The organism is Cupriavidus sp. GW822-FHT02D05 (assembly GCF_058802485.1).
The window spans coordinates 1-55433 of the sequence record NZ_JBXAOE010000003.1 but is presented as its reverse complement, the minus strand read 5'-3'; the positions used below and the strand labels follow the sequence as shown (position 1 = coordinate 55433).

Here is a 55433-nt window from a genome sequence, read left to right as displayed (position 1 = left end):
TGGTCGACTGCCACACCCACCTTGTGTACGGCGGGCAGCGCGCCGATGAATTCGCCATGCGCCTGGCCGGCGCAGGCTATGAGGAAATCGCGCGCGCTGGCGGCGGCATCGTCTCCACCGTGCGCGCCACCCGCGCGGCCGATGAAGACACGCTGTTCGCGCTGGCCGCCGCGCGTCTCGCGCCGTTGCTGGCCGAAGGCGTGACCACGCTGGAGATCAAGTCCGGCTACGGCCTGGACCTCGCCAGCGAGCGCAAGCAGCTGCGCGTGGCGCGCCGCCTGGGCGAGGCCTTCGGCGTGACGGTGCATACCACCTTCCTCGGCGCGCACGCGCTGCCGCCGGAATACGCGGGCCGCGCCGACGACTACATCACGCTGGTGTGCGAAACCATGATGCCCGCGCTGGCCGAAGAGGGCCTCATCGACGCGGTGGACGCCTTCTGCGAATCCGTGGGCTTCAGCCTGGCGCAGACCGAGCGCGTGTTCCAGGCCGCCGAGCGCCACGGCTTGCGCGTCAAGCTGCACGCCGAGCAACTCAGCAACCTGGGTGGCACCGCGCTGGCGGCGCGTTACCGCGCGCTGTCGGCCGATCACCTGGAACATCTCGATGAGGCCGGCGTCGTTGCCATGGCCGGGTCGGGCACGGTGGCGGTCCTGCTGCCGGGCGCCTATTATTTCCTGCGTGACACCAACCTGCCGCCGATCGACCTGCTGCGCCGGCATGGCGTGCCGATGGCGATCTCCACCGATCACAATCCCGGTACGTCGCCCGTCACTTCGCTGCTGCTGATGATGAATATGGCGTGCACCCTGTTCAGGCTGACCGTGCCCGAAGTGCTGGCAGGCGTCACCACGCACGCCGCGCGCGCGCTGGGCGCATCCGACCGGCACGGCTTGCTGGCCGCCGGGCGCGCCGCCGATTTCGTGCTGTGGAATGTCGATTCGCCGGCCGAGCTGGCCTACTGGTTCGGGCGCAATCCCGCCGCCGCCGTGGTGCGCCAGGGCAAGGTCTATCCCGCCGCCACGCCAGCGCAAGGAGTACGGCCATGAACGCCGGAAGCCTGTTTGCCGCGCAGGCCTTGCTGCCCACGGGCTGGGCCAGCGATGTACTGCTGGCCTGGGACGACGCCGGCGCATTCACGACGGTACAGGCCGGCGCGAAACCCGCCGTGGACGTGCCGCGCGCCGCCGGGCCGCTGTTGCCGGGCATGCCCAATCTGCATTCGCATGCGTTCCAGCGCGGCTTTGCCGGGCTGACCGAGTTCCGCAGCGAGACGCTGGCCGACGGCCAGGAGAGCGATTCCTTCTGGAGCTGGCGCAAGCTGATGTACCGCTTCGCGCTGCGGCTTTCGCCCGACACGCTGGAAGCCATCGCCACGCAGCTCTATATCGAGATGCTGCGCGCGGGCTACACCAGCGTTTGCGAATTCCACTACGTGCATCACAACACGGACGGCAAGCCTTACGCCGACCCTGCCGAGATGTCGCTGCGCCTGCTGCGCGCCGCGCGGACCGCTGGCATCGGCATCACGCTGCTGCCGGTGCTGTACCAGACGGCCGGCTTCGGCGACAAGCCCGCGGTGCCGGATCAGCGCCGCTTCCTGCATGAGACGCACGCCATGCTCGCCTTGCTCGGCCGGCTGGCCCCGCAATGCCATGGCCAGGCTCGCCTGGGACTTGCCCCGCACTCGCTGCGCGCGGTGCCGCCGCAGAGTCTTGCCGACGCCGTGGCGGGCCTGCACGCGCTGGATGCAACAGCGCCGGTGCACATCCATATCGCCGAGCAGCAGCGCGAGGTCGACGAGTGCATCACGCTCACGGGCACACGCCCGGTGGCATGGCTGCTCGACCATGCCGAGGTGGATGCGCGCTGGTGCCTGGTGCACGCCACGCACCTGGACTGGGACGAACGGCGGCGGCTGGCGCACAGCGGCGCGGTGGCCGGCATCTGTCCGACCACCGAGGCCAACCTGGGCGATGGGGTATTCGACGCCGCGCCCTACCTGGGGCAGGGCGGTGTCTGGGGCATCGGCTCGGACAGCCACGCCAGCGTCAGCGTGGTGGAAGAGCTGCGGCTGTTCGAGTACGGCCAGCGGCTGGCGCTGCAAAAGCGCAACGTGCTGGCTTCGGACGCGCACAAGCAGGTGGCGGACCGCCTTTACCTTGATGCCGCCTTTGGTGGCGCGCGTGCGTCGGGCCGGGATATCGGCGCGATTGCCGTCGGGCAGCAGGCGGATTTCGTCGTGCTGGACGGGGCGCATCCCGCGCTCTCAGGTTTGTCGGGCAGCCAGGCGCTGGCGGTCCATGTGTTCACCAACCATGGGCATGAGACACTAGCGGAAGTCCGCACGGCGGGCCGCACGCGCGTGCAGCATGGTATGCACGCCTTGCAGGCTGACGCTGGCAAGCGCTTTGCCGCTGCGCGCGCCAGCCTGCTGACTGACTAAAACCCGGCGCACCACGCGGCCTGAAGCTTGATGCTACAAGCTTCAGGCCCGTATTGATGAGCACTGCGCCTTTATGTTGCAAAGTAGCAAACAAGAAAACATGGCCTTCTCGACCGATACCCCCGCTTTCACCCTGCATCGCGGCACGCGCCCGATGCTGGTGTCGATGCCGCACGTCGGCACCCACCTGCCGGCCTCCGTGTCCGACCGGCTGACCGCCGAGGCACGCACCGTGCCCGATACCGACTGGCACCTGGGGCGCCTGTACGATTTCGCGCGCGAGCTTGGCGCCTCCATCCTGGTGGCCACCCACTCGCGCTACGTGGTGGACCTGAACCGCCCGCCCGACAACGCCAATCTCTACCCCGGCCAGGACACCACCGGCCTGTGCCCGGTCGATACCTTCGACAAGACGCCGATCTACGCCGACGCCAGCGGCCTGCCCGCCGACGATGAAATCGCCGCGCGCCGCGACGCCATCTGGCGCCCGTACCACGGCGCGCTCGCTGAAGAACTGGCCCGCTTGCGCGCCGAGCATGGCACGGTGGCGCTGTGGGACGCGCATTCGATCCGCTCGGTGCTGCCGCGCTTTTTCGAGGGCAAGCTGACCGACTTCAACCTGGGCACCGCCAATGGTGCCAGCTGCGACGCCGCGCTGGCCAACCAGCTGCTGGATATCGCTGGCGCGTTGCCTGGCTATACGTCGGTGCTTAACGGGCGCTTCAAGGGCGGCTATATCACGCGGCAGTACGGGGCGCCGGCGCAAGGCGTGCAAGCCGTGCAGCTGGAGTTGACGCAGTCGGCTTATATGAGCGAGAGCTATCCTTTCGCCTATGACGAAGCGCGGGCTACGCGGATCCAGCCTACGCTGAAGACGATGCTGGAGACGGTGTTGGGGTACGTGGAGGCGCGTTAAGTCTGCTGGCCCCGCTGACGCTCGGGTGTCTTTGTGCTTTGTGGGCGGGGTTTTACTGCTTCTAGCTGCTGTCGCGGCTGTACGGTGTTGGCCGATTTAGAACGTGTGAGATGTCACTTCTCTTTACTCGTAAAGAGAAGTAACCAAGAGAAAGCGATCCTTGCAGGAGGCTGGCTTGTCGGGGTTGCGTAGCCCGGTAGTTTCGTCGTCAGGCCCCGGGTTTTAATAGCCTCGTGGCGGTACCGATTTGAATGGCCACGATCCTGCGGATGGCGCTGGTTTCGTGGTGAGGCTGCTCTGCTCGGTAGCGGCATCCCTGCTCATTCACGCATCTGCCGGTACCGGTTCGCAGCGCCACGATATATCACGCTATGATGGTTTCGTGGTGGGGTGGGCGCGGTGAAGAAGTTCTTGGTCCTATCCATTCGGTGCCACCGCGCCCACGACGGAAACGGGACGCATGCAACTTCGTGGCCAGTCACTCCACGAGCTACAGACGGCTTGAAATTCGTGGTGGTGGCTACCGGTGGGGGCCACCACGAAACCCTGGGCACTAGCAAGGTCGTGGTGGTCTAAACTGGTAACGGCACGAGTCCATCAGCACCCGGGGCCGTACGACGAAACCATTGGGGTCCCCAATGACGCCACGCCAGCCTCCTGCAAGGATCGCTTTCTCTTGGTTACTTCTCTTTACGAGTAAAGAGAAGTGACATCTCACACGTTCTAAAACGGCCAACACCGCACAGCCGCGACAGCAGCTAGAAGCAGTAAAACCCCGCCCACAAGAGACACCCCCCGCGTCAGCGGGGCTACCAACGCGACCCCTAGCCACCGGCCGCGTTCCCACACCTACAGCAACGAATCCGCCAACCGGCAAAGATTCTGCCAGGTCCGCGTATGCAGCGGCCGCCGCTGCCAAACCGCCCGCACCACCGTCTCACTATTGGCCAGATACCGCTGCTGGATCCGCCGCATGCGCGCTACCACATCACGGTCATAGATCACTAGCGCGGCCTCTGCATTGAGCGCGAACGACCGGATATCCATATTGGTCGATCCCACCATGGCAACTTCATCGTCAATGGTGACGTGCTTGGCATGCAGGAAGGCGGGGCGGTACAAGTGGATCTGCACCCCCGAGTCCAGCAGCACGCCGAAGTAAGCCTCCTGCGCGGCCTGCGTGAAGCGCTGGTCGATCCGTTGCGACAGCACCAGGTGCACCGCCACGCCACGGTAGCAGGCCAGGTGCAGCGCTTGCAGGAACGCTTCATCCGGCACGAAGTAGGGCGTGGTGATGACCACTTCGCTGCGCGCGCGGTGGATCATGCTGATCAGCGCCATCTGCGCGTTCTGCGTGCCGTAGCCAGGGCCGCTGGGCAGCATCTGCGCGATGTGCGGGCCTTGCGCCTCCATGGGCGGGAAGCTGTCGAGGCCGAAGTTGCCGTCGCCGGTTTCCAGGTAGCGGTCGGCCAGGAAGACCGCTTGCAGCTCCGCCACCACTGGCCCGGTCACGCGCGCCACCAGTTCTTCATTGGGCAGTCCGGGCATCGACTCGGCATCGATCACGTTTTGCGAGCCGATGTAGCCAATGCTGCCATCCACCACCAGGATCTTGCGGTGATTGCGCAGGTCGAAGCGCGCGCTCTTGCCTTTGAGCACCGCCATCAGCGAGCGCATGGGCAGGGCCTGCACCACCTCCACGCCGCCGTCGCGCAGCGTATCGGCAAACATGCGCCAGCCCGCGCGCGCGCCCAGCGCATCCACCAGCAGGCGGCAGCGCACGCCCCGCGCGCTGGCCCGCAGCAGGGCGTCGGTAAAGGCGCGGCCGGTTGCGTCGGCGGCGTAGATATAGACCAGCAGATGGACCTGGTGCCTGGCGCCGTCGATATCGGCAATCATCGCGGCCACCGTCGCGTCATAGTCGTCGAGCAGCGTCACGGCATTGCCGCGCATCGGCGAGTAGGAGCCGAGCCGCTCGATCAGGCCGGCCGCATCGGCGGCAACGGCGGCGGGCAGCGGCTGCAATGGCGCGAAGCGTGCCACCCGGTCACGCACGCTTGCGATGCCTTGGTTGATGCGGGCCAGCTTGAGCCGGCGCGACTTGGGATAGTAGATGCGGCCGAACAGCGCATAGAGCACCAGCCCCAGCCATGGCAGGAAGAAGATCAGCAGCAGCCAGGTGCGCGCGGCCGCCGGGGCACGGCGCTGTGGCACGTAGACCAGCATGGCCAGGCGGATCGCCCATTCCGCCAGTGTGAACAGCGAGGGCCACCACCAGGAAAAGCCCACCGGCATGGCGCCTTGCAGCGAGGCGACCCAAGGCGCAGGCAGGAAGGTATCTAGAAGGGAAGGGGACATGCGGCTCGGCGGCTCGGCTCTGGTAGGGCGGACCGCCCACCATACCAGAGCTGTGCGTTGGAGCGTGTGTCAGGCGGATGCCGGACCATGCCGGCATCCGCCTGACACAGCCTATGGCTTACTTCTTCGTCACGTCCTTGCGCGCCGTGGCCTTGTTGTACTGCTCCACGTACTCCTCGAACAGCTTGCGGATCGAGCGGCCGATCTTCACGTAGTCCGATTCATTGAGGTTGGCCAGCGACACGCGGCCGGAGGGATGGCGCGTGCCAAAGCCGCGGCCCGGCAAGCAGCACCACGCCCGCTGCCTCGGCGAGGCGGAACAGCAGCTCCACCGGCTCGGCGGAGTTGAGCACCCATTTGACGAAGTCCGGGCCGATGGCCTTGCCGCCGAGTTGCTCGATGTCGAGCAGCGTGTAGTAGTCCACGGCATTGGGGTCATCGTTGTCCGGCGCAATGCCGATCTCGCGGTACAACGCGGCCTTGCGGCTGCGGATCAGGCGCTTCATCGCGGCCTTGTACTCGTCATGCGTGTCCATCAGCGAGAACAGCGAGAACAGCACCATCTGCACCTGCTGCGGCGTGGACAGCCCGGCCGTGTGGTTCAGCGCCACGGTGCGGCTGTCGGCGACCAGGCGGTCGATGAACTTGAGCTTGTCCGGCTCGGTGGTGATGGAGTTGTAGCGCTTGTGCAGGCCGTCGTGCTGGGGCTTGGGCAGCTTGGCGATCAGCGCGTCGAAGACGTTGTCCTGGTGCGTGGCGATGACGCCGAGGCGCCAGCCTGTTGCGCCAAAGTACTTGGAGAACGAGTACACCAGGATGGTGTTTTTGGGGCACATCGCGAACAGCGAGACGAAGTTGTCGGCAAAGGTGCCATACACATCGTCGGTCAGGATGATCAGGTCCGGCCGCTCTTCCACGATCGAGGCCAGGTACTCCAGGCTCTCGTCGCTCATGCGCACCGACGGCGGGTTGCTCGGGTTCACCAGGAAGAACGCCTTGACCTTGGGGTCGCGCAGCTTGTCGAGCTCCTTGTTGGCGTATTGCCAGCGCTGGTTCGGGTCCGCGTCGATCGACAGCTCCTGGCGAGCTTGATCAGCTCGTCCTTGAGTTCGAAGGGCGAATGGCTCGCCAGCTTGGAAAGGTCAGGTTTGGTCATGACAGGCTCCAGGGGTAAGGCTTGTTGGGGGTGGACCTGGCCGGCGCGGCCGGGCCCGGGAAGGCAAAGAGCGCTTGTGCGGGGGGCTGCTGCTGGCTTGCAGGCGCACCGCGCTACACCAGGCCGACCACCAGCGGCCCCAGCAGGGTCAGCAGTACGTTGGCCAGTGCGTAGGTGATGGCGAAGGGCACTGTTGGCACCGGGCTTTCCGCCTTGTCCAGGATGCCGCCGAAGGCCGGGTTGGCGCTGCGCGAGCCCGACAGCGCGCCGGCCAGCAGTGCGGCGTTGTCGTACTTGAGCACGTAGCGGCCGAACAGCATGGTGAGAAACAGCGGCAGCAGCGTCACCACCGCGCCCAGCAGGAAGATGGTCAGCCCGCTTTGCTTGAGCGTGGTCGCCGCCTGCAGCCCGGAGTTGATGCCGACGATGGCAACAAAGGCCGCCAGCCCGAAGTCCTTGAGCAACTGGCAGGCCGCCGTCGGCATGGTCTGGATGCATGGCCATGCTCGATGGGACACTTGTTCGACAGGCATCCGGCGCAAGCCTCTGGAGATGACGCCACTGCGGATTGTTCGCCCGCATCTACCATACGGAGATGTTCCTCGCTCGCCGCGAAGCCAGCGCCGCTCCCCGGTACGGAAGCACTGCGGCGCCGAGGCGCTGAGGTGCTGAGGCACAGAAACCGGAGGCCACCATGCAAGCCAATCACCCCCCCGCGATCCGCCGCATCAACATCGCGTTGCAAGGGGGCGGCACCCACGGGGCATTCAGCTGGGGCGTGCTGGACCGGCTGCTGGAAGACAAGCGCATCGGCATCGACGGCATCAGTGGCACCAGCGCCGGTGCCGTCAACGCCACCGTGCTCGCCTACGGCCTGGCAAGCGGTGGGCCGGAAGGCGCGCGGCAGGCCCTGGAGACGTGCTGGCGCAAGGTGTCCGACTGCGCGAAGCTGAGTCCCCTGCAACCTACCTGGCTGGACCGGTTGATGGGCGCCAGCGGCAATATGGAGATGTCGCCCGCGTGGATGATGTTCGACCATCTCACGCGCTTTTACTCGCCTTACCAGCTCAATCCTTGCAATCTCAACCCGCTGCAGAACATCCTGGATGAGACCATCGATTTCGAGGTGCTGCGCCGCAGCAAGAGCGTCAAGCTGTTCCTGTGCGCAACCAATGTGCTGCGCGGGCGCATCCGCGTGTTCAGCACTGGCGAGATCTGCGCCAAGGCCGTGATGGCTTCGGCCTGCCTGCCGACGCTGTTCCAGGCCGTGGAGATCGACGGCGAGTATTACTGGGACGGCGGTTACATGGGCAACCCGCCGATCTATCCGCTGATCTATGAGACCGACAGCCGCGATGTGCTGATCATCCGCCTCAACCCGATCCACATTCCCCAGGTGCCTGTCACGGCACGCGAAATCCTGGACCGTATCAACACGCTCAGCTTCAACTCCTCGTTGATGCGCGAGATGCGCGCCATCGAGTTCATCACCCGGCTGATCGATGAAGGCGCGCTCGACCCGTCACGCTACCGCCGCATGCTGATCCACAGCATCGATGCAGAAACCGAGATGGCGCGGCTGGGCGCGCCCAGCAAGTTCAACGCGGACTGGGCCTTCCTGCGCGGCCTGTTCACGCTCGGGCGCGAGCGGGCCGACGCCTGGCTCGCGGCAAACTTCGAGGCACTTGGCCAGCGCTCATCGATCGATATCGCTGAAACATTTCTTTGAGCGTTTGGCCGCGTACTACCATCAGTGCAGGGCGCCACGCGAGGCGCGCGAACGGGTTGAGACGCGAACAGGTTGAGACACAAACAGGTTGAGACACATATGGACCGGGAATCGATACCTGCGCAGGCCGACGCAGACGGGTCCGTGCTGTTCGCGGATGTCAGCAGCAGCACAAAGCTATATGAGAAGGCCGGCAATGCGGCTGCCTTCGGCGCAATCGGGCAGTGCATCGCCCTGATGAAATCCTGTTCGTCGGCGCAGCAAGGCCGGGTTGTGAAGACGATCGGGGACGAAGTCATGGTGTTGTTCCCGTCCGCCGAAAATGCCATGCAGGCTGCACTCGACATGCAAGTGGCGATTGCCGAACTGCCGCCGGTATCCGGCCTGCCCATGTCGATCCATATCGGTTTTCACCACGGCCCGATCCTGCGCGACGCATCGGGCGATGTATTTGGTGACACGGTGAACCTCGCCGCGCGCCTGTCCAAACTCGCATCGCAAGGGCAGATCATCACCAGCAAGGACGCCGTGGCACATCTGCCGGCGACGCTGCGCCAGGTGATGCGCTACCTCTACCCGATACAGGTGCGCGGGAAGGAAGCGCCCGTGGAATTGTTCGAAGCGATATGGCAAGAGAACGCAGACATGACGATTCTCGCCGACGTAAGCCGGCGCGCGATCCGCCCCGCGCTGCTAACGCTGCGGTATCGGGAGATGGAGGTTCGCATGAACGGCGCCTCGCCGCCGGTCACGATAGGGCGCGACGCCGCGATGACGATCGTCGTCGCGGATCCGCAGACATCGCGGTTCCATGCAACGGTCGAGTTCCGCGCGGGTAAATACATGCTGATCGACCGAAGCGCGAATGGCACGCATGTCGCCATCGATGGCGATGACGAAATCATCCTGCGCCGTGATGAGGTCGCGCTCAGAGGGCACGGCTGGATTACGTTTGGGCAGTCGATGGCTGGCGCCGGGGAGCGGGTTGAGTTTTTTCCGGCTTAGCTTTGGGCCAGGACGCTGTACGGAACATAAGCGTGTGGTGAAGCTGCGCTCGCCCTCGAGCATATCTGCTTGTTTTTCTTGGGAAATGTAGTGGTGCCCGGGGTCGGACTCGAACCGACACGCCTTGCGGCGGGGGATTTTGAGTCCCCTGCGTCTACCTGTTTCACCACCCGGGCTGAGTGGGTGCTGGCGGATTTGCCGGGAGTCCGGCGTACCAGCACGGTGCTGAGCCGGGAATTATGCCGCAAATCCTGCCGGGCCACAACTGGCCCCGGTAGCGGACCCCCAACGCGCCCCATCCGCGGCCCTGGCGCGTCCGCTTGTCCCGCGTCGCCCGGCTGCGATCGCAGGATTCAGGCGGCTTCCGGGCGGTACGGCGGATGAGATCGCCGAAGGTGGGCTAGCCGCGCAGGCGCGCCGAGTCGTGGCAGGCGCGGGCCGGTGGCCTCGGTGAAGACGGAATGGGTCTTCTGGCGGCAGAGCAGGTCCATGGCCAGGGCGGTCCGTTCACCCTGGCTTCACACTTTTAATCACATATTTGTTCTTTACTGATAGTTCATCGTGAAAGTCGCACGACCATTTGCAGTTCCCGCTTTCACCGAGGGCGTGGTCTGGATGTACCGGGCTGTCAGCGGTATGGTGAATGTACCATTACCAGCTGAACCAGCCTTCCACTGATTCTTATTGCCTGCGGCGCTGGAGTCTGGGCCATATTTGATCACCGTGGTCCCATTTAAAACCTGAATGCCAACACCGGATGCAGTGGAGTCCTTGGTAAGGGACAGGGTATCTGAAACGTTACTCGGATCGGTCTGGTCGGTCAGCGTCGTATAGACATCTGTGCTTGTGCCGGTATTTCCGCCAGAGCACTGCAGCACGATATCAAATGGCTGGCTTGGTGACGTTTTTCCGACTCCGGTAAAGACGTTTACGTTTACGTCTCGAAGACGGACCGCAATCGATGGCATCGATACCTTGCACGTGGGGATAGTTGGCTGTATCACAACGCTTCCCCCCCAGGAGTAGGTGGCATAGGACCTCCCTAACTGTACGAACCAGTGTGCAAACACTCCTGACAGTGCACCGCCGCCGGTAATTGAGCCTGTCTTTATAAGTTCAACGGACAACGTATGGTTCGTCATTCCGGCCCCGAGTTCATTGATCCAGCAGATGTGCGGAAAATATTTCTGCAGAAAACACGACGGATAAATAATCGGGCCAGTTGTCGGGCCAGTCATCTTGAAGCGATACGAAATACCGGGAATGCCAGTCGTGTAAAGATTGTTGCCCAAGTAGGGTGTTGTTCCCTCGAAATGTATGTTAAAGGCACTTGAGGGGCACACGTAACCACCAGTGGATGCGTTGGAACTCCGATAATTAGTCTGAAGATTTCCACTCCATAGTACTGTTCCGTCCGGGACCCCTGGGTCGAAAGCGATTGTCGACGGCGGTGACATAAGCGTTTTGTAAGGACATGATTGATGAGGTGGGAATTGGGCTTGTGCTATCGAAGGTATTGCATTCAACAAAATGGCGATGCTAAAAAAGGCAAAAATTCTGATCAGTTTTTTCATCATTCCACCAAATAGACAAGGTTTGGCCAAGACATCGTCACAAGGCGAATCGCCCGTTGTAACTAGTCCAGGAGCCAGCAAGCATGCGTAAATTATTTTTAATTTGATTTCAGGCGCTGCTGTAACCACAGCTTCTCGTCTCGCATCCCGCGCAAGTTGCGCGAATATTTCGCCTCCCGATTTCTGCTGTGGAATTCGGCTTAAGTGGCGATTTAGATCAATGCGTTGACGTTACTGGGCAGGTCGCCTCAATCTGCTGGCAACGTTCGGAACTCCCCTCTTCTTGCGTGCCGGAAGTGCATAGGCGATGCAACGGCTTTTGATCGCGCAACTGCAGTATATTTTCCGCGGGAAAAAAATAGAATAGGAAAAGTCTTGAATTTGGAGGCAATATTGGTAGGGGTATTGGTAGGGGTATTGGTAGGGGTATTGGTAGGGGTATTGGTAGGGGTATGGGTAGGGGTATGGGTATAGGGGCTCCCTTGTGGTCACCCCAAATCTTCAGCGCGAGGCGATGCCTTTACACGGGCGAAGCGCCAGGGGCGCGGACCCGGCAGGTGGTCCTGGCCGGCGCGCGGATGGCGTTAGACGACGATAGGGCGATGGGGACGGTAGGGCAGATATCCGGGAAGTTGTCGATATCTGACGCTGTGCGAACGCGCTAGCATGCTTGGAGCCGTGGCGCCGCCCGGTTTCTCCCATCCACCCCGGAGCCACATGTCAGCCCAGCCCTCCCTCGCCAGCCTTGCACAGCTGCCGTCGCAGGATCCCGCCTTCTATGCACGCGAATACAACAACCGGGCCAACGTGCCCGACAATGCCGCCCACATGGCCCACTGGGCGGCGTTGTCGCTGCAGGTGCGCAAGCGCGCCGGCTGGCTGGAGGACCTGAGCTATGCCGGTGCCGAGCCTGGCCCGCACGCGGCGGACGAGCGGCTCGATTACTTTCCGGCCGAGCCGGGCGCCACCGATGGGCCGCCGCCGCTGCTGGTGTTCCTCCATGGCGGCTACTGGCGCGCGCTGGACAAGCGCGACCACAGCCTGGTGGCCAATGCGTTGCCGCACTGCGGCGTGTCGGTGGCGGTGATCAATTACTCGCTATGCCCGGCGGTGACGGTGGAGACCATCGTGCTGCAGGCCGTGCGCAGCGTGGCGTGGCTGTACCGGGAGTCCGGCCGGCTTGGCCACGACAAAGCGCGCATTTTCGTGGGCGGGCATTCCGTTGGCGGTCACATGGCCGCGATGATGCTCACCACGCTATGGCCGCGCGTAGGCAGCGATCTGCCGGCCGACCTGGTCAAGGGCGTGGTCTCGGTCAGCGGCCTGCATGACCTGGAGCCGCTGCGCCGGGCGGATTTCCTGCAGGTCGACCTGAAGCTGTCGGAAGGGGATGTCGACCGGCTCTCGCCGGCCTTCCTGCCGCCGGCCACGGCTGCGCCGCTGGTCACCGCGGTGGGCGGGCTGGAGCCGGGCGAATACCACCGGCAGACCGATCTGCTGCGCGCCGGCTGGCCCGCCAACGCGCAGGCAGCGGGCGCGGCGCATGTGCCGATGCCCGACAGGCACCATTTCAACGTGATGCATGATTTCGCCGACAAGGACAGCCCGTTGCTGCTGGCTGTGCGGCGGATGATGGGGGTGGCTTAGCGCCTCCTTTTTGGCCACTTGTCGCCCACTCTTTGGCCACCCTTCGCCCACCCTTCGGCCATTCAGCCCTCCAGCACCCGCAGCAACGACGACGTATCGTCCTTGCCCCAGCCCTTTTCCATCAGCGTGCCGAGCTGGCGCGAGGTGGCTTGCATGGCCGGCAGCTCCAGCCCGAGCTGGCGTGCAATCTGCGCGGCCAGGCCGAAGTCCTTGTCGTGCAGCCGCGCTTCGATACCGGGGGCAAAGTCGTGGGCGACCATCTTCGGTCCCATCATGTCGAGCATGCGGCTGCCGGCCATGCCGGTGGCCATGGCTTGCAGCACGCGGCCGCTGTCCACCTGCTGCGCCTGCGCGAAGCGCATGGCTTCGGCAATGCCTTCGATATTGACCACCTGCGCGATCTGGTTGCACAGCTTGGCGACTTGCCCCGCGCCATGATCGCCAATGTGGGTGATGGTCTTGCCGAGCAGCGCGAGCAGCGGCCGCACGCGCTCCAGCATCTCGGCCTTGCCGCCCACCATGATGGTGAGGCTGGCGGCCTCGGCGCCGACCGTGCCGCCGGAGACCGGACAGTCCAGTGCTTCGATGCCGCGCTCGGCCAGCCTGGCGGCAATCTCGCGGGTGACGATGGGCGAGATGGTGCTGTGGTCGATGCAGATGGTGCCCGGCGCCGCGCCTTCGATCACGCCGTGCTCGCCCAGCAGCACGGCCTGCACATCGTCCGATGACGTGACGTTGGTAAACACCACCGAGGCGCCGCGCGCGGCTTGCGCCGGCGTGGTGCAGGGCACGGCGCCAAGCGCGCGGGCCGCGTCGGCGGCCTCGGGGCGGCGCACGTAGGCGCGCACGGCGTGGCCGCCGGCGAGCAGGTGGCGCACCATCGGCGTGCCCATGGCACCAAGGCCGATAAAGCCAATCGTCGTATTGTTCATCTCAAACATCCTTACTTGTCTGACGCGTAGGCAAACTTGCCGTCGCGGATCACACCCATCACGCGCGAGCGCTGGTCAAAGCCCTGATGGTCCATCGCGCTCAGGTTCATCACGCCATTGGGAATGGTCAGGTTGGTGGTGGTCTCCAGCGCATCGCGCATGGCGTGGCGGAACTCGCGCGTGCCCGGCTGCGCGCCGCTCTTGCCGGCACGGCGCGCGGCATCGTCCAGCAGGATCCACGCGCCCCAGGCATCGCCGGCGAATTGCGTGATGCTGTCCGTGCCGTACTTCGCTTCATAGCGCGTCACGAAATCCAGCGCCACCTTCTTTACCGGATGGCCGTCCGGCAACTGCCGCGCCACCACCACCGGCCCGGTCGGGAACAGCGTGCCTTCCACATCCTTGCCGCCTACCCGCAGGAAATCCCAGGTGGCGATGCCGTGCGTCTGATACACCTTGCCCTTGTAGCCGCGCTCGGCCAGGGTCTTCTGTGGCAATACCGACGGCGTGCCCGCGCCGGCAATCAGGATTGCATCCGGGGTGGCCGCCATCAGCTTGAGCACCTGGCCGGTCACCGAGGTATCGTTGCGCGAGAAGCGCTCATTGGCCACCACCTTGAGCTTGCGCACCTCCGCCAGCTTGGAGAACTCGCGCCACCAGCTCTCGCCGTAGGCATCGTTGAAGCCGATGAAGCCGACCGTCCTGATGCCGTGGTTGCTCATGTACTCGGTCAGGACCGTAGCCATATGCGAATCGTTTTGCGGCATCTTGAACGCCCAGCGCCGCTTGGGGTCCGACTGCGGCTCGATGATGGCAGCCGACGCAGCCAGCGCCACCATCGGCGTCTCGCCCTCCGCCACGGCATCCAGCGCAGCAATGGCGGTGGGCGTGATGTTGGGGCCCACCACCACATCCACCTTTTCCTCGGAGATCAGCTTGCGCACATTGCGCACGGCCGCGGCCGGGTCGGAACCATCGTCCAGGATCACGTACTGCGCGCGCTGGCCGCCCAGGGTCTGCGGCCACATCATGATCGTGTTCTTGGACGGGATGCCGATGGAGGCGGCCGGGCCGGTGGTGGAGACGTCAATGCCCACGCGGATGTCGGCGTGGGCGGGGAGGGCCTTGAGGCAAGCGAGCAGAAGGGCGGTGGACAACAGGGCGGTGCGGATGAGCGGGTGGGGCACGGGTTGTCTCTCCTCTGTGTTTCTCGTTATGTAAATCGGCAGCGGCCAGCTACCGCTCCCGACTCGCCGATGCGCGCCCGGCGCACTACCGGTCCACGCCTTGAACGCGCTCGGTGATCCATTGTAGAGGAGCATGGCGGCGAGACTGGACGCGGCCATGACGGCCAGCAGGCGATAGCCGTACCTGGCGCTGCCAGACAGAGCCGTGGCCGAGTTGCCAGGATCCATGGAGCCGACCAGCGCCGCTGGCCGCGGCGCAGCGGCTGATACTTGACACGGCGGGCGCGCAAGGCGCCCCGGGATGACTTACCCTGCCAGGCCCTTGTTCGGGTTGATCAGGTACTTCTCACCCGTCGCGCGCTTGTTGTAGACCGCGATCACGTCCAGGTCCAGCACCTCGGCCAGCGAGATCTCCTTCGAGTAATGGCTGGCAAAGGTGGTTTTCAGCTCCGCCACCACGCGCTGCTTGAGTTCGTTGGCCCGCTCGCGCCCGATCTTCTGCAGGAACGGGAACAACAGCCAGCCGCCCATGCCCCACGCCATGCCGAAGCCGCGGTTGAACTCGGTCGGGCTGGTGTCCAGGCCGCCGTAGAGGTAGACCTGCTTGTGGGTGGCCGAGCCATAGCGGCTGTATTCGCGGGCCGTCTTGTTCAAGGCCGCTTCCATGCAGGTGAGGATCTGGCCGCCGAGCTTGCCGCCGCCCGTGGCGTCGAACGCGATGGTTGCGCCAGTGGCGACGAGTGCCTCGGTGAGGTCCTGCATGAATGTGGGCGACGCGGTGCTGCACACGTAGACCGCACCCTGTGCCTTGAGCAGGTCCGCCTGCTCTTCTTTGCGCACGATGTTCACCAGCTTGATGCCATCCTTGAGGCAGATCTGGTTGAGCATCTGGCCCAGGTTGGAAGCCGCGGCGGTGTGCACCAGGGCGCTATGCCCTTCGCGCCGCATGGTCTCGACCATGCCCAGCGCGGTGAGCGGATTGACGAATGACGACGCGCCATCGGCGGGCGTGGCGCCTTCGGGCAGGACCAGGCACTGGTCCGCCGGAATGCAGCGGTACTGCGAGTACATCGCGCCGCCGATGGCAGCCACGGTCTTGCCCAGCAACGCTTGCGCCGCGGGGGACGAGCCGGCCTCGACGACCACGCCCGCGCCCTCATTGCCAACCGGCATGGAAGCATCGAGGCGGCCTGCCATGCCGCGCATCGCGGCTTCCGGGACGCGCGCGGTGACTACCGGGCGCTCTGCCGTGCCGCTGCCCTTGGCCGTGCTCATGTCGGCCGCACCGAACAGCAGGCCAAGATCGGACGGGTTGAGGGGAGAGGCTTCAATGCGGATGAGCACTTCATCCGGGCCGGGTCGCGGCGTGTCGATGCTGTCCAGCGACAGCACGAGTTCACCGCTGCTTTTGATTAGCGAACGAAGTTGAAGTGCGGTGTGCATTTGATGTCTCCTTGGTAAGTCGGTTTGCGGTGAGCGGGGCGGCCGCGTGAGGCCGTTTTCGCCAGCAGTCAGCAATGTAGCAAGTTCTTGTGGAACCCGTACTGGACCGGAAATCCAGGTTATGCGCGAGCCGACGGGTGATCATGCATCGCACTGATAGAGGTGGGCAGAAATCCCCCCGTCCCCGCGATTCCCCTCCTTGACACCCTGAACCTTTCAACCTAGAGTTCGCCTACAGATCTAGATAAGAGACCATCTGTAAGATGGTCTCTTCCTGCGTGCAGATTGCTCGGCCTCTTACAGAAATAAAACAAGGAGACCGCTGTGCAATCCACGATCAAGATCCGTGGCATCGATGATGTCATCTCGTTTATTGATTCCTGCCCAGGCATAAAAGGTAGAGCCGGCCTCATCTGGTGGCTCGCGCTGGGAGGATTGTTCCTCGACGCATTTTCCAATTCCGCATTGAGCGCCGGGCTCGGGCCCATGACGCGGAACCTGCAGCTTGCCGCTTCGCAAGTCGCGCTGCTGACGTCGTTTGCTTCGTGGGTCGCGATCGCCTTCAATCCCATCGGCGGATGGATGGCGGACCGGTGGGGCCGCATCCGCCCGCTGATACTCGCGAAATTCCTGGCGGTGATCGGCGCGCTGCTGGTGGTGTTCGCGCCTGGCTTCGAAGTGATCCTCGTTGGGCGCTTCTTTGTCGGCGCGGCCTACGGTATCGACTTTGCCATCGCCATGGCGGTGCTGGCCGAGTTCACGCCGGTCAGGCTGAAGAGCCGGCTCAATACCTGGCAGGGCATGTGGTACACCGCGGTCTGCAGCAATTTGCTGCTGGCGTTGTTGTTCCATTGGTGGAATGTAGGCGACGCCATCTGGCGTTACTCCGTGGCGGCCACCGCCATCTTCGGGCTTGGCATCCTGGTGCTGCAGCTTGCGTTCCTGGTGGAGAGCCCGATCTGGCTGGCGCGCAAGGAGCGGTTGGTCGACGCCGCCAGGGCAATGACGCGGATCTATGGCCGTCCCTTTGCCGCCGCGCCGGTGGATGAGCGCCTGCCCGTGCTGAACCAGGCAAAGCGCGGGCTGGCCAATGTGCTGCTGATCTTTCGCGGTGTCTATTTGCCGCGCACCATTCTTGCGGCGACGGTGCAGATCGGGCAATCCATCCAGTATTTCGCGGTGGGCTGGTATCTGCCGCTGATCAGCGCGGCGCTGTTCGGCAAGGACTTTGTCTATGCCACGGTGGGTGCGCTGGTCTTCAATGTCTTTGGCATCCTTGGTGGTTTCATGTCGCCGCTGATCGGGCGCAAGCTGGGTTTGCGCCGTGCTTCCGCCTTTGGTTTCGCGGCCGTCTTCGTCATGCTGCTGATCCTCGGCCTGTTCAACGGCAAGATGCCGATCTGGGTGGCGGTGATCGTGCCGTCGCTGTTCATCCTTTTCCATTCAGGCGGTCCCGGCGCCAACGGCAAGAGCCTTTCGTCGCTGTCGTTTCGCAGCGAACTGCGCGCGGGGGCCAACGGCATCATCGGCGCACTGGGCTCAACCGGCGCCGCACTGGGCCTGTTGATCTTCCCGCTCTTCCGGGAGAAATACGGCCTGGAGACGACCTTTCTCATCCTCTCGATCGTGCCGCTGACGGCCAGCATCATCTGCTTTGCCATCAAGTGGGACCCGACGCGCACCACCATCCATCCTGACAACGAAGCCGACGCCCCGCAATTTGGCGGCGACGAGGCGCCGGCCCCGGCGTTCCTCAACCCGGCGATAGAGAAATCCCAACGATGAAGACCAACAGGAACGTCATACTCGCCATCGACGAAGGCACGTCCGGCACGCGGGCGGCCGTGGTTGCCGCCGACGGCCATGTCTCGTGCCTCGAGTACACGACGCTGCAGGTGGACGCGCCACGGCCAGGCGTGGTCGAGCAAGATGCCAACGCGATACTGGCAAAGACGATCGCCGTCTGCCGCGCCACCATCGCACGCGCGCAGCAAGCGCAGTTGCGCATCGTCGCGCTGGGCATTGCCACGCAGCGTGCCACCGCGGTGCTGTGGGATACCCGCAGCGGGAGGGCGATCGTGCCCGCCATGGTCTGGCAGGACACGCGCTATGTCAGCGAGCTCAGCGCGCTGGCGCCGGCCTGGGACAAGACGCTGCTCGAGCAGGTCGGGCGCCCGGTCGGCGTGCGTTCTCCCTACCTCTGGGCCGCGCGCCATCTGCGGGACACGCCCGAGGTGGCCGAGGCGTTCCGCGCGGGCAGCCTGGCGTTTGGCACCATCGACACCTGGCTGCTCTGGCATCTGTCGAGCGAGCGCGCCTGCGTGACCACGCCGACCAACGCCACCTCCGCCAGCGCCTACGTGCTGGCGGGGCACCGCTATCACCTTGGCTGGCTCGATGCGCTGGGGTTCCCGCACACGCTGCTGCCCGCGTTGCGCCAGGACGCCGACGATTTCGGGCGCACGCGCGCCGAGCTGCTGGGCATCGACGTGCCGATCCTCGCTTGCGCGGGCGACCAGCTTGCCGGCGCCGCGGGGCTCGGATGCCTGGAGCGCGGGCAGTCGATGTGCGTGCATGGCACCGGCAGCTTCGTGGACCTGGTGATCGGGCCGCAGCCACCGGCCAAGGCCGGCCTGTACGACGGCACCCTGACCATGACCGCGCGCCGGCAGCACGATGTCTCGCATCTTTCCGTGGAGACCTTCGTCGCCACCACGGGCTCCGCGCTGAACTGGGTTTGCGAGAAGCTGCGCTGGTTCGAGAGCGCGAAGCAGATCAGCGCGCTGGCCGCCACCGTCGACTCCGCGCGCGGCGTGACCTTCCTGCCCGCGCTCACCGGGCTGCGCGTCCCGCAGATGCAACCCGAAGCCCGCGCGTCGCTGACGGGCATCTCGATCGCAAGCACGCAGGCCGAGGTGGCCTACGCCGTCCTGGAAGGCATCGCGCATGCGGTGTCGTCCTGCATGGAGGCTAACGAGGAAGTCGCCGGCGTGCCCGTGGCCGAACTCATCGTGGGTGGCGGCCTCTCCGGCAGCGACGCACTGCTCCAGATCCAGGCGGACCTGACCGGCATGCCGATCCGGCGCATGCGCGAGACCGATCGCGCCAGCTTGCGCGGCATCGCCTTCTTCGCAGGCTCGTCGGGGCTGCTGTGGGACTCGCTGCAGGACGCCCGCGCGACCAATGAAACCGATGCCGTGTTCGAGCCGCGCCTTGGCGCCGACCAGCGCGGCGAGCGCCGCGCGCTCTGGCACGCACGGGTCGCGTCCGAGCTGCGCCACGCGCAAACCTTCCATCACCACTGACCAGCCAGGAGATCGCCGAAACATGATGGTTTTTCCATCCAGAAGTCCCAGCCGGGACCGCGCCGGGATGACATCCACCGAACCGCTGCGCCTGGTGCGCCAGGCGCAGCTCGATCGCCTTGGCAGCGAGACCTTCGACATCCTCATCGTCGGCGGCGGCGTGACCGGCGCCTATGCCGCGTTGGATGCCAGCCTGCGCGGCTATCGCGTTGCCCTGGTGGAGAAAAACGACTTTGCCTCCGGCACGTCGTCCAAGTCCTCCAAGATGGTGCATGGCGGGTTGCGTTACATCGAGCAGGGCAACCTTGGGCTGGTGCGTCATTCCCTGCTGGAGCGCCAACGCCTGCGCAGGAATGCGCGGCACCTCGTGCAGCGCTTGCCGTTCCTCTTTCCCGTGATGGAGAAGGACGGCGTGTTCGACAAGCGCCTGTCCAAGGCATTCGAGAGCCTGCTCTGGACCTACGACCTGGCGGGCGGCTGGCGCGAAGGCATCCTGCATCAAAAGCTCACCAAGGCCGAGGTGCTGTCGCATTGCCCGACCTTCAACGAGGATAACCTGCTCGGCGGCTTCATGTACTTCGATGCGCGCGTGGACGATGCCCGGCTCACGCTGAACATCGCCCGCACCGCGGCCTTTCACGGCGCGGCGGTGGTCAACCACGCGAAGGTGGTGGAGATCACGCGCAACGGTCACGGCAAGGTCGACGGTGCCATCATTCATGCCGGGGATCGAGAGATCCGCGCCAGGGCCGGCGTCGTCGTCATGGCCACAGGCGTGTGGTTGCGTGACTGGACCGGCCGCAAGAAGGGCGAGGAAAAAACGCTGCATATCCGCCCGGCCAAGGGCGTGCACGTGGCCATTCCCTGGCTCAAGGTCCGCAACGACTGCACCGTGACCATCCCCGTGCCGGGGCGCAACCGCCGCGCCACCATCACACGCTGGGGCAACGTCTCCTACCTGGGCACGACGGACGAAGACTACGAAGGCGATCTCGACAACGTCTGCTGCACCCGCGAGGAACTCGATTTCCTGCTGGACGGCGCGCGCTGGGCGTTGAAGACGGACCTGCAGGCCAAAGACGTGCTGGGCAGCATCGCGGGCTGCCGGCCGCTGGTGGCGCCGCCGGGGGGCAAGACGCTGGAGATCAAGCGCAACCATGAGATCCATACCGCTGCCGATGGCCTTGTCACCATTGTCGGGGGCAAGCTGACCACCTCCCGTCACATGGCTGAGCAAACCATCGACGCGGCCCAGAAGGTGATTGGCCAGCGCAACAGATGCCAGACCAAATCCGCGTACCTGCTGGGTGCCGCGGGATACGACGCGCAGGCCATCGTGGCCTCCGGCGGCTTGTCCGCCCACCTGGGCGAGCGTTATGGCACGGAAGCCCGCTTCGTCAGCGACATCCTGCAGGCCGATGCGCGCCTGCAGGCACCGATTGTCGAAGGGCTTCCCTATACCGAAGCCGAGATCGTCTACGCCGCGCGCCACGAGCTGGCGGGGAGCGTGGACGACGTGCTCTCGCGCCGCATCCGCGCCCGCCTGATGGCGCGCGATGCCTCGGCGCGCGCCGCGTCCCGCGTGGGCGCAATCCTGCAGGCCGAGCTTGGCCTGTCCGAATCCGTGGTGGCGCAGCAGGTCAATGACTACCTGGCTGCCGTCGCACATGAAAAATCCGTTCTACTGGGAGATGCACAATGATCAGCAAGGAAGCCATCAAGCGCGGCTACAACCGTGGCAACTACATCGTCGGCGCGCACACGCCGCCGGCCTATGCGGCCACCATCAAGGAAACCGCCAGCATGCCCGGCCTGCAGCGCAACGCCGTCGCCGTGGATGCCGCGCACATCGATGCGCTGCGCGGCGTGGCCGATGCGGTGCTGACGGATACCGCCAGCGTGGTGGCCTGGACGCGCGACTGGTGGGCCGGCTCCATGATGACCGAGACCGCGGGCCGGCCGGCCACGCCGCAGGCCGTCATCGTGCGCGTGTCCACGATCGCGCAGATCCAGGCCGTCATGCGGATCGCGCACGCTGCGGCGATCCCGTTGACGGTGTCGGCGGGCCGCAGCAATGTCACCGGCGCTGCGCTGCCGGTGCGCGGTGGCATCGTGCTGGACGTGTGCGAGCTGAACAAGGTGCTGGGCTTCGACAGGGAAAGCCAGATCGTCGAGGTGGAAGCCGGCCTGTTCGGCGACGTGTTCGAGCAGACCATCCAGAAGGACTACGGCATGACGATGGGCCACTGGCCGTCGTCCTTCGCCATCAGCACCGTGGGCGGCTGGGTGGCGTGCCGCGGCGCCGGGCAGCTTTCCACGCGCTACGGCAAGATCGAGGATATGGTCTTCGGCATGGATGTGGTGCTGGCCGACGGCAGCCTGATCAGCGTGGGTGGCTACTCACGCGCAGCACTCGGCTCGGACCTGCAGCAACTGTTCATCGGCTCGGAGGGCACGCTCGGCGTGATCGTGCGCGTGCGCCTCAAGCTGCATCGGCTGCCGGACTACGGCCGCGCCATCGCCTATGGCTTCAAGACCTTCGCCATCGGCCTGGAAGCCTGCCGCGAGATCATGCAGCGTGGCGCCAATCCCGCAGCCCTGCGCCTGTACGACGAGCTCGAGAGCCGCGTGCAGTTCAACCTGCCCGACACCAACGTGCTGCTGATCGCCGACGAAGGCGCGCGCGAGATGGTCGATGCCGTGATGGCCATCAGCGAAGGCGTGTGCAAGGGGCTCGGCGACGCGCTGGACAGCGAAGCGATCTTCGAGCGCTGGCTGGATACGCGCTACCTGACCGGCAAGAGCGCGGAAGGCTTCAAGCGCAGCCCCGGCTTTGTCGCCGACACGCTGGAGATGTCCGGCCCCTGGAGCGACCTGCCCGCCATCTACACGGACGTGGTCAACGCCATCAACGCCGTGCCCGGCACGCTCGCCGGCTCCGCGCACCAGTCGCATGCCTATGTGGACGGCGCCTGCCTGTACTTCTCGCTGCGCGGCGAGGTCGAGGTGGAGAACCGGGCGAAGTGGTATCGCCAGGCCTGGGATGCCGCCAACGCGGTGTTGATCAAATACAATGCCGCGTTGAGCCACCATCACGGCATCGGGCTGCTGCGCGCGCCGTATATGCGCGAATCGCTGGGCAGTGCGTTTGCGGTGCTGATGGCGGTCAAACAAGCGCTGGATCCCAAGAACATCCTCAACCCCGGAAAGCTCGGCCTGACGGACGCGCTGCCCCACGACCCGGATCGGTAAGCACCATGGATAAGTCCCTCGGGGCACGCCTGACGCGGCACCCGGTTATCGCGACGCTCTTCGGTGTCGAGCAGGCCGATATCCTGATCGAGAGCCACGCCGAGGTCTGCATCGTTGCCAACGTGGAGCTGCGCAAGTTGCAGCCCGTGGTGGCCACGCTGACCAAGGCCGGCAAGTACGTCATCGTCAATATCGACAGTTGCGAAGGGCTGTCGCAGGACAAGGGTGGCGTCGAGTATCTCGCCGATATCGGGGTGACCAGTCTCGTCTCGACCCGGGTGGCCACCATCCAGCGCGCCAACCGGGCCGGCCTGATCACCATGCAGAAGGTGTTCGTGACCGACCGTTCGACCTGGCCGCGCAGCGTCAAGGCGCTGGAGCAAAGCGATCCCAACCTGGTGCAGCTGATGCCCGCGCCCATGCTCGCGCATCTTTCCACCCAGGACCGCAAGGCGCTGCCGCCTATCGTGACCTCGGGGTTCGTCTGCAACAAGGACGACATCTGCAGCGCGATCCGGGAAGGCGCTGTGGCGGTGTCCACCAGCGACAGCAAGCTGTGGAACCTGGAGCCCTCTGAGCTGAAGTCCTGAGGTTCTGAAGCCCTCAAGCCTGATCGAGCGAAAGCACGCCTGCGCGTGCTTTCGCTCGCCGGGCGCTACTCAGGCCCTGGCGCCGTCGGTGTACGGGTCAACCTGGCGAGCGCCTTCGCCAAACGAGTCGAACTTGCCGGTGCGGCCGCCGTCGGTGTATGGGTCCACTTTGCCGGCCCGGAAGTTGTAGCCGTAGCGGTCACCATCGCGGTCACTGTAGAGGGCACGGTCCTGGGGGCCGGCGGCCTGGGCGGCGCCGGCGAGCAAGGCCGCTGCAAGCGCTGCGGCGGTGAGGGTGGCAATAGCAAATTTGTTGTGCATGGTGTGCTCCTTGAAAGCGGGGTTCGGCCTCTTGCGTGCCGTTGGGTCTCGTGACGTTCTTGACGTTCGTGACATAAATGGGGAGGGGTCAGAGAGGAACGATCTTCGGCTCGCCGGAGTCGGGCCACATCAGCGGCCCGTGATAGCTCGGCGAGCCGCACGGGAACGAGTTCGGGATCGCAGGCATTTCCGGCATTCCGGGCAGCTTCGGAAATTCCCCATAGCCGGGGTCCCTGCGGACGACCATGGGCATGGGGTAGACACCGGTGCCGCCGGTCACGGCGATCCGGGCGGCCTGCTCAAGCTCGCTGAGGCGAGGCAGGTTTCCGATGGATAGGGTGGACATGGCCTTCTCCTGAGTGGGTTGCGGTGGAAGAGCGCCGGGCTCGACGCTCCCCCTTCACCACGCACACGGCATGCCATGGCCCGGCGCCGCGCAGTGTGCGCGGGCGGGCATAAATCCGGTGGAAAACGATGGCGCCGCGCCAACACGCCGGGCAAGCGTCGGCGGCGCACAGACACCTGCGCAGGATTTTTGTCCGTGACTTGCGCGACACCGTTGCGCCTACATCCCCTTGAACGCGTCCGCATAAAGCCGGCTGACCCCCAGCTTTTCCGGCCGGTCGCGCAAGCTCAGTGTGAGCTTGCCGCTGTCATCGCGCAGCGCGCTGGCAATGGCCGTGCAGCGTACGATCGTGCTGCGGTGGACCTGCCAGAAGCACGCCGGATCGATCCGCATCTGCAACTCCCGCAGCGACATGCGAATCAGGTGCTCGCGCTGCGCGGTGACCACCCGCACATACTTGTCCGCGGCCTCGAAATACAGCACCTCGTCAATCGGCACCATCGTGATGGTATTGCCGGCGCTGGCCTGGATTACCTGCAACGGGTTGGCCGCCGGTGCGGCTGGCGGCGCGGGCATGCCAACGCCAAGCAGCGCGCGCAACTGATCCATGGCGGCGTCCAGCGATGGCGGGGCGCCTTGCGGGGCCGCACGCTGTTGCAACGTGGCCTGCAGGCGCGCGCAGGTTTTTGCCAGGCGGCCGGCCTGCACGGGCTTTAGCACGTAATCGACTGCCGCATGCTCGAATGCGTGCAAGGCGTATGTGTCGTAGGCCGTCACGAAGACGATCAGCGGGAACGGCTTGGCCGAGTCGGGCCAATCCTCGGCCAGCGTCTGCGCTGCCTCCAGTCCGCTCATACCCGGCATGCGGATATCCAGGAACAGCAGATCGGGCTGCAGCGCGAGCGCCTGCGTCACGGCGGCCTCGCCGTCGCCTACGGTTGCGACGATGTTAAGCGTCGGCCACAAGCGGGCCAGCTCCGCCTGGAGGTCCGCGGCCAGCAGCGCTTCATCCTCGGCGATCAGGGCAGTGGTTTGCATGGAGGCGATATCGGGCAGGGTGGGCGGCAGTCAATCAGGATAGCGGAAGGCGCACGATGGCCAGCGTGCCGCCGTCGCTGCCATCGCCGCAATCGCCGGCGCGCAGCAGCTGGAAGCTCGCGGCTTTGCCATAGAGCTGGGCGAGCCGTTCGCGCACCTGCGATGTGCCAAAGCAGTCAGAGCCAGGCGGTAGCTCGCTCAAGCCCACGCCGGTGTCGCGCACGGCGAGCACCAGCGTGCCGCCTTTGCGGCGGGCCGTCACCTTGATCCAGCCGCCCGCGACGATGGGCTCCAGCCCGTGCTTGATGGCGTTCTCAACCAGTGGCTGCAGCAGTAGCGGCGGCACAGGCAGGTTGGCCAGGCCAGCGGGCAGGTCGAGCTCGACCTGCAGCCGCGCGCCCATGCGCACCTGCATCAACGCCAGGTAGTCGGCAATGCGATCGAACTCGCATGACAGCGGATGCGGGCCGGAGCGCGACGCCTGCAGCGTGGCGCGCAAGAACGAGATCACCTGGTTCAGCATTTCTTGCGCGCGCTGCGGATCCTGCCCGATCATCACGCGCAGGTTGCCCAGCGTATTGAACAGCATGTGCGGCTCCAGCTGCGACTCCAGCAAGCGCAGCTGGTTCTCCGCGGCGCTGCGCATGGCCGCCTGCGCCCGCGCGTCCGCAGCCGCCATGCGCCCGCGTGCATAGTGGAAGTAAGAGATGCCGAGCGCCAGCACCAGCGCCACCGTCATGCTCAGCAGCAGGGCGCGCGGATTGCGCATCAGCTCCAACGGCGTGCCGTGGCTACCGGTGAGCACGTTGGCAATCGCATGCCCGCCAAAATAGCCCACCACGCCAGATACGACGATCCACGGAAACATCCACTTCCAGTCCGGCCAGCGCCGCGGCGTGGTGGGAGCGCCCGGCGAGGCATTGGGCAGCCGGCGCGTGAGGCCATAGCGGCCCAGCTTCACCAGCGCCTGTATCATCATCGTGATGCACAGGGCATAGGCCAGGTTCATGCCAAACGGCTCGCGGAACACGACGGAGAAGAAGCCGGCGGAGCCGAACGCCACGGGCACGCCAATCCGCAGTTCGCGAAACAGCCAGGCCAGTTCCTTGGCGGGATAGCGCATGATGCGCTGTGGCCGGATGTCAGCCACCAGCAACGCCTTGCGGCATCTCAGCCTGCGGGCGCCGCGCGCGCAGTTCCGCCGTGGTACTGCCCTCGCCATGCGGCGTCCAGCCCGGCGGCATGAACAAGTACCCAAGGAACGCGCGCAAGCTGCGCGCCCCGGCCAGGTCGCGCAACAGATGCACCCACTGCGTGAACTCGATGCGCAACGGATTCGCGCTCTCGATCGGATGCACAAGGCCATACCGGCAGGGCAGGTCCTCGCGCTCCTTCACGTAGGTGCCGAACAAGCGATCGAACACCACCAGCACACCGCCATAGTTCGCATCCAGGTACTCAAGGTTGGATGCGTGATGCACCCGGTGCGCCGAAGGCGTATTGAAGATCCCCTCCAGCCAGCCCAAGCGCGGAATCCACGTCGCATGAATCCAGAACTGATAGAGCAGGTTCAGCGATAACACGGCAAACACGATTCGCGGCTCAAAGCCAATCCAGGCCAGCGGTACGAAGAACAGTGCCGTGCCGGTCAGCTTGCCGAGCACCCCGATGCGAAATGCCGCCGACAGGTTCAGCTGGTTCGGCGAGTGGTGCACCGCGTGGTTGCTCCAGAACCACCGCACCCTGTGGGCCGCGCGGTGATACCAGTAGTAGCAGAACTCCTGCCCGATAAACAGCAGCGGCAACGCGATCCAGCCGGTGGGATGGATCGTCATCCAGCGGTGCTCGAACGCCAGCCGCACCAGCGGCGCCGCGATCGACAGCGGCAAGGCAATGCCCACCGCGATGCGCGCCACCAGATCCAGCGCCGACACCCCGAACGCCCGCCAGTCGTAGCGCTGGCGGCGCGACAAGACGATGGCCTCGATCAAGGCGAATGCCAGTACCGACGGGGCCGCGATAAACAGCTGAAACTGATCGAGTGCGTTCATGGCTGTAGACCTGGACGTGGTTCCGGATAGCGGTTGCTGGCTTCAGTGGCTGGTTTCAGTAGCGGCCTGAGTGATCAGCCCGGCACGCTGTTGGGCATTGCCTGCCGGGTCAGCCTCCAGGTCACCAGGCTACGTGAGAGGAAGATACCGCTAACGGCACCATAGATAAAGCCGATCGGCATCGCCACGCCGCCGTGCCACAGCAAGCCGGGGTTTACCGCCATGGCCACGCTCACGCCGTAGCGGGTGATGAACAGGCAGAGGATCAACGCCAGCGGCACCCAGCTTGCGGGCACCAGCAGGCGGCGATCGGCCTCCAGCCAGCGAATGCCGCTCCAGGCGCCGATGGTGTGGGCCAGCGCCAGCGCGACAGCTACACCCACTCCCCATCCAAGCAGCGCGAGCGGCTGCGCAGAGAAAGCCGAGATGACGCCGCCCAGCGAGACCGCCGCCATGGCCACGGGCACAGCCGTGGCGCGTGCCGGCGTCATCCGCCTGGGGACGGTTTGCGAGAGGCCGAGCGCGATCAGGCCCGCGAGCAGGATCCAGACCCATCGGGGCGTGTGGTGGAGCATTTCAGTGAGCATGAGGGCAACCAGTCTTGTCAGGGGGAAACGCGATGGTGCTCATGTTCGGCTGATGCCGGCTCGGTGTGCGGATCAGTGCGATGAAACGCCGGATGGTGTCGCGAAGTGCGGGCGGTGCAGGTCGAGTCGCCAGCGCGTAGCTGCCGGTCCCGGGCGAGGTAGCCGGAGCCGGGTGTATCTGGCTTCGCTTTCGGGGGGCGCCAATTGGCCTCTATCCAGGCTGAGGAAATCTGGCCATGGAGATATCGGCCAGGTATGACCCATCGGGCAGACGTATCCGCTTCTCGAAACGTCCCTCCTGAACAAAGCCAAAACGTGCATAGAGAATGCGAGCCCGCCTATTGGTCTCGCGCACGCGCAGTTCGATCTTTTCGACGGCCGGTGTGCGATCCGCCCACGCAAGCAGTGCTGCCATCAGCGCGGTGCCGATCCCAAGGCCAAGGTGCCCGGGATGGACGACGATCGTCAGCGTGAACACGTGCGCAATGGACTCCAGTCCCAACGGCTCAAGCAGTGCGTGGCCCACCAGCTTGCCGTTGACCTCGGCTACGAGATAGGCGCCCTTTGTGGAGAGGACTTCGATCTTTTGCGCGAATGCGGATTCGTGGAACTCATGTTGCCGCGATACAAGCAGGCCGGGGGTGGCGGCTATAGTCCGCTCAGCCGAGCAAAGCGCCGGGGCATCTGCCTTGGTCGCTTTCCGGATTTTCAGGGTCTCTGGCATGGCAGCCTTGTCTATGGAGTGCATTGGTGCCGGGGGACGTCCCTGGCTGATGCGGGCTTTTCTACACCCCACGAGCCTTGTAATCAGCCAATGCCACCCGATAGGCCGCGACGGCACCACGCGAAAGAAACAGCCGCCGTGACTCAAATGCGCGCAGCCAGAATTGAACCACGGCTTGAGGAACGCCCTTCTGGTTTGCAGCTTGCTCGACAATATTGGCCACCTCGATTTCCAACAGCGCTGCATAGGTGCCTCTGCTGATGGCAACCCGATGCCCATGCTTTGGCGCAACCCTGTGAAATGGGCCCTCGATCGGCACGTTGTATAGCGCTCTGCGGTCGGCGATGCAGAAGGCGTAGGCAAGGTTCTCCGCCTCGGTCCCTATCAGGCCGGCAATCGTCCCGCGGCGCGAAAGCGGCTGTGCCTTGGCCGCGAACTCTTCCGTGCCGTAGATGCTGTGGAATGCTCCGGCCAGTGCAACGAAGTCGGGATTGCCCCAGGCGCCAAGAAGCGCATAGGTTCCGATCAGATGCGCGGACAGGGGGCGGCCGTGGTGATTGATGTCATCCGCTCCCAACTCTGATAGCGCGTCGCGCAGCGTGGCTGCGTCGGTGATCTCACGGTTCATTTTCTTGCTTGCCGTCATTTGGGCACCAGGCAAATGATAGCTGCGCCACGATTGGCAATGCGCAAGCGTTTGCTGGTGCCGGGCGGGCCTGTGGGGCCGGGGCGTTGTAGGCGCTCCCTCCGCGCACCGGGAATACCCGTATTGGAAGAATCATCCAGCCGATCATAATCCTGATAATGATGATCATAAATAGGCTGTAAGCGATGTCCAAGGATCCCAAGCCCCAAATCTCTGGCACCAGGCGCGTGAAGCGCTCAGACCAGGTGGTCACCGACATCAAGCGCTGGATCGTCCAGACTCACCAGAAGGTCGGCGATAAGCTGCCGCAGGAGGCGGCCCTCATCGAGCAGATGGGCGTGGCGCGCGGGACCGTGCGCGAGGCGCTGGCCGCCCTGCAGGTGCAGGGCCTGGTTACCGTCAGCACCGGGCCCAACGGCGGCGCCACGCTGGCGCAGCCCTCGTACGATCGGTGCCTGGAGGCTGTCTCCAACTTCCTGTACTTCCAGCCGGTCGATATTGCCACGCTGTACGCCTTGCGCCGCGCGGTAGAGCCCGAACTGGCTGCCAACGTCGCTCTGCGCTTGACCGACGCTGACCTGGCCGAGCTCGACGCGCTGATCGGGCTGAGCCATCCGGCGCACGGAGGCAGCGCGGACTGGAACGAGCGGCGCGAAGCGGACCTGCTGTTTCACGACCGGCTGACCGATGCGTGCAGTAGCCCCATGCTGGCGCTGTTCTGCCGCTTGCTCAACGACATCATTCGGCGCGTGATCGTCGTGCGCAATGCGCAGGACAGCTTCGAGCGTTTCGACGATGAAATCATCCACAGCCACACGGGCCTGATGGACGCCTTCCGCGCGCGCGATGCCGACCGTGCACGCGCGCTCATGCACGAGCATATGGAGCACGCCGAAGCCCTGGCCCTTGAGGCCGAATCACGCGTCGACCGGGCAAGCCTGCTGATGAGCCCTAGCGACTAAGCCACCGCCGCGCGGGCCCGCCCGCCGGCATCCACCATCCGCCTCGCCAAACTCCCACTTTGCATTGGGGGCGGGATCGCTTTTGCCCGAAATTCCTGGAGTCTCAACGTGAATACCCCCGAAACGCTGTGGCGCTGGAGCGCCGTCGATATTGCCGCCGCCGTGCGCCGCCGCGACATTTCCTGCCGCGAGGCCACCGCCAGCGCGCTCGCACGCATCGAACAGCTCAACCCGCGCATCAACGCATTGGCAGAGGTGCTGGCCAAAGACGCGCTGGCGAGTGCCGATGCGGCTGACCAGCAAGTCGCCAGCGGCGCGCAACTTGGCCCGCTTCATGGTGTGCCCGTCACGATCAAGATCAATGTGGATCAGGCCGGGCACGCCACCACCAACGGCGTGATCCCGCTCAAAAACAACATCGCGCGTGAAGACGCGCCCGTGGTGGCGCACTGGCGCAATGCCGGCGCCATCATCGTGGGGCGCAGCAACACCGCCACCTACTCGTCGCGCTGGTTCACGGACAATGGCCTGCACGGCCGCACGCTCAACCCCTGGGATCCGGATATCACGCCCGGCGGCTCCAGTGGTGGCGCCGCCGCTGCGGTGGCTTGCGGCATGGGCGCGCTAGCCCATGGCAACGACATCGGCGGATCCATCCGCTATCCGGCCTATGCCTGTGGCGTGCCCGGCTTGCGGCCCACCATAGGCCGCGTGCCCGCGTACAACCCCAGCGCCAGCGCTGAGCGCAGCATCACGCCGCAACTGATGTCGGTACAGGGTGCCATGGCCCGCAGCATGGCTGACCTGCAGCTTGGCTATCACGCCATGGCGCGCTACGACGCGCGCGATCCAGCGTGGGTGCCGGCGCCGTTGGAGTTGCCGCCGCCGGTGGGCCCGATCCGCGTGGCGCTCTTCAAGCACTGCCCAGGCATTCCCATCGACCCGGCGGTGAGCCACGCACTGGACAGCGCCGCCCATTGGCTGCAGCAAGCCGGCTACACGGTGGAAGAAGCCGCTTTGCCGGATTTCCTTGAAGCCGCCGCGCTATGGCGCACGCTGATCACTGACGACAGCCGCCGCAACATCATCGCCGGGGTGGACCAGCACGGCGACGAAGCCATGCGGCGCAGCCAGCGCAACATGATCGAGGGCATGGCGCAGACCAGCCGCGATGGCTTTCTCGATGCATTGGCGCGGCGCCAGACACTGGCGCGCAACTGGTCGGTCTTCCTGGATAGCTATCCGCTGGTGTTGATGCCGGTGTCATGGCAGCGGCCCTGCGCGCAGGACGCGGACATCGGCACGCTTGAACAAACGCACGCACTGCTCGACGCCCAGAGCCCGCTGCTCGCCACCGCCATGCTTGGCATGCCGGGCCTTTCGGTACCCACGGGCATGGCCGGCGCCATCCCCGTTGGCGTGCAACTGATGGCCTGGCGCTTCAGGGAAGACCTGCTGCTGCGAGCAGGGCAGGTCATCGAAGACGCAGCGCGCTTCACACCATTCACCGCCCGGTAATCTCCCCGCAAACCAACCAGGAGCATCCAATGAACGACCGCAACCATAACGCCGCTGTGCGGCTCTCGCGCCGCGCCATGCTGGCCGGCACTGCCGCCGTCCTGTGTGCGGGCAGCGTGATCTCGCGTGCAGCGTGGGGCCAGACTGTCTCGCGCATCATCGTGCCGTTCCCGGCCGGCGGGCCAGCCGATTTCATGGGGCGCTTGCTGGCGGAGAAGTTGAAGGATGCGATGGGCCGCACCGTGATCGTCGACAACCGACCCGGCGCCGGCACCCGCGTGGCGGCCGAAGTCCTGAAGAACGCGCCCGCGGACGGCAACGCCGTGCTGCTGGCGCCAGTGGACCCGATGTTCATCGGTCCGCTGATCTACAACAACATGCGCTTTAATCCCGTTACCGACTTCAAGGCCATCACCGATGTGGCCGGCGTTCAGTTCGGGCTGGCGGTGAGCGCCAGCTCGCCGATCAAGACACTGGCAGATTTTGTCCAGGCGGCCAAGGCCCGTCCCGCCGAACATTCCATCGGCATCAGCACCGTTGGCACGTTGCTTCATTTTCTCGCGGTGGAATTCGTTGCCCAATCCCATACGGGCAGCACCCTGGTGCCCTATCGCGGGGGCGGCCCCCTGGTCACCGACCTGATGGGCAACCAGATATCCGCCGGCATGGACGCAACCACCACCTTCATGGAATATCACCGCGCCGGCAAACTCCGCGTGCTGGCGGTGGCCGGCGACAAGCGTGCCGATGCGCTGCCCAATGTGCCCACGTTTGCGGAGTCCGGATTCCCAAACCTGGTGACCTCGTCGCGCTATCTGCTGTATGTGCGCGCGGGCACCGCGCCCGACGTGGCCGCGCAGTGGGGCGACGCCGTGCGCAAGGTCCTAGCCATGCCGGACGTACGGGAGAAGCTGGCGCGCACCGGGTATGACCTGCTGCCGGGTGGCGCGTCGGATGAGGTGGCCAGGTATGCGAACGCCCTTGCCGCGCGCTGGACGCCGGTGATCAAGGCTTCGGGATTCAAGGGGGATTGAGGGGGCGCCGATTGCCCGCGCGCGCGGCAGCCGGTGTCGCCCGGCGCACGCAACTTGGTCTGTCGTCTCCAACGATTTCGCCTATAACTGTACGGTGGTACGTCCGGCACACCAATGCAAGGGAGACTTTCCATGGGCAAGCGCATCACCATCGACGTAGCCGACGGCAGCTTTGCCGCCTATCTGGCCACGCCATCCGCCAACGCGCGCGGCACCGCCATCGTCGTGATCCAGGAGATCTTTGGCATCAACGCGGACATGCGGCAGACGTGTGACGACTTTGCCAGCCAGGGCTTCGTTGCCATCTGCCCCGACCTGTACTGGCGGCAAGAGCCCAATGTGGAGCTGACCGACAAGACCGAGGCCGAATGGAAAAAGGCGCTGGCGCTCTACACCGCGTTCGACGTGGACAAAGGCGTGGCAGACCTCGATGCCACCATTCAGGCCGCACGCAAAGCGCCGGGCGTGAGCGGCGGGGTAGGCACGGTCGGCTATTGCCTTGGCGGCCTGCTGGCGTTCCTGACCGCGGTGCGCACCAACGCAGATGCCGCGGTGTCCTACTACGGCGTTGGCATCGACAAGCATCTGGCCGAAGCCAGCAAGCTGTCAGCGCCGCTGTTGATGCACATCGCCGAAGAAGACGAGTTCGTGCCGCCGCAGGCGCGCGCAACCATCATTGAAGCCCTGCGCGAGCGCCCCAAGGTGGAAATCCACACGTACCCCGGCTGCATGCACGCCTTCGCGCGCAACGCTGGCGTGCACTACAACGCCGACGCAGCCAAGGCCGCCAACGCGCGGACGCTGTCTTTCTTCCAGGCGATGCAGTAATCCGGCAGGTCCCGCTGCAACCCACAAGGAGGTCATTCCATGAGTGAGATCACTACCAAGGACGGCACGCACATCTTCTACAAGGACTGGGGCACGGGCCAGCCCATCGTGTTCCATCACGGCTGGCCGCTCAGCGCGGACGACTGGGACGCGCAGATGCTCTTCTTCCTCTCCAAGGGCTTCCGGGTGATCGCACACGACCGCCGCGGCCACGGGCGCTCCACGCAGACCGACACCGGCAACGAGATGGACACCTACGCCGCGGATGTCGCCGCGCTGGCCGCCCATCTGAACCTGAAAAACGCCGTGCACATCGGCCACTCCACCGGCGGCGGCGAGGTGGCACGCTACGTCGCGCAGCACGGCGCCGGCCGCGTAGCCAAGGCGGTGCTGATCGGCGCCGTGCCGCCGATCATGGTCAAGAGCGCCACCAACCCGGGCGGCCTGCCGATGGAGGTGTTCGACGGCTTTCGCAGGCAGCTAGCCGCCAACCGGGCACAGTTCTACAAGGACGTGCCGTTCCCGTTCTACGGCTACAACCGCGAGGGGGTCAAGCCATCCGAAGGCATCATGGCGAACTGGTGGCGCCAGGGCATGATGGGTGGGATCAAGGCGCACTACGATTGCATCAAGGCGTTCTCGGAAACGGACTTTACGGAAGACCTCAAGAAGATCGATGTGCCGGTGCTGATCCTGCATGGGGACGATGACCAGATCGTGCCGATTGCGGATTCGGCTTTGCTGTCAGCGGAGCTGGTGAAGCAGGGCACGCTGAAGGTTTACAAGGGGCTGCCGCATGGCATGTGTACTACCCATCCTGAATTGATCAATCAGGATTTGCTTGAGTTTGTTCGGAGGTAGGGCAAGGAGAATGCGGCAATTCTTGGTGTTGCCCTTGGTGGGCGGCCTGCGGGTTTGGGGGCGCGTTGAGTAAGCTGCTGACGTGCGAGGTTTATAGCCCCGCTGACGCGGTGGGTGTCTCTTGGGGGCGGGGTTTTACTGCTTCTAGCTGCTGTCGCGGCTGTGCGGTGTTGGCCGTTTTAGAACGTGTGAGATGTCACTTTTCTTTACTCGTAAAGAAAAGTAACCAAAAGAAAGCGATCCTTGCAGGAGGCTGGCGTGGCGTCATTGGGAGCCCCAATGGTTTCGTCGTACGGCCCCGGGTGCTAACGGACTCGTGCCGTTACCGGTTCAGAGCACCACGACCCAGCCAATGCCCAGGGATTCGTGGTGGTCCCCCCGGTAGCGGCCACCACGAGCTTCAAGCCGTCTGTCGCTCGCGGAGTGACTCGCCACGAAGTTGCAAGCGTTCCGTTTTCGTCGTGGGCGCGGTGGCACCGGAATGAAAGACCGAGGAATTCTTCCACCGCGCCCACCCCACCACGAAACCATCGTAGCGTGATATATCGTGGCACTTCGAACCGGTACCGGCAGATGCGTGAATGAGCAGGGATGCCGCTACCGAGCAGCCTCACCACGAAACCGGTGTCATTGACAGGATCGTGGCCATTCAAACCGGTAACGGCACGAGGTCATTAAAACCCAGGGCCTGACGATGAAACTACCGGGCTACGCAACCCCGACAAGCCAGCCTCCTGCAAGGATCGCTTTCTTTTGGTTACTTTTCTTTACGAGTAAAGAAAAGTGACATCTCACACGTTCCAAAACGGCCAACACCGTACAGCCGCGCCAGCAGCTAGAAGCAGTAAAACCCCGCCCGCAAGAGACCCCCCCCCCCCACGTCAGCGGGGCTACAAGCGAGCAAGTCTCGTCTCAGCGTCCAGGAACTAGCCTACCAACTCGAGGAACTTCGTAGCCGCGCGCAAAGCATCGCGCAAGAAAGCTGCGCCGACCTGCTGCGCGTCAGTGCAGGGCTTGGTGCCGTTCTCAGGCTGCTGGATTTTGATAGCGACGATGTGGAGGACAGCCACGGTCTGCACTGTCTGCTGACCCCGTTGAAGCAGCAGCTGGACGAGGCATTGAACCGCGTGCAAGGCATGCTCTAAGCCAGCGCGGCAGGGCAAGTTGTGCCACCCTCCCGCAAGCGGGGGAGTGGCCGCCCGTAGCCGCCAGTAGCCGCCCTATCAGCCACTCGCCCACTCAGCTACTCAGCCACTAAACACCGCAATACACTCAACCTCCACCCTGGCCCCGAGCGCCAACCCATTCGCCCCAAGTGCACTGCGCGCCGGATAGGGCGCCTGGAAGAACTCCTTGTAGACCTCGTTGAACACCTGCCATTCGCTGATGTCGGCCAGAAAGATGGTGCATTTGGCGACGTGCTTGAGCGACAGGCCGTGTGCTTCCAGTGTGATGCGGATGTTCATCAGCGCCTGCTTGGCTTCTTCGCGGATGCCGCCGGGCACCAGGCGGGTGCTGCCGTGGACGATGCCCATTTGTCCGGAGAGGTAGAGCATATCGCCAACGCGCACCGCCTCGGAGAATGGCAGCCCTGCGGGGAGGACTTTGCCGGAGTTCAGGAATTCCATAGTGCACCCTGTCGGTGAGAGCCTTGAATGCCGCTTTGCTATCCGCCGGCCAATGCGCAGCCGGGTGGTGGCAATGCGGTCTTCAAGTCTAGGACATGGGTGTTCAAGACCCCAACCGCCGGCCATCAAAAGTCCGCTTCGGCGCTGTCGGTGCTGTCGGTGCTGTGCCCCGCAGGGCTGGCAGCACCAGGACGATCATTGCGCCGCCGCAAACCGGTCGGTAGCGGCAATCAGCTGATCCATGATGCCGGGCTCGGTCCAGGCATGCCCCGCCCCTTCAATCAGATGCAGATCCGAGCCCGGCCATGCCTGGTGCAGCGCGTAGGCGTAGCGGGCCGGGCAGGGCATGTCGTAGCGCCCGTGCACGATCACGCCGGGGATGCCGGCAAGGCGATGCGCGTCGCGCAGCAACTGGCCGTCTTCCAGCCAGGCGAGATGCGTGAAGTAGTGGTTCTCCAGCCGCGCAAACGCCAGCGCGAAATGGCCGTCGTCATGCTTGGCGGTGTTAGCGGGGTCGGGCAGCAGGGTGATGGTTTCCCCTTCCCATACGCTCCATGCGCGGGCGGCCTCCAGCTGCTTTGCCGTATCGCTGCCGGTCAGGACCTTGCGGTAGGCGGCCATCATGTTGCCGCGTTCGGCTTGCGGGATGGGCGCCTGGAAGCGGGCCCATTTCTCGGGGAACACTTCGGATACGCCGTACTGGTAGTACCAATCGAGTTCCGCCCGGGTGGCGGTATAGATCCCGCGCAGCACCAGTTCGCTGGTCCGCTCGGGGTGCTTTTGCGCATAGGCCAGCGCCAGCGTGGAGCCCCAGGAGCCGCCAAAGACCAGCCAGCGCTCTACGTTGGCGAGCTTGCGCAGGCGCTCGATGTCGTCCACCAGGTGCCACGTGGTATTGGCCTCCAGGCCCGCGTGGGGCGTGGAGCGGCCGCAGCCGCGCTGGTCGAACAGCATGACGTCGTAGCGCGCCGGATCGAACAGGCGGCGATGGTCGGCCGATATGCCGCCACCAGGGCCGCCATGGAGGAAGACGGCCGGCTTGGCGCCGGGTGTGCCGACGCGTTCGTAGTAGACAACGTGGCCGTCGCCGACATCGAGCGTGCCGGTTTCATAGGGTTCGATGGCGGGATAGAGCGAGCGAGGTTGCGGCATGGATCGGGTTCCCAGGGTGAGCGCGTAGTGCAAGAGTGTATCGCCGTTGCCGGTGCCATCTCCACCCGGGGTGCCGCAGTGCAATCAGTGCGGTGGGGCTTGTCAGGCCGCTGCCATGCACGCCTGGCAAGCCCCCCAACGCGCTAGGCGTTCCAGGTGTCGTCGCTCAGGAAGTCGTCGTTGCCCGATGCGTCATCCAGAAGGCCGCTGTCCAGTGCCGCATCCGGTGAGCCCAGCGGCGAGCGGTCGTCATTACCGTAGTAGTTGTTGACGACGGTCTCCGTTGGCTGCGCCCCTGCGCCTGGCTGTCCCAGCAAGCCGCTTGCGCTGTTGCCATTGCCGTTGCGATGGAACATGTTCTCGATGCCCTGGAACAGGAGCGCGCCGCCGGCCACGCCGGCTGCCGTCGTGGCAATGCCGCCCAGCGCGCCGCCCAGGCCACCACTCAGGAAACCGGGCCGGGATGGCTGCACGGGTGCAGGCTGGACCGCCTGGAAGGCCTGCGGCACTGCCACGGGCGCGGCCATCGGCGGCGGCATGACGGGGCTGGGTGCCACGCGGTTGGCACTGTTGCCCCAGGCGTTTTCCGGGTCGAGGAAGCGATTGGCGCCGTTGGCCTGCGCCATCTGCAACTGGCTCTGCAGCGTGGAGATCTGCGCCTTTGCCGTCGCCAGGGCATGGTCAAGCATCATGGCGCGCTGGACCAGCAGGTAGGCGGCATCCGGCTGCCTGGCGACCGCGTCGGCGATGAGGGCGTCCGCCTGGGGGTCCTTGGCGCCAGCCCTGGCCTGCGTGAGTTGGGTCAGGAAGCCTTCCAGCGCTTGCATTTCTTGGGGGGTCATGGCAGCTCCTATCCGGGATCCGGGTTGTCTTGTGTGATCGCAGTCTACGGGCCGAGTCTTAAGCGAGGCTTAAAAAAAGCCGATCAGATGTGATTGTCGCGCCTCGCGGCCGCATCAGGCCGCATCAGGCCAAGTGGGGCCGATTCAGGCCGGGCAGGCTCCCCGCCAGATATTTTGGCGGCGGTGTCGATTTTCGGTATCCCGATTCGTCGTAGTATCAGGGCCGCCCGTCAATCCTGATCCGGGCTCAGGACGTGCGGCACCCTCAATCCACTCAAGGAGAGCGACGATGCGTGTCATGGTGATGGTGAAGGCAACGAAAGAGTCAGAGGCTGGCGAAATGCCCAGCACGGAGCTGCTTACCGCAATGGGCAACTTCAATGAAGAACTCGTCAAGGCCGGCGTGATGCTCGCGGGCGAGGGCTTGCACCCGAGCGCCAAGGGCAAGCGGGTGCAATTTTCTGGCAGCCAGCGGTCCGTGGTCGACGGACCGTTCGCAGAGACCAAGGAGGTGGTCGCCGGGTTCTGGCTGTGGCAAGTCAAGTCCATGGAAGAGGCTGTCGAATGGGTCAAGCGCTGCCCCAACCCCATGCAGAGCGACTCCGAGATCGAGATTCGCCCGCTGTTCGAGCTCGACGATTTTGGTGCCGAGCTCACGCCTGAGCTGCGGGCGCAGGAGGAGCGCTTGTGGGCGGAGGCGCAAGACGCTGCGAAGAGGACGCGCTAAGGCTAAGCCAAGGCCAGGTCATGACAGTGTTGAGGCAGTGTGAGGCCGTGTTAATGCATGCGCACCAAGGCGCTCTGACGGCGCCTTTCTGCTCTAAACTTGGCTTTTTCCACCTCACCATCAGGTAATTGAATGCCAAAACAGCAAAGCACATGGGCCCGGCATGTCGCGGCGGGCGCCATCGTGTGCGCAACGCTCATGGCGGGATGCGCCGCCCAGCCCCCCGTCAGTGCGGTACCCGACCCGGGCCCGCAGGGCGGCCGCGGCACGCCGGAGGGTTGCCAGGCGGACAAGCTTGGCGACGAAGCCCTGATCGGCAAGAGCGAGGCCAATGCCGTCGCCTTGCTCAACGGCTGCGCATGGCGATTTGGTGACCGGGAAGGCCAGCAGATGCCCGGCACCATGGACTACAACCCGCAGCGCCGCACGCTGGATGTCAAGGGTGGCAAGGTGACCGCGGTACGCCGAGGCTGAGGCCGTCCAAGGCCTGGGTCGCGTCGTGCTTTGCGTCTCGGATGCGCTTCGCATGGCCTTGCGCGGCCATTCAGCCGACGCGGATACCGGCTTGCCCGACAATCTCCGCGGCTTGTTCCACCGAGATGATGGCGCCCTTGAACGAAGCCGCGGCAGCCATCAGGTTCAGTCCGCCAAGTTCGGCCAGGCGGAGGTCCGCGCCATCGAAGCGGGCTTGCTTCAGGTTGGCGCCGCGCAGGGTGCCGCCATCGAACAGGGCATCCCGGAAGTCGCAGCCGGCGAGGTCGGCATCGGACAAGTCGAGCTGCTCCAGGTGTTGCTTGCGGAATGACAAGCCGCGCAGGTCGCTGCCGACGAGCAGGGTGTTGTGGAACACCAGGCCCAGGGTGGCGGCCTCGCGGAACCGGGCGCCGGTCAGCTTGGTTTGCGTGAAGATGGCGCTGGACAGCCGCGCGCGGTCCCATTGCGTGTTGTTCAGGTCGCTGCTGCAGAATCGTGCTTCTACCGCGTCCGCCAGCGTGAAGTCGGCGCCGGCGGCCTTGCAGCGCATCCACTTCGATTCGACGAGCTTCGCCCTTTTCAGTTGCGCGCCGGCAAAGGTGCACATCAGGAATTCCACGGACGAAAAATCCAGCCCGTTCAGGTCTTGATCGTCAAAGCCGCATTGCTCGAATCGTAGCTGGGCCGGACGTTGCGCAAGAATTTCAACGATGTCAGTGCGCGAGAGTGTGGTGTTGCTGATGGTGTGGGGAGTGGGGGCGGGCATGGAATTCGCGGTGGGAGCGTGGCAGCGTGGCAGCGTGGAAAACGCTCCAGGTCAATTTGGTCTGTCTTGTCAGTCTTGTCTATCAGCCTGGTCAGCCTGGTCAGGAGGTGGCCCTGTCGCACATGTCCAGCAACAGGGCAAGCAGGCGCGCCTTGCGTGGCGCATCGACGTCATAGACTTCGAACATCCCCGCAAACCACATGCCATCGGCCGCCAGCCTGCAGATGAGGAGCTGGTCTTCGGCGGCGGTGCCGGCGAGGTCATGCGCGACGGCGTCCGTCATGCGCTCGCTCCATGTCTGGCGGCACGAGGGGAGCGTCAAGGCCAGCATGGCGATGGCGCGCTGCGTGCCGATCGCGTTGTTGGAAGCCGTATCGTCGAAACACGTCTTGATGTAGGCGCGGGCATGCCTGCCTGGACGATCTGGCTCGGCAGACAGCGCGCGTTGATAGGTCTTGTCGAATTCCTCGAAGAGCTGGTCTCTCAGCGCTTCGAGCAGGGCATTCTTGCTGCGGTAGTGATATTGCAGCCCGCCTTTGGTCACGCCGGCGCGTTGTGCCACCAGGTCGAGCGTCACCGATTCAGGGCCTTGGGAGACCAGCAGGTCCCGCATCACGGACAGGCACTGGGCTCGGATTAGTTCGGGGTTCTTGGCGCGCTTGCTTGCTTCGGACATGATCAATCCAGCCAGATGGATTGATTATTCTAGCATTGTCGAGGCCATCGGCAAGACAACGCTGTCCGAGGCAGCGCCAAAAGACGCGCGGGCGTCTGCGCAGCTACGCTTTCACCTTCTCCGCCGCCTGGGCAATCCGGTCCCGTACGACGCCGATCGCCTGCTTGAGCGCGTAGACATCCTCAAAATAGCGCTCCGGAATCCGTATCCGGCTAGCATGCGCATCGATGTTCTCGATTTCATCGCGCCATTGCGCAATCTGGCTGGGGGTCGGCTGCGTGTTCGTCCAGATTTCATCCTCCAGCGCCTTGATTTCCCGGTACCAGACCACGAGCCGGTTTTTTATCCGCGCTTGCGCCATGCGTGGCAATGCCTGCAGCAAGCCGAGCAGCAAGGCCATGAAGGGGAGCAGGATCAGCAAGCGTCGTTCGATGAAGCTGGCAAGCCAGAACGGAAGGTAGCGCTGCAGGAAGGGACGGCCCGATTTGAAGTAGCGCGTGCTTTCGTCGGAAACGGGAAACTCACTGGTATTCAGGTTGGGAAACGTGCCGAGCGGCGTGAAGTAATCATCGCCGCCGTGGACGGATCTGGCGGCCTCCAGCAGCAGGTAGACCAGGGCGGGGTGCAGGGTGTCCTTGGATACGAGCAGGGCCGTGGCAGCAAGCAGCGTGACATCGGCCTGCGGAAGATCGTTGACGATGCTGGTGGAGGCGCGCGGAAAGACAATCTTGGACAGAGACGGGAATTTCTGCACGAGGGCATCGGCCTGGGCAAAACTCATCAGCTTCAGATTGCTGTTCAGCAACGTTTGCTGCATCTCGGCATCGGGCCGGCCGATAAAGAAGGCCGCATCCAGCCGGCCCTCTTCGAGGCCTTGATAGGCCTTCATGGCATTCATTTCCAGCAGCTCGGTATTGCTGGCCGTGATGCCGCTGTACGCGAGCAATACCCGGGCGACGTTGAGCAAGCCACTGCCGGGAACGCCGATGGCAACCCGCTTGCCGCGTAGCTGTGCGAGCCGGTCCACGGTGGCCTCGCCCCGGTAAAACACCCAGATCGGTTCATAGGAGACCGCGGCGATGGTTTGCAGGCCATCTGTTTCCTGCGGCGTGGCGGTGCCCGATTGGATGAAGCCTGCTTCGTATTCGCTGTCCGGGTTCTTCAGTCGCTCATAATTCTCGATCGACCCGGAAGAGCCGCGGATATCCAGCTTGATGCCGTCGCGCTTCAGGATGGGGGCGTAGCGCTCGGCAAAGCCGCGATAGATGCCTTTGTCGGCCCCGGTGGTGATGACGATCGTGCGCTGGATGGCGGGTTTGAGCACGATCGTCAGCGCCCAGCCCAGCGCTGCCAGCAGCAGTATCGCGCTAACGATGAGAAGCCGCCGCTGCCCCGGCGTCATGGGGGCCTTCTGGGTACGGTGCAGCGCTGGGTTGTGCCTGGGCATAGTCGGCCTCCGTCGTCAGGTCCCTCCCACGCGGGCCCAAGGAGGACGCGGGATCATGCTAGCCGCCGGATCGTTTGTGGGAAGGTCGCTCAATTGACCGGCTGAGGCTGCGGGAATGTCCACGCGCCGCTCAGTATCTCCGCGCGCGGGCGGTACAGCCGCACGGTGTAGTTCCAGCCCGGGACGATTGGCAGGCAGTTGGCTGCCTGCGCTTCACAGCCACCGAACTGCATCGTGATCGATCCGTCGCCGGCCTTCTTTGCCGTGAGATTGTTGAGTGTGTACGCGTTGGCCGGGTTCTTCTGGAAATAGCCCTCGGCGTTGTAGACGCTCACGGACCAAAAGGCATCCACGGGCACATCCTTGACGTTGAGCCGATAAACGGTCTTGCCGTCGTTCTTCGCCGGCGTGATGTTGAGGTAGGTGGCGTCCTCGTCCGGGTTGCCGCCCCAGGCTGATGCGGAGCCGATCAGGTGACGCACGGGCTCGACCTCCTCCTTGGTGCCGAATGCCTGCTTGAAGTCGGGCAGCGTCGAGGACAGCACCAGCAGGGCATCGCGGATCTTCTTCTGGCTGACCGGGTCCCAGTTGGGGATTTCAAACTTTCCTGGCGCCTTCCGGCTGACCTTGATGGCGTCCTGCAAGGCGTGGACCTGCTTGATGTCGTCCGGGCTGTTCGGGTTGACCAGGGTGCGCACCGCGACGGCTACGTAACGGGTGCCGACGTTCTCCCGGGTGAGCGTATGGGCGCCCGCGCCATAGAACACGTCTGGCACGTAGTGGTCTTCGTTGATGACCTGCAGCGCCATGAAGCGCTTGCCCGGGTCGGGCATGGTGATCGTCACCGGGCCGGCTTCGAGATCGAAGATGCCGGAGGTATAGAGCGTGTCGCGATTCAGGCGGATGACGCTCTGGTGATCGATCGATGCGGGCTCGCGCCGATGCAGCAGCTTGCCCACGCCGCCTTGCTTGGCCAGCCCGGCGAAGTACATGTCGCTCTGCGCTCGGACAAAGTTGTCGGCGGTCACCGGAACGGGGGCGCCACTGGCGGGCGCGGCAGCTGGCTGTGAATGGGCGGCGCCGGCCATGGACAGGGCGGCGGCGCAAACGCAGGCGGAGGTCAGTTTCATCTTCACGTTCGATCCCTCTTGGTCTGTTGGCATCGCGCATTGGCGAGCGGGATTCCTACAGACAGCACTTTCGCTGGTGCACGGGGGAAAGGGAATTAGAAAAATTGTTCCGGCGATATAAGCCGATTCAACCTCCCCGGTGGCGCCCGCCACCGCGCGACAATGCCCCTGCGGCCAAAACGAACCCAGCCCGGGAACCCCGGGCAAGGTCCATCACGCACCGTCGTCAAGCTGCTAAGCGTTGACGATCATCTCGAAACCGCCAAAGATCATCCGCTTGCCGTCGAACGGCATCGGCCCCTGGCTGCGCAGCCTGGGGTCTTCCATCGAGGCCTTCATGCCTTCGTCCCGGGCCTTGCGCGATGGCCAGGTGATCCAGGAGAAGACCACGGTCTCGTCCTTCTCCAGCTTGACGGCCATCGGGAACGAGGTGAGCTTGCCCTCGGGCACATCGTCGCCCCAGCACTCGACCAGCCCCAGCGCGCCATGATCCTTGAACACCACGGCGGCGGCCTCGGCGTGCGCGCGGTAGATGTCGCGCTTGGCCGTGGGCACGGCGACAACAAATCCATCGATGTAATGCATGTCCGATCTCCTTTGGGATTGCCTGCGAAGCGGCGAGCCTTGCGCGCGCCGTCATTGGGACGACGAACGGGAGCCGCCGAAATCGACAGGGCATGGGAGGAATGCTAGAAAAAAATACGCGGGGCAGGGAGGGCGGCCAACCGGCGTGGGCCGTGCACTGCGCGCCATGTGATCAATGGAAATCTTTCCGGCTGCCTTTCCATTTCCCTGGACTGAGCGGACACCAGCAGGGCCGGCAGCGGGCGGCGCCCTGGGAAAGTTGTACTTTTCTTCTGATTCAGTGGGGCCAGCACTTGCAAATTTCGTTACGTTGGGTAGAATTCGCAACCTCACCTAGCCCAGGTGGCGAAATTGGTAGACGCACTAGGTTCAGGTCCTAGCGGTGGCAACACTGTGGAGGTTCGAGTCCTCTCCTGGGCACCAAGATTGAAAGCAAAAGGCCTGCATCCGTGCAGGCTTTTTGCTTTTTGGTCTCCACTGCATCGTGTTTCGCGCGCGGCGTGCGCATCAGCATCCGAATTCACTTGATGTAACATCATCCGACTCATCTAGCCAAGGAGCGGGAATGTCAAAAGGTCGGGTACGGGTACGGGTACGTGTATTGCTGGTTGTCGCGATGGCAGCGCAATTGCTGTCAGCCTGTTCGGGCGGCGTGACCGCGAATTCCATCCAGGCGATGGACCCGAAGCGCGTGCACTCCAAGGCCAGTGTAGGCGACCTGGTGCTGTGCCTGAAGCAGCGGCTGGGTGACGACGCCACCGTGATCGCGTACCCGGAACCCGGCAAGGTTGATATCCGGGTCGGGCGTGCGGACGCGGATGAATACAAGTTCATCCACCTGGTCAGCCTGCGCCGCGCTACCGAGGGCGTCGAAGGCACCGACGTCGAGATCCGCAGCTCCGGGGAATGGCACCCCCTGCTGAGCGCCAGCCGCGTCTCTGGCATGGTGGAAGACTGCACGCCGGGAAGAGCGCACTAAGCGCAACGCAGAATCCTTGCCGGCACGCCGCAAAGCAGCAAAGCAGCAAAGCAGCAAAGCAGCAAAGCAGCAAAGCGGTAATGGCGCTATGCCGTTACGGCTCCATCGTGCGCAGAAGGTGCTCCTGCAGTCGCGATAATTCAAGCGCGATGCCGTCGGGGAACCCCTGGCGGCCGCCGCGCTTGTCGATCAGCAGGTCGGCCAGGTAGGCCGTTAGCGCGGCTGGGTCGGCCCACAGCGCTGCCAGCTGGTTGCCGATGCGCGGATAGCTGCGGCACAACTCCAGGGGCCGCGCCTGCGGTGGCAGCACGGCCAGCCATTTGAGCGCGTTGGCCGTGAGGGCCTTCGCTTCTGCGGATTCAGGTTGCCGCTGGCCAGTCCAGTCGGGCTTGCCATGCGTGGGCACGGCGCCATCCAGGATCAGCCTCGCTTCCTCGACGGTAACAAACTCGAATGAAAGGGGTTCCATGCCAACTCCGGATCAGATCTGTTGGGGGCGCCATGCCTTGTGGCGCTGGCACCTATTCTATCGGTTACGGAGCGTTTGAAACTTTCTGTAGCGCTTGCTACCGGCCTTGCTGCTGGTATGTGTACAGGTAGGCCAGCAGGTCCGCGATCTGCCGCTCATTGCTGATCCCCCAGAAGCGCATCCTGGTGCCGGGCACGACCTTGCTGGGCGACTGGATAAACGCGCTCAAGGTTTTCTCGGACCACACCACGCCCGATTTCTTCATCTCGGGGGAGTACTTGTAGTCGGTCGTGGCGCCGGCGACCCTGCCGAAGATCCCATTGAGCTGGGGGCCAAACGCGGCGCGCGCCGAGGGCCCGACGCTGTGGCAGGAGGCACACTTCGAGGTGAATACCGCCTTGCCCGCCTGCGCGTCGCCAGCGGCCTGCGCGGTTGCGTGCAAGGCTAGCGCCAGGGTCAACAATGCGGCTTTCTTCATGGACGGATGCGAGGCAACGGAGCAAACCTGGCATTATATTCGCCGAGGCAATGCGGCTCCCTAAGCCGTCTGGATGACCACCTTGCCGCGCACATGCCCAGCCATGCTCCTTGCCATCGCCTCGCGGGCAGCAGCGAGTGGATACGTGGCGTCGATTTCAGCGCGCAGCTTTCCGGACGCGTACAGCGAGGCCAGCGTGTGGAGCTGGGCGCCATCGGAGCGCGTCGCAAAGTGCTTTCCCGCTGCGCCGGCTTCCTGGGCGCGCCTGGCATCCGGTGGGCTGACGGTGGAGACCAGCACGCCGCCGCGCTTGAGTACCGGCCAGGAACGCCGTTGCGTGTCGCCGCCGACCAGGTCGAGGACAAGATCGACACCCGCAACCTTGGTGGCAAAGTCTTCCGCGGTGTAGTCGATCACCTCCGTCGCCCCCAGGTCTCGCAGGTAGCCCCGGTTGGCGGCCGAAGCCGTGCCGATCACCTGTGCGCCGGCCAGGTTTGCCAGTTGCACGGCCACGCTGCCGACGCCGCCGGCAGCGGCATGGATCAGGACTTTCTGTCCTGCCTGCAGCTTGCCGTGCTCGTGCAGCGCCTGCCAGGCAGTCAAGCCAGCCGCGGGAATACTGGCAGCCTCCAGGAACCCGAGATGCTTCGGCTTGCGGGCAAGGCGCCCGGCATCCACCACGGCGCGGGTTGCATAGCCACCGACGATGCCGATGAATCCCAGCACTTCGTCTCCCGGCGCCAGCGTGGTGACATTGCGCCCAACCGCGATGACAGTCCCGGCAGCATCCACCCCAGGCGTGATGGGCAACGGTAGCGGAATGAACGCCTGCATGGCGCCACTGACGATCTTCCAGTCGATCGGGTTGACCGAGGTGGCGGCAACATCGATCAGCACCTCGTCGTCGCCAGGGCGGGGATCAGCGAGTTCCTGCAGTGCTAATGAATCGGGGCCGCCGTAAGCGGCTACACGGATGGCTTTCATCAAAGGCTCCTTGAGGCAATGCCCACAATCGGGGTTTCCAGCGCCAGTGCGGCCTGCACGGGGTCGAAGTACTCGCGCAGGTGCGCGATCCTGCCATCGCGGGCGGTCAGGAAAACGACGTACTCCTGCCGGTAGACGCGCCCGGTCGACTTGATCAGCCCTTCGGCATGCACCCGCGCAACGGCTTGCTGGGGATCCGCCGCGGGCAGGATCTGCGCATCGAAGAAGCGGAATTCAGAAACCGCGCCGATGAACCAGGAGACATGGCGGATCACCGCGTCCCGGCCGCTCAATCGCGCCGGATGCCCGATGCCGGGCGCGTAGGGCAACTCCCACACGATGTCCTCGGCAATCAGTTCCTGCCATTGCTGGTTGTCATCAACCAGCCACCGGAGGTGTTGCTGCAATAGCTCAGCTGCGATGTTCATGATGTTCTCCATGCGTGTGGGGCACAGCAGTGGCGCAACGCGCCGCCAGCCTGCCGCTGCGGGTTCCCGGATTTTGGGTACGTGACATTCAATGCGCTGATGCGGCGCGCGTGCCGCGGGCTACCGCAGGCGGCCATCGGCACGTAGCTGCATGCCGATCCTGGCGATTCCGGCTTCGCCCTTGCGCAGCGCGTCGTTCGACGTATGGACGGAGTAGTAGCCAAGTGCCAGGTCGTGCGGATGGGGAACTGCCGATGCGACGATGAAATCCGCATCGGTTTCGGCAGTGAAATCGAGAGCGTCCTCGGACTGCGTGAAGACCGCGAGTTCGTCCTTCAGCCGCCCGCCGCCAGTCGCTAGCGTGCCGCGGTTGACGTGTGCCCAAGCCACGGTGTGGCCTGCGGGCGCCTGGTAGTGCCAGCGCTCGCCCGCGGCAAGGCGCACGTGCAGCAGTGCCGCCCCGGACGGTGCGGCTACCGGGCTGTCCCTGCCAGCCAGCGAGCCGAGTATCACGCGCGCCGGTCCGGTGCGCGGCACGGAGGACGCGGGCAGGTATTGGCTGTGCGGGGTGCCGTTCTCCAGGCTGCGCGGCAGGGCAAGCCATAGCTGGTAGCCCTGGACGCGGTCGCCCTTCGCGGGGCTGGCCGAGTGCCAGATGCCGTTGCCCGCCCGCATCCATTCCAGGCCGCCCGCCATCAACACGCCGGCCGCGCCGGTGGTGTCCTCATACTGCAGTTCGCCCTCGAGCAGCACGGTGAGGGTGGCGATGCCCGAGTGCGGGTGCATGGGGAACAGCGCGTCGCCGGAGGGGGCGAAGTCGAAGTAGTCGAGGAACACAAAGGGTTTGATCAGCTCGCCGACGTCGCCGGGACTGACGATCCGCGAGACGGCGCCATGGCGGCGGCCGCCAGTGCGAAGCACGATGCCACGGTTGCTTGCCGCATCCGGCCGTGCAGTGTGGTGATGGATCCGGGCCGGCTCCCCGGCGTGCCGGGCCTGCGCTGCGTTTTCCATGAAAGTCTCCTTCGGTGATCGCATGACCGAAGGTTAGGTGCTTGACATCTCTCTTGGTAGCCTATATTTCTCGATGAGATCCATCTAAGGAGTTGATACATGCTCGACGGCGTATCCCTGGACCAGCTCCGCACCTTTATCGCTGCCGCCGACGAGGGCAGCTTCTCCGCGGCGGGGCGCAAGCTGCGGCGCGCGCAGTCGGTGGTCAGCCACACGCTGGCCAACCTGGAGGGGCAGATCGATGTGCAGTTGTTCGATCGCAGCGGCCGCTTCCCGCGCCTGACAGAGCAGGGAACCGCGCTGCTGGCGCAGGCGCGTGTGGTGGTGGGCGGCATGGACGGCTTCAAGTCAAAGGCGCGCGCCATTGCCGAAGGGCTCGAACCCGAGCTGTCGGTGGTGGTGGATGTCATGTACCCGATGGCCCCGCTGACGGGGGCGGTCGGCGAGTTCCGCGACGCGTTTCCGCATACGCCGCTGCGCCTGTATGTCGAGGCACTGGGCGCGGTCATGCGCCCGGTGATGGAGCGCGTTTGCCGGCTCGGCATCAGCGGATCGATGCCGGCCGTTCCCGAGACGCTGGACGCGGAAAAGCTGCTCGACGTGCCGATGGTGACCGTGGCCGCACCCTCGCATCCGCTGGCATCGCGCAGGGGCGTGATCCGGGTACGTGAGCTCGAGGAGCACGTGCAATTGGTCCTGACCGACCGGACCATGCTGACCGAAGGGAAAACCTTCGGCGTGTTCTCGCCGCTGACCTGGCGCCTGGCCGACCTGGGCGCCAAGCATGCCTTCCTGCGCGCCGGCTTCGGCTGGGGGCACATGCCAGCGGCCATGGTGCAGGGGGATCTCGATGCGGGCGAGCTGGTCACCCTGCGGCTGGAGAGCTTTCAGCCGCGTACGCCGCCGATCGCCATGTTCGCGGTCTACCGCAAGGACACGCCGCCCGGCCCCGCCGGCCGCTGGTTCCTCAACCGGCTGATGCGCACATCGCAGCGTCCGCCGAAATAGGCGCTGTCGCGGATCCGTGTCCGCTGTCCGTGACCGCTATCCGGGGCGCCTCCACAAAGCGCCGTGGAGTGGGCCCTGTGTGTACCGCTCCTTCGCCTGCAACGTAAGCCAACCTGCACCCCGTAAATCCAATCATCGCGCTCGCGTGTGACCAGACGCTAGAATCCGCAAACACCTATGAGATGGGTTCATCAATGCCGCGCGAGAACTTTAATGACCTGCTTGCCTTCATTGCCGTTGCGCGCGAGCGCAGCTTCACCCGCGCGGCGGCGCAGTTGGGGGTGTCGCAATCCGCATTGAGCCACACGGTCCGCGCGCTTGAAACGCGGCTTGGCCTGCGCCTGTTGACGCGCACCACGCGCAGCGTTTCCCCGACCGAGGCCGGAGAGCGCCTTCTCCAGACGGTGGCCCCCCGCTTCGAGGAGATCGAAGCCGAGCTGACCGCGGTGACCGAGCTTGGCGATAAGCCCACGGGCACCATTCGCATCACGGCCACCGACTACGCCACCAAGACCGTCCTGTGGCCGAGGTTGTCCAAGGTGCTTCGGGCGTATCCGGAGATCAAGGTGGAAATCATCACGGATTACGGACTCTCCGATATCGTCGCGGATCGCTATGACATCGGTGTGCGCAACGGCGATCAGGTGGCAAAGGACATGATCGCGGTGCGCATCGCACCCGACATGCGCATGGCCATCGTTGGCTCGCCCGCCTATCTGGAACAGAGGCCGCTGCCGAAAACGCCTCAGGACCTGACCACGCACAACTGCATCAACCTGCGTTTGCCGACGCTTGGCGGCTTCTACGCATGGGAGCTGAAGAAAGGCAAGCGTGAAGTGCAAGTGCGGGTAGAGGGCCAGCTTGCCTTCAACGGTACCTATCAGATGCTGGATGCGGCGCTATCCGGGTACGGCCTTGCGTACGTACCCGCGGATCTGGCCCAGGCGCACGTGGCAGCGGGCCGCCTCGTCTGTGTGCTTGAAGACTGGTGTCCCACGTTTGCTGGCTTGCACGCTTATTACGCCAGCCGGCGCCAGTCTTCACGAGCGATGGCGCTTGTCATCGATGCGCTTCGCTACCGTGCGTAGCTGACGTAACCTGGCTCACATACCTCACGCACCTCCCGTTCGGTAGCGGCGCGGGCATTCATGAGGCCAGTTCATAAAGGCTTGCGGTTCTCCGGGCTTTTTCGATAGACGGTACGTCCCTATCATCTCAGCTGGCTTAACGCGCAAGGCCACGCGGCCAGCTTCGTCATCGGACACGCGCTCGCCGTCGATGGCGGCTACACGGCCCGATAAGCGTCCGTGCCCTGACAAACCGCAGGCACGGCCTGCGTGGAGAAATATGATGGATTATCGATATCTGGGCCGCAGTGCCTTGAAGGTTTCGCCCCTGTGCCTGGGCGCCATGATGTTCGGCGGGGAGACCGATGAGGCCACCTCGAAGCGCATCATCGACAAGGCGTTCGACCAGGGCATCAATTTCATCGATACCGCCGACGCCTACCACGGCGGCCGTTCGGAAGAGATCGTCGGGCGCGCCATCGCCGAGCAGCGCGACAACTGGGTGGTGGCGACAAAGTTCGGGTATCCGACATCGCAAGGCCCGAACGAACAGGGGCAATCGCGCAAGTGGATTGTCCAGTCGGTGGAAGCCAGTCTCAAGCGTCTTGGCACCGACTACATCGACATCCTGTACTTCCACCGCGCCCTGGTCGATGCGCCGCTGGAAGAAGGCGTGCGTGCCATTGGCGATCTGATCCGCCAGGGCAAGATCCGATACTTCGGCATATCGAATTTCCGCGGGTGGCGCATCGCCGAGATCGTGCGCCTGGCCGACCAGCTTGGCATCGACCGGCCGGTCGCCAGTGAGCCGCTCTACAACCTGGTTGACCGCACTGCGGAAGTCGAGCAATTGCCCGCGGCAGCGCACTACGGTGTCGGCGTTGTGTCGTATAGCCCGCTGGCCCGGGGCGTGCTGACCGGGAAGTATGCAGTGGATGCCGCGCCGCCGGCCGACTCGCGCGCAGGCCGCGGCGACAGGCGTATCCAGCAGACGGAATGGCGGCCGGAGTCCCTGGCGATCGCGCAACAGCTCGCTGCCCACGCCGCCGCGCGCGGCACGACCTCGATCGCCTTCGCCTTGGCCTGGGTACTCAAGAACCGGCTCGTCAGTGCCACCATCGCCGGGCCTCGGACGCAGGCGCATTGGGATAGCTACGTCGAAGCGCTGAAGCTGCAGCTCGGCCCGGACGACGAACGATTCGTCGATAGCCTGGTGGCTCCCGGCCACGCGTCGACGCCGGGCTACACGGATCCCGGATATCCGGTCGAAGGTCGTCGAGCCGCTTGAGGCCGGCGTTGCTTCGGCTGCTTCAGTTGCTTCAGGAGATGGATGATGCAAAAACGTAGCCTGGCTGATTGCGCAGAAGCCGTGGATCGGATCGTGCCGATTCCAGGCACCACCAAGCTGCATCGGCTGGAAGAGAACACCGGTGCGGCCACGGTCGAACTGTCGGCTGACGACCTGTCCGCCATCGAAGCCGCGCTGCGGCAGATCACGGTCGTGGGGGATCGCTACCCGGCTCACCTGCAGCAGCGCGTCGACCGCTAATTCACGCAATGTCGCCCGGAACCAGCACTGCCCCACGTCACGCCGCGAACGCGCACAGCTTGCGGATCCTTGCCATCCTGAGCACGTTGATGGCCTTTGCATCGATTTCGACGGACCTGTACCTGCCAGCGCTGCCTGCCATGGCCGTGGCGCTGCATGCGGATGCGGGTATGGTCGAGCTGACGATCTCGGGCTATCTGGTCGGCTTCAGCCTGGGCCAGCTGTTGTGGGGTCCTGTCGGCGATCGGTACGGTCGCCGCCTGCCGATCTGCATCGGGCTAGTGTTGTTCATCCTCGGTTCCGCGGGCTGCGCGCTGTCGACCAATGCGAGCATGCTGGTCGGCTGGCGCGCGCTGCAGGCCGTGGGTGCCTGCGCCAGTGTCGTGATCGCCCGCGCGATGGTGCGCGATCTCTATAGCGGCCACCGCGCGGCCCAGATGATGTCCACGCTGATGACGGTGATGGCCATCGCGCCGCTGCTGGGGCCAAGCGTGGGCGGGCAGATCCTGCACGTCGCGTCGTGGCGGGCGATTTTCTGGACGCTGGTGGGGGTCGGCCTGGCGACGCTCGCCATGCTCGGCGCTCTCCCGGAAACCCTGCCGCCGGAGCGCCGCAATCGCACACCGCTGCGCTGCGCGCTGGCCGACTACGCCGCACTGCTGCGTCATCGCCGGGTGCTTGGCTACGCAGGCGCGGGCGGTTTTTTCTATGGCGGCCTTTATGCGTACATCGCCGGCACGCCGTTTGCCTACATCAGCTATCACCAGGTCTCGCCGCGGCACTATGGCCTGCTGTTCGGCGCGGGCATCATCGGCATCATGCTCACAAACCAGGTCAACGCCAGGCTGGTGGCGCGGCTCGGCAGCGATCGCCTGATGCGGGCCGGCACCCTTGGCGCGGCGCTCGCGGGCATGCTGCTGGCGGTCGACGCATGGACGGGGTGGGGCGGGCTGATGGGCCTGGTTGTGCCCCTCTTCCTGTTCGTTTCAGCGACCGGGTTGATTGTCGCCAATTCGATCGCCGGCGCGCTCGGCAGCTTCCCGCAAGGCGCTGGCGCGGTGTCCGCGCTGATCGGCGCGATCCAGTATGGCACCGGCATCCTGGGGTCGGCGCTGGTCGGCCTGTTTGCCGACGGCACGCCGTGGCCGATGGGATGGGTCATCGCGCTGATGGGAATCGGCAGCCTGCTTTGCGCGCGGCTTCTGGTGCCGTCCACCGGCGTCTTCGCTGGCAACGCAGCGGCTGCGCGCTGAGGCACGGCATCGGCGTGCGCTGGAACAAGGCGCTCACGCCAGCGCGATCAGGATCAACCCAGTTGCAATGATGACAGCGCCGATGGCGCGCGCGGCGCGCCCGCCGGCCGGTGCGAGACGCTCGACGGTGATGGCAGCCGTCACGGCAGCCATCGCGCGCAGGTCCATGATGCCAACGACGAGGAGGGTCGCTGTCAGGCTGGCACAGCTGCAGCTGCAGTGCAAGCCGAGTTGCAGGCCGACTCGCCACGCCGTGCCGGCATCCCCCCGCAGCCCGCGGCCGTGCCCGGGCGCCTCCCGGCAGCAGGTAAGGTGGTGTGCCTTCCAGGCGGTGAACTGGAGTGCGCCGGCGCTCAGGACGACCACGCCCGCCGCGACCGGAACCGCGCGCGCCAGCGCCGGCAGCCGCATCTCGAGCGCCGCCAGCGCGGCGCCCAGCGCAAAGGTGGCCATGCCGATCGCGGCCCACACGAAAAAGTACCCCACGCCCACCAGCGCGCTCAGCCGGCCCAGGCGCGTCCCGCCTGTCGTGCCGACGGCCTGGCGGTAGCGCCACAGCATGGGCACCAGCGACGGCAGCATCATCGCTGCCATCATCACGACCCACATGCCGAGGAACGACGCCGCAACGCCGGGCCATGTCTGCCCGCACATCCGCATCCACGCCATCGACATTGTCCAGCCGCCGGGCATCGGCATCGCGCCCATTGCCGACATGGACGCGGACCAGGCGATCGTCACCGCCGTGCAGGCGAAGAAGAGCAGCGCCGAGACGCCCAGGAAGGCTCGCGCGCAGACCATGCTTCGAGGCGCCTCCCGTCCCTCGGTTGCGTCTGCGTTGCCCATGGCCTGGCTCAGCGCTCGCCGTACTCGTCGTGACGGCGCCACCAGATGCCCGTCTCGTTGCGTCCTTTGGGGGCGCGGTCGAGCCATTGGTACATGCCCCAGAGGCCGTCCACCCCGCGCGCATAGGTGGAGTAGGTGTGATAGACCACGCCATCCTCGAGCACGAATGCGCTCAGGCCCGGCCGATCGCGCGAGTACGTGGCTGCGTCGGTGCCGCATGTGGCTGCGAACCGGGCGACGGGCTCCGGGGCCGGTGTGGCGTCCATCGCGTGGCCGCCGCGCTTGTAGTTGTATTCGACGAACCCGTCGCGCTGCTGCGCCTCGGTAAAGGAGACGTTGGCATCGAAGTTGAAGTCGCTGCCGAGCGAGGACGCCCAGGGAAACGTCCAGCCCATTCGCTGCTTGTACGCCTGCAGTTTCGCGAGCGGTGCGCGCGACACTGCCGCAAGCGTGACGTCGTGGTTCGCCAGGTGAACCACGACGCCGTCGAACCCGTCCGCGATCGACGAGCAGGACGGGCACCCCGCGGTGTAGTCGGGCCCGAACATGAAGTGGTAGACAAGGAGCTGCGAGCGCCCCCGGAAGAGGTCGGCCAGCGAGGCGCTGCCTTCGTCGGTCTCGAACCGGTACGCCTTGTCGACCCGGACCCACGGCAGCGCCTGGCGTCGCCGCGCCAGCTCGTCGCTGCGCCGCGTCAGGTCCTTTTCCGCCTCGAGCAGCGCGAGCCGCGCTGCCAGCCACTCTTCGCGTGTCGCGGTCATGTGTTGCGTCTTCATGCTTTCCTCCGTTGGGTGTCCATCGTCGTTCGCTCAGTACCAGGTACCAGGTACTAGGTACGATGTGCGGGTTGGTGGTCGTGATAGATTAGTGCCGGGCATCCGAACGATGGGAGTGACAAGTGTGGCGCGATTGGGATTCAGATGGATTCGCTGATCACGGCCGCGGCGCGCGCGCTCGCGGCGGGTGACCCGCTCGGCGCGCTGAACCGGGTCGCCCTGCGCAGCGACGCGCCTGCGCTTGCGCTGCGCGGCATCGCGATGGCGCAGCTTGGCGATCTCGTGCGCGCGAAGGCGCTGGTGCGAAGCGCGGCGCGCGCCTTCGGCCCGAAAGAGGCCGTGGCCCGCGCGCGGTGCGTCGTCGCCGAGGCCGAGATCGCACTGGCCTCGCGCGACCTGAGCTGGCCGGCGAAGGCGCTCGACGCGGCGCGCGCAACCCTGGAGGCGCACGGCGATCAGGTGAACGCCGCGCACGCGCGGTTTCTCGAAGCCCGGCGTCTCCTCCTGATAGGACGCCTCGACGAGGCCGAGCTTACGCTGGCCCAGCTTGACCCCGCGCCCTTTCCGCCCGCGTCCAGGGCCGCCCATGCGCTGGTCGTCGCGGGGATTGCGATGCGGCGCCTGCGCACGAAGGCGGCGGGGGGGGGGGGGGGGGGGGGGGGGGGGGGGGGGGGGGGGGGGGGGGGGGGGGGGGGGGGG

Annotated in this window: 51 protein-coding genes, 2 tRNA genes and 5 pseudogenes (1 of these 58 running past the window's edge); 27 read left to right on the top strand and 31 right to left on the bottom strand. The window is 65.0% G+C overall.

What is annotated here, in order from left to right:
* The 3 genes from hutI to hutG all read left to right on the top strand — a co-directional run.
* Positions 1-1049, top strand: partial view of an imidazolonepropionase gene (hutI, locus tag AC1RQK_RS05055; RefSeq protein WP_492807923.1) — the 3' portion only. The gene continues 244 nt to the left of window position 1, outside the view; the window shows 1049 of its 1293 coding nt (coding positions 245-1293); its start codon lies beyond the left edge, outside the window; it ends in the stop codon at positions 1047-1049.
* A complete protein-coding gene (locus tag AC1RQK_RS05050; protein WP_492807921.1) occupies positions 1046-2446 on the top strand; it encodes a formimidoylglutamate deiminase in 1401 nt (466 codons plus the stop codon). Before hutI ends, AC1RQK_RS05050 begins: the two co-directional genes overlap by 4 nt.
* Positions 2447-2546: 100 nt before the next feature.
* Positions 2547-3362: an N-formylglutamate deformylase gene (gene hutG, locus AC1RQK_RS05045; RefSeq protein WP_492807919.1), complete on the top strand. Its 816-nt coding sequence runs from the start codon at positions 2547-2549 to the stop codon at positions 3360-3362.
* 849 nt (positions 3363-4211) lie between these two features.
* Here hutG and cls read toward each other — a convergent pair.
* From cls to AC1RQK_RS05030, 3 genes and pseudogenes are all read right to left on the bottom strand, one after another.
* Positions 4212-5720 carry a cardiolipin synthase gene (cls, locus tag AC1RQK_RS05040; protein ID WP_492376748.1) on the bottom strand — a complete coding sequence of 503 codons (1509 nt, stop codon included), beginning with the start codon at positions 5718-5720 and terminating at the stop codon, positions 4212-4214.
* A 118-nt stretch (positions 5721-5838) separates the two neighbouring features.
* Positions 5839-6799 (bottom strand): annotated as a pseudogene (locus AC1RQK_RS05035) (bifunctional aspartate transaminase/aspartate 4-decarboxylase); the annotation flags it as partial.
* Between the two features lie 190 nt (positions 6800-6989).
* Positions 6990-7361, bottom strand: a pseudogene (locus tag AC1RQK_RS05030) (aspartate-alanine antiporter-like transporter); the annotation flags it as partial.
* Positions 7362-7570: 209 nt separating this feature from the next.
* Between AC1RQK_RS05030 and AC1RQK_RS05025 the strand changes: the two are divergent.
* Complete coding sequence (locus tag AC1RQK_RS05025) at positions 7571-8605, top strand: patatin-like phospholipase family protein (protein ID WP_492807917.1); 1035 nt, start codon at positions 7571-7573, stop codon at positions 8603-8605.
* A 99-nt stretch (positions 8606-8704) separates the two neighbouring features.
* Entirely contained in the window at positions 8705-9610 is a 906-nt protein-coding gene (locus AC1RQK_RS05020) for an adenylate/guanylate cyclase domain-containing protein (protein WP_492376746.1), read from the top strand.
* Between the two features lie 91 nt (positions 9611-9701).
* Here the strand turns inward: AC1RQK_RS05020 and AC1RQK_RS05015 are convergent.
* Positions 9702-9786, bottom strand: a tRNA-Leu gene (locus AC1RQK_RS05015).
* A 369-nt stretch (positions 9787-10155) separates the two neighbouring features.
* A complete protein-coding gene (locus AC1RQK_RS05010) occupies positions 10156-11067 on the bottom strand; it encodes a fimbrial protein (RefSeq protein WP_492808106.1) in 912 nt (303 codons plus the stop codon).
* 834 nt (positions 11068-11901) lie between these two features.
* Here AC1RQK_RS05010 and AC1RQK_RS05005 point away from each other — a divergent pair.
* The gene (locus AC1RQK_RS05005) at positions 11902-12831 is read left to right on the top strand and encodes an alpha/beta hydrolase (RefSeq protein ID WP_492373051.1); all 930 of its coding nucleotides are present in this window, start codon (positions 11902-11904) and stop codon (positions 12829-12831) included.
* Positions 12832-12893: 62 nt separating this feature from the next.
* On the opposite strand, the gene AC1RQK_RS05000 is transcribed toward AC1RQK_RS05005, so the two are convergent.
* From AC1RQK_RS05000 to AC1RQK_RS04990, 3 genes are all read right to left on the bottom strand, one after another.
* Positions 12894-13763, bottom strand: coding sequence for an NAD(P)-dependent oxidoreductase (locus tag AC1RQK_RS05000; RefSeq protein ID WP_492807915.1), 870 nt, complete (start codon positions 13761-13763; stop codon positions 12894-12896).
* A gap of 11 nt (positions 13764-13774) precedes the next feature.
* Positions 13775-14950 (bottom strand): ABC transporter substrate-binding protein, encoded by a 1176-nt coding sequence (locus AC1RQK_RS04995; RefSeq protein ID WP_492807914.1) that lies wholly within the window; start codon positions 14948-14950, stop codon positions 13775-13777.
* 306 nt (positions 14951-15256) lie between these two features.
* Positions 15257-16393, bottom strand: a complete 1137-nt coding sequence (locus AC1RQK_RS04990; RefSeq protein WP_492807912.1) for a zinc-binding dehydrogenase — start codon at positions 16391-16393, stop codon at positions 15257-15259.
* Between the two features lie 324 nt (positions 16394-16717).
* Here AC1RQK_RS04990 and AC1RQK_RS04985 point away from each other — a divergent pair, with 324 nt between their 5' ends.
* The 5 genes from AC1RQK_RS04985 to AC1RQK_RS04965 are packed head-to-tail and all read left to right on the top strand — an operon-like array spanning position 16718 to position 23540.
* The gene (locus tag AC1RQK_RS04985; RefSeq protein WP_492373055.1) at positions 16718-18178 is read left to right on the top strand and encodes an MFS transporter; all 1461 of its coding nucleotides are present in this window, start codon (positions 16718-16720) and stop codon (positions 18176-18178) included.
* On the top strand, positions 18175-19698 hold the full coding sequence (locus tag AC1RQK_RS04980; RefSeq protein ID WP_492807910.1) for an FGGY family carbohydrate kinase: 1524 nt from the start codon (positions 18175-18177) through the stop codon (positions 19696-19698). Before AC1RQK_RS04985 ends, AC1RQK_RS04980 begins: the two co-directional genes overlap by 4 nt.
* Before the next feature lie 22 nt (positions 19699-19720).
* Complete coding sequence (locus tag AC1RQK_RS04975) at positions 19721-21400, top strand: glycerol-3-phosphate dehydrogenase/oxidase (RefSeq protein ID WP_492807908.1); 1680 nt, start codon at positions 19721-19723, stop codon at positions 21398-21400.
* Positions 21397-22950 carry an FAD-binding oxidoreductase gene (locus tag AC1RQK_RS04970; protein ID WP_492373058.1) on the top strand — a complete coding sequence of 518 codons (1554 nt, stop codon included), beginning with the start codon at positions 21397-21399 and terminating at the stop codon, positions 22948-22950. The genes AC1RQK_RS04975 and AC1RQK_RS04970 overlap by 4 nt, the downstream gene beginning before the upstream one ends.
* Before the next feature lie 5 nt (positions 22951-22955).
* Positions 22956-23540: a glycerol-3-phosphate responsive antiterminator gene (locus AC1RQK_RS04965; RefSeq protein WP_492807906.1), complete on the top strand. Its 585-nt coding sequence runs from the start codon at positions 22956-22958 to the stop codon at positions 23538-23540.
* A 69-nt stretch (positions 23541-23609) separates the two neighbouring features.
* On the opposite strand, the gene AC1RQK_RS04960 is transcribed toward AC1RQK_RS04965, so the two are convergent.
* From AC1RQK_RS04960 to AC1RQK_RS04925, 8 genes are all read right to left on the bottom strand, one after another.
* Positions 23610-23861 (bottom strand): hypothetical protein, encoded by a 252-nt coding sequence (locus AC1RQK_RS04960; protein WP_492807904.1) that lies wholly within the window; start codon positions 23859-23861, stop codon positions 23610-23612.
* An 88-nt stretch (positions 23862-23949) separates the two neighbouring features.
* The gene (locus AC1RQK_RS04955) at positions 23950-24207 is read right to left on the bottom strand and encodes a hypothetical protein (protein ID WP_492807902.1); all 258 of its coding nucleotides are present in this window, start codon (positions 24205-24207) and stop codon (positions 23950-23952) included.
* Positions 24208-24426: 219 nt separating this feature from the next.
* Positions 24427-25245: a LytR/AlgR family response regulator transcription factor gene (locus AC1RQK_RS04950; protein ID WP_492807900.1), complete on the bottom strand. Its 819-nt coding sequence runs from the start codon at positions 25243-25245 to the stop codon at positions 24427-24429.
* A 34-nt stretch (positions 25246-25279) separates the two neighbouring features.
* Entirely contained in the window at positions 25280-26395 is a 1116-nt protein-coding gene (locus AC1RQK_RS04945; RefSeq protein WP_492807898.1) for a sensor histidine kinase, read from the bottom strand.
* Complete coding sequence (locus AC1RQK_RS04940) at positions 26388-27296, bottom strand: sterol desaturase family protein (RefSeq protein ID WP_492807897.1); 909 nt, start codon at positions 27294-27296, stop codon at positions 26388-26390. Before AC1RQK_RS04940 ends, AC1RQK_RS04945 begins: the two co-directional genes overlap by 8 nt.
* Positions 27297-27370: 74 nt before the next feature.
* Positions 27371-27883 (bottom strand): DUF6622 family protein, encoded by a 513-nt coding sequence (locus AC1RQK_RS04935; RefSeq protein ID WP_492807895.1) that lies wholly within the window; start codon positions 27881-27883, stop codon positions 27371-27373.
* A gap of 211 nt (positions 27884-28094) precedes the next feature.
* Positions 28095-28607 carry a GNAT family N-acetyltransferase gene (locus AC1RQK_RS04930; protein ID WP_492373065.1) on the bottom strand — a complete coding sequence of 171 codons (513 nt, stop codon included), beginning with the start codon at positions 28605-28607 and terminating at the stop codon, positions 28095-28097.
* A gap of 61 nt (positions 28608-28668) precedes the next feature.
* Complete coding sequence (locus AC1RQK_RS04925) at positions 28669-29253, bottom strand: DUF6817 domain-containing protein (protein ID WP_492807893.1); 585 nt, start codon at positions 29251-29253, stop codon at positions 28669-28671.
* A gap of 227 nt (positions 29254-29480) precedes the next feature.
* Between AC1RQK_RS04925 and AC1RQK_RS04920 the strand changes: the two genes are divergently transcribed.
* The 6 genes and pseudogenes from AC1RQK_RS04920 to AC1RQK_RS04895 all read left to right on the top strand — a co-directional run.
* On the top strand, positions 29481-30215 hold the full coding sequence (locus tag AC1RQK_RS04920) for a FadR/GntR family transcriptional regulator (RefSeq protein ID WP_492807891.1): 735 nt from the start codon (positions 29481-29483) through the stop codon (positions 30213-30215).
* A gap of 108 nt (positions 30216-30323) precedes the next feature.
* Positions 30324-31733 carry an amidase family protein gene (locus AC1RQK_RS04915; RefSeq protein ID WP_492807890.1) on the top strand — a complete coding sequence of 470 codons (1410 nt, stop codon included), beginning with the start codon at positions 30324-30326 and terminating at the stop codon, positions 31731-31733.
* A gap of 29 nt (positions 31734-31762) precedes the next feature.
* A complete protein-coding gene (locus AC1RQK_RS04910; RefSeq protein WP_492807888.1) occupies positions 31763-32767 on the top strand; it encodes a Bug family tripartite tricarboxylate transporter substrate binding protein in 1005 nt (334 codons plus the stop codon).
* 132 nt (positions 32768-32899) lie between these two features.
* Positions 32900-33595: a dienelactone hydrolase family protein gene (locus AC1RQK_RS04905; RefSeq protein ID WP_492807886.1), complete on the top strand. Its 696-nt coding sequence runs from the start codon at positions 32900-32902 to the stop codon at positions 33593-33595.
* 39 nt (positions 33596-33634) lie between these two features.
* Entirely contained in the window at positions 33635-34456 is an 822-nt protein-coding gene (locus AC1RQK_RS04900) for an alpha/beta fold hydrolase (protein WP_492807884.1), read from the top strand.
* Between the two features lie 911 nt (positions 34457-35367).
* Positions 35368-35601, top strand: a pseudogene (locus AC1RQK_RS04895) (DUF1484 family protein); the annotation flags it as partial.
* 102 nt (positions 35602-35703) lie between these two features.
* On the opposite strand, the gene AC1RQK_RS04890 reads toward AC1RQK_RS04895, so the two are convergent.
* The 3 genes from AC1RQK_RS04890 to AC1RQK_RS04880 form a co-directional block, all read right to left on the bottom strand.
* Positions 35704-36084 (bottom strand): RidA family protein, encoded by a 381-nt coding sequence (locus tag AC1RQK_RS04890; protein WP_150993268.1) that lies wholly within the window; start codon positions 36082-36084, stop codon positions 35704-35706.
* A gap of 195 nt (positions 36085-36279) precedes the next feature.
* On the bottom strand, positions 36280-37236 hold the full coding sequence (gene pip, locus AC1RQK_RS04885) for a prolyl aminopeptidase (protein ID WP_492373864.1): 957 nt from the start codon (positions 37234-37236) through the stop codon (positions 36280-36282).
* Between the two features lie 143 nt (positions 37237-37379).
* Positions 37380-38078 (bottom strand): DUF2076 domain-containing protein, encoded by a 699-nt coding sequence (locus AC1RQK_RS04880; RefSeq protein WP_492373863.1) that lies wholly within the window; start codon positions 38076-38078, stop codon positions 37380-37382.
* Between the two features lie 289 nt (positions 38079-38367).
* Between AC1RQK_RS04880 and AC1RQK_RS04875 the strand changes: the two genes are divergently transcribed.
* Together AC1RQK_RS04875 and AC1RQK_RS04870 are read left to right on the top strand one after the other, a co-directional pair.
* Positions 38368-38805: a YciI family protein gene (locus AC1RQK_RS04875; protein ID WP_416049551.1), complete on the top strand. Its 438-nt coding sequence runs from the start codon at positions 38368-38370 to the stop codon at positions 38803-38805.
* A 132-nt stretch (positions 38806-38937) separates the two neighbouring features.
* Positions 38938-39279, top strand: coding sequence for a hypothetical protein (locus AC1RQK_RS04870; RefSeq protein WP_492807882.1), 342 nt, complete (start codon positions 38938-38940; stop codon positions 39277-39279).
* Between the two features lie 70 nt (positions 39280-39349).
* Here AC1RQK_RS04870 and AC1RQK_RS04865 read toward each other — a convergent pair whose 3' ends face one another.
* The 5 genes from AC1RQK_RS04865 to AC1RQK_RS04845 all read right to left on the bottom strand — a co-directional run bounded on the left by AC1RQK_RS04865 (position 39350) and on the right by AC1RQK_RS04845 (position 43883).
* Complete coding sequence (locus AC1RQK_RS04865; RefSeq protein WP_492807880.1) at positions 39350-40045, bottom strand: pentapeptide repeat-containing protein; 696 nt, start codon at positions 40043-40045, stop codon at positions 39350-39352.
* A 100-nt stretch (positions 40046-40145) separates the two neighbouring features.
* Complete coding sequence (locus tag AC1RQK_RS04860; protein ID WP_492373860.1) at positions 40146-40721, bottom strand: TetR/AcrR family transcriptional regulator; 576 nt, start codon at positions 40719-40721, stop codon at positions 40146-40148.
* A 103-nt stretch (positions 40722-40824) separates the two neighbouring features.
* A complete protein-coding gene (locus AC1RQK_RS04855; protein ID WP_492373877.1) occupies positions 40825-42123 on the bottom strand; it encodes a TAXI family TRAP transporter solute-binding subunit in 1299 nt (432 codons plus the stop codon).
* Positions 42124-42257: 134 nt separating this feature from the next.
* The gene (locus tag AC1RQK_RS04850; protein ID WP_492808104.1) at positions 42258-43256 is read right to left on the bottom strand and encodes a DUF1254 domain-containing protein; all 999 of its coding nucleotides are present in this window, start codon (positions 43254-43256) and stop codon (positions 42258-42260) included.
* A 276-nt stretch (positions 43257-43532) separates the two neighbouring features.
* Positions 43533-43883, bottom strand: coding sequence for a DUF1428 domain-containing protein (locus AC1RQK_RS04845; RefSeq protein ID WP_492373858.1), 351 nt, complete (start codon positions 43881-43883; stop codon positions 43533-43535).
* 336 nt (positions 43884-44219) lie between these two features.
* On the opposite strand from AC1RQK_RS04845, the gene AC1RQK_RS04840 reads away from it, so the two are divergent.
* Both AC1RQK_RS04840 and AC1RQK_RS04835 read left to right on the top strand, forming a co-directional pair.
* Positions 44220-44306 (top strand) — tRNA-Leu (locus AC1RQK_RS04840).
* Positions 44307-44448: 142 nt separating this feature from the next.
* Positions 44449-44862: a hypothetical protein gene (locus tag AC1RQK_RS04835; protein ID WP_492807878.1), complete on the top strand. Its 414-nt coding sequence runs from the start codon at positions 44449-44451 to the stop codon at positions 44860-44862.
* Positions 44863-44956: 94 nt separating this feature from the next.
* Here AC1RQK_RS04835 and AC1RQK_RS04830 read toward each other — a convergent pair whose 3' ends face one another.
* The 5 genes from AC1RQK_RS04830 to AC1RQK_RS04810 all read right to left on the bottom strand — a co-directional run bounded on the left by AC1RQK_RS04830 (position 44957) and on the right by AC1RQK_RS04810 (position 48235).
* Positions 44957-45331, bottom strand: coding sequence for a hypothetical protein (locus AC1RQK_RS04830; RefSeq protein ID WP_416049546.1), 375 nt, complete (start codon positions 45329-45331; stop codon positions 44957-44959).
* A gap of 97 nt (positions 45332-45428) precedes the next feature.
* Positions 45429-45809: a c-type cytochrome gene (locus AC1RQK_RS04825; protein WP_492373855.1), complete on the bottom strand. Its 381-nt coding sequence runs from the start codon at positions 45807-45809 to the stop codon at positions 45429-45431.
* Positions 45810-45869: 60 nt separating this feature from the next.
* Complete coding sequence (locus tag AC1RQK_RS04820) at positions 45870-46793, bottom strand: NADP-dependent oxidoreductase (protein ID WP_492807876.1); 924 nt, start codon at positions 46791-46793, stop codon at positions 45870-45872.
* Positions 46793-47221, bottom strand: coding sequence for a nuclear transport factor 2 family protein (locus AC1RQK_RS04815; RefSeq protein WP_492373853.1), 429 nt, complete (start codon positions 47219-47221; stop codon positions 46793-46795). The genes AC1RQK_RS04820 and AC1RQK_RS04815 overlap by 1 nt, the downstream gene beginning before the upstream one ends.
* 120 nt (positions 47222-47341) lie before the next feature.
* A complete protein-coding gene (locus tag AC1RQK_RS04810; protein ID WP_492807874.1) occupies positions 47342-48235 on the bottom strand; it encodes a pirin family protein in 894 nt (297 codons plus the stop codon).
* Between the two features lie 99 nt (positions 48236-48334).
* Between AC1RQK_RS04810 and AC1RQK_RS04805 the strand changes: the two genes are divergently transcribed.
* The 5 genes and pseudogenes from AC1RQK_RS04805 to AC1RQK_RS04785 all read left to right on the top strand — a co-directional run bounded on the left by AC1RQK_RS04805 (position 48335) and on the right by AC1RQK_RS04785 (position 53112).
* The gene (locus AC1RQK_RS04805) at positions 48335-49243 is read left to right on the top strand and encodes a LysR family transcriptional regulator (protein WP_492373851.1); all 909 of its coding nucleotides are present in this window, start codon (positions 48335-48337) and stop codon (positions 49241-49243) included.
* A 194-nt stretch (positions 49244-49437) separates the two neighbouring features.
* Positions 49438-50331, top strand: coding sequence for a LysR family transcriptional regulator (locus AC1RQK_RS04800; protein WP_492373850.1), 894 nt, complete (start codon positions 49438-49440; stop codon positions 50329-50331).
* 262 nt (positions 50332-50593) lie between these two features.
* Positions 50594-51598 carry an aldo/keto reductase gene (locus tag AC1RQK_RS04795; RefSeq protein WP_492808103.1) on the top strand — a complete coding sequence of 335 codons (1005 nt, stop codon included), beginning with the start codon at positions 50594-50596 and terminating at the stop codon, positions 51596-51598.
* 55 nt (positions 51599-51653) lie between these two features.
* Positions 51654-51859, top strand: a pseudogene (locus AC1RQK_RS04790) (aldo/keto reductase); the annotation flags it as partial.
* An 8-nt stretch (positions 51860-51867) separates the two neighbouring features.
* Positions 51868-53112, top strand: a complete 1245-nt coding sequence (locus AC1RQK_RS04785; RefSeq protein WP_492807873.1) for a Bcr/CflA family multidrug efflux MFS transporter — start codon at positions 51868-51870, stop codon at positions 53110-53112.
* Between the two features lie 33 nt (positions 53113-53145).
* On the opposite strand, the gene AC1RQK_RS04780 is transcribed toward AC1RQK_RS04785, so the two are convergent.
* Together AC1RQK_RS04780 and AC1RQK_RS04775 are read right to left on the bottom strand one after the other, a co-directional pair.
* The gene (locus AC1RQK_RS04780; protein ID WP_492373848.1) at positions 53146-53958 is read right to left on the bottom strand and encodes a copper chaperone; all 813 of its coding nucleotides are present in this window, start codon (positions 53956-53958) and stop codon (positions 53146-53148) included.
* Between the two features lie 8 nt (positions 53959-53966).
* Entirely contained in the window at positions 53967-54734 is a 768-nt protein-coding gene (locus tag AC1RQK_RS04775; protein WP_492807871.1) for a DUF899 domain-containing protein, read from the bottom strand.
* Between the two features lie 144 nt (positions 54735-54878).
* Here AC1RQK_RS04775 and AC1RQK_RS04770 point away from each other — a divergent pair.
* Positions 54879-55433, top strand: a pseudogene (locus AC1RQK_RS04770) (hypothetical protein); the annotation flags it as partial.

What these genes read in the sequence shown, in the direction of transcription:
- AC1RQK_RS04905 (WP_492807886.1), top strand. Translation starts at nt 32,900, where the DNA reads ATGGGCAAGCGCATCACCATCGACGTAGCCGACGGCAGCTTTGCCGCC.
- AC1RQK_RS04780 (WP_492373848.1), bottom strand. Translation starts at nt 53,958, where the DNA reads ATGGGCAACGCAGACGCAACCGAGGGACGGGAGGCGCCTCGAAGCATG.
- AC1RQK_RS04870 (WP_492807882.1), top strand. Translation starts at nt 38,938, where the DNA reads ATGCCAAAACAGCAAAGCACATGGGCCCGGCATGTCGCGGCGGGCGCC.
- AC1RQK_RS05020 (WP_492376746.1), top strand. Translation starts at nt 8,705, where the DNA reads ATGGACCGGGAATCGATACCTGCGCAGGCCGACGCAGACGGGTCCGTG.
- AC1RQK_RS04815 (WP_492373853.1), bottom strand. Translation starts at nt 47,221, where the DNA reads ATGAACATCGCAGCTGAGCTATTGCAGCAACACCTCCGGTGGCTGGTT.
- AC1RQK_RS04965 (WP_492807906.1), top strand. Translation starts at nt 22,956, where the DNA reads ATGGATAAGTCCCTCGGGGCACGCCTGACGCGGCACCCGGTTATCGCG.
- AC1RQK_RS04970 (WP_492373058.1), top strand. Translation starts at nt 21,397, where the DNA reads ATGATCAGCAAGGAAGCCATCAAGCGCGGCTACAACCGTGGCAACTAC.
- AC1RQK_RS04880 (WP_492373863.1), bottom strand. Translation starts at nt 38,078, where the DNA reads ATGACCCCCCAAGAAATGCAAGCGCTGGAAGGCTTCCTGACCCAACTC.
- AC1RQK_RS04810 (WP_492807874.1), bottom strand. Translation starts at nt 48,235, where the DNA reads ATGGAAAACGCAGCGCAGGCCCGGCACGCCGGGGAGCCGGCCCGGATC.
- AC1RQK_RS04795 (WP_492808103.1), top strand. Translation starts at nt 50,594, where the DNA reads ATGGATTATCGATATCTGGGCCGCAGTGCCTTGAAGGTTTCGCCCCTG.
- AC1RQK_RS04835 (WP_492807878.1), top strand. Translation starts at nt 44,449, where the DNA reads ATGTCAAAAGGTCGGGTACGGGTACGGGTACGTGTATTGCTGGTTGTC.
- AC1RQK_RS04785 (WP_492807873.1), top strand. Translation starts at nt 51,868, where the DNA reads ATGTCGCCCGGAACCAGCACTGCCCCACGTCACGCCGCGAACGCGCAC.
- AC1RQK_RS04845 (WP_492373858.1), bottom strand. Translation starts at nt 43,883, where the DNA reads ATGCATTACATCGATGGATTTGTTGTCGCCGTGCCCACGGCCAAGCGC.
- AC1RQK_RS04860 (WP_492373860.1), bottom strand. Translation starts at nt 40,721, where the DNA reads ATGTCCGAAGCAAGCAAGCGCGCCAAGAACCCCGAACTAATCCGAGCC.
- hutG (WP_492807919.1), top strand. Translation starts at nt 2,547, where the DNA reads ATGGCCTTCTCGACCGATACCCCCGCTTTCACCCTGCATCGCGGCACG.
- AC1RQK_RS04800 (WP_492373850.1), top strand. Translation starts at nt 49,438, where the DNA reads ATGCCGCGCGAGAACTTTAATGACCTGCTTGCCTTCATTGCCGTTGCG.
- AC1RQK_RS04925 (WP_492807893.1), bottom strand. Translation starts at nt 29,253, where the DNA reads ATGACGGCAAGCAAGAAAATGAACCGTGAGATCACCGACGCAGCCACG.
- AC1RQK_RS04830 (WP_416049546.1), bottom strand. Translation starts at nt 45,331, where the DNA reads ATGGAACCCCTTTCATTCGAGTTTGTTACCGTCGAGGAAGCGAGGCTG.
- AC1RQK_RS05005 (WP_492373051.1), top strand. Translation starts at nt 11,902, where the DNA reads ATGTCAGCCCAGCCCTCCCTCGCCAGCCTTGCACAGCTGCCGTCGCAG.
- AC1RQK_RS04805 (WP_492373851.1), top strand. Translation starts at nt 48,335, where the DNA reads ATGCTCGACGGCGTATCCCTGGACCAGCTCCGCACCTTTATCGCTGCC.
- AC1RQK_RS04935 (WP_492807895.1), bottom strand. Translation starts at nt 27,883, where the DNA reads ATGCTCACTGAAATGCTCCACCACACGCCCCGATGGGTCTGGATCCTG.
- cls (WP_492376748.1), bottom strand. Translation starts at nt 5,720, where the DNA reads ATGTCCCCTTCCCTTCTAGATACCTTCCTGCCTGCGCCTTGGGTCGCC.
- AC1RQK_RS04950 (WP_492807900.1), bottom strand. Translation starts at nt 25,245, where the DNA reads ATGCAAACCACTGCCCTGATCGCCGAGGATGAAGCGCTGCTGGCCGCG.
- AC1RQK_RS04865 (WP_492807880.1), bottom strand. Translation starts at nt 40,045, where the DNA reads ATGCCCGCCCCCACTCCCCACACCATCAGCAACACCACACTCTCGCGC.
- AC1RQK_RS04960 (WP_492807904.1), bottom strand. Translation starts at nt 23,861, where the DNA reads ATGCACAACAAATTTGCTATTGCCACCCTCACCGCCGCAGCGCTTGCA.
- AC1RQK_RS05050 (WP_492807921.1), top strand. Translation starts at nt 1,046, where the DNA reads ATGAACGCCGGAAGCCTGTTTGCCGCGCAGGCCTTGCTGCCCACGGGC.
- AC1RQK_RS04990 (WP_492807912.1), bottom strand. Translation starts at nt 16,393, where the DNA reads ATGCACACCGCACTTCAACTTCGTTCGCTAATCAAAAGCAGCGGTGAA.
- AC1RQK_RS04850 (WP_492808104.1), bottom strand. Translation starts at nt 43,256, where the DNA reads ATGGCCGGCGCCGCCCATTCACAGCCAGCTGCCGCGCCCGCCAGTGGC.
- AC1RQK_RS05010 (WP_492808106.1), bottom strand. Translation starts at nt 11,067, where the DNA reads ATGTCACCGCCGTCGACAATCGCTTTCGACCCAGGGGTCCCGGACGGA.
- AC1RQK_RS04940 (WP_492807897.1), bottom strand. Translation starts at nt 27,296, where the DNA reads ATGAACGCACTCGATCAGTTTCAGCTGTTTATCGCGGCCCCGTCGGTA.
- AC1RQK_RS04820 (WP_492807876.1), bottom strand. Translation starts at nt 46,793, where the DNA reads ATGAAAGCCATCCGTGTAGCCGCTTACGGCGGCCCCGATTCATTAGCA.
- AC1RQK_RS05000 (WP_492807915.1), bottom strand. Translation starts at nt 13,763, where the DNA reads ATGAACAATACGACGATTGGCTTTATCGGCCTTGGTGCCATGGGCACG.
- AC1RQK_RS04875 (WP_416049551.1), top strand. Translation starts at nt 38,368, where the DNA reads ATGCGTGTCATGGTGATGGTGAAGGCAACGAAAGAGTCAGAGGCTGGC.
- AC1RQK_RS04975 (WP_492807908.1), top strand. Translation starts at nt 19,721, where the DNA reads ATGATGGTTTTTCCATCCAGAAGTCCCAGCCGGGACCGCGCCGGGATG.
- AC1RQK_RS04855 (WP_492373877.1), bottom strand. Translation starts at nt 42,123, where the DNA reads ATGACGCCGGGGCAGCGGCGGCTTCTCATCGTTAGCGCGATACTGCTG.
- AC1RQK_RS04930 (WP_492373065.1), bottom strand. Translation starts at nt 28,607, where the DNA reads ATGCCAGAGACCCTGAAAATCCGGAAAGCGACCAAGGCAGATGCCCCG.
- AC1RQK_RS04775 (WP_492807871.1), bottom strand. Translation starts at nt 54,734, where the DNA reads ATGAAGACGCAACACATGACCGCGACACGCGAAGAGTGGCTGGCAGCG.
- AC1RQK_RS04825 (WP_492373855.1), bottom strand. Translation starts at nt 45,809, where the DNA reads ATGAAGAAAGCCGCATTGTTGACCCTGGCGCTAGCCTTGCACGCAACC.
- pip (WP_492373864.1), bottom strand. Translation starts at nt 37,236, where the DNA reads ATGCCGCAACCTCGCTCGCTCTATCCCGCCATCGAACCCTATGAAACC.
- AC1RQK_RS04890 (WP_150993268.1), bottom strand. Translation starts at nt 36,084, where the DNA reads ATGGAATTCCTGAACTCCGGCAAAGTCCTCCCCGCAGGGCTGCCATTC.
- AC1RQK_RS05025 (WP_492807917.1), top strand. Translation starts at nt 7,571, where the DNA reads ATGCAAGCCAATCACCCCCCCGCGATCCGCCGCATCAACATCGCGTTG.
- AC1RQK_RS04955 (WP_492807902.1), bottom strand. Translation starts at nt 24,207, where the DNA reads ATGTCCACCCTATCCATCGGAAACCTGCCTCGCCTCAGCGAGCTTGAG.
- AC1RQK_RS04910 (WP_492807888.1), top strand. Translation starts at nt 31,763, where the DNA reads ATGAACGACCGCAACCATAACGCCGCTGTGCGGCTCTCGCGCCGCGCC.
- AC1RQK_RS04980 (WP_492807910.1), top strand. Translation starts at nt 18,175, where the DNA reads ATGAAGACCAACAGGAACGTCATACTCGCCATCGACGAAGGCACGTCC.
- AC1RQK_RS04900 (WP_492807884.1), top strand. Translation starts at nt 33,635, where the DNA reads ATGAGTGAGATCACTACCAAGGACGGCACGCACATCTTCTACAAGGAC.